General features: G+C 64.9%; 42 protein-coding genes (1 of these 42 running past the window's edge). 25 read left to right on the plus strand and 17 right to left on the minus strand.

Annotated features, from left to right (window positions below):
• Positions 1 to 665, minus strand: the 5' portion of a protein-coding gene (locus tag ACLB6G_RS11810; protein ID WP_410356370.1) for a glycosyltransferase family 4 protein. 634 nt of this gene lie to the left of the window's left edge; 665 of the gene's 1,299 nt are visible here — the first part of the coding sequence; the start codon lies at positions 663 to 665; its stop codon lies off the left edge, out of view.
• Positions 666 to 772: 107 nt separating this feature from the next.
• Between ACLB6G_RS11810 and ACLB6G_RS11815 the strand changes: the two genes are divergently transcribed.
• From ACLB6G_RS11815 to ACLB6G_RS11845, 7 genes are all read left to right on the plus strand, one after another.
• Positions 773 to 1,639 (plus strand): ABC transporter permease, encoded by an 867-nt coding sequence (locus ACLB6G_RS11815; RefSeq protein ID WP_410356371.1) that lies wholly within the window; start codon positions 773 to 775, stop codon positions 1,637 to 1,639.
• Positions 1,629 to 2,912: an ABC transporter ATP-binding protein gene (locus ACLB6G_RS11820; RefSeq protein WP_410356372.1), complete on the plus strand. Its 1,284-nt coding sequence runs from the start codon at positions 1,629 to 1,631 to the stop codon at positions 2,910 to 2,912. The genes ACLB6G_RS11815 and ACLB6G_RS11820 overlap by 11 nt, the downstream gene beginning before the upstream one ends.
• A complete protein-coding gene (locus ACLB6G_RS11825) occupies positions 2,909 to 4,285 on the plus strand; it encodes an ABC transporter ATP-binding protein (protein WP_410356373.1) in 1,377 nt (458 codons plus the stop codon). The genes ACLB6G_RS11820 and ACLB6G_RS11825 overlap by 4 nt, the downstream gene beginning before the upstream one ends.
• A gap of 4 nt (positions 4,286 to 4,289) precedes the next feature.
• Entirely contained in the window at positions 4,290 to 5,378 is a 1,089-nt protein-coding gene (locus tag ACLB6G_RS11830) for an inositol-3-phosphate synthase (protein WP_410356374.1), read from the plus strand.
• Positions 5,359 to 6,114, plus strand: a complete 756-nt coding sequence (locus tag ACLB6G_RS11835) for an ATP-binding cassette domain-containing protein (protein WP_410356375.1) — start codon at positions 5,359 to 5,361, stop codon at positions 6,112 to 6,114. Before ACLB6G_RS11830 ends, ACLB6G_RS11835 begins: the two co-directional genes overlap by 20 nt.
• Positions 6,115 to 6,190: 76 nt before the next feature.
• Positions 6,191 to 7,360 carry an LptF/LptG family permease gene (locus ACLB6G_RS11840; RefSeq protein ID WP_410356376.1) on the plus strand — a complete coding sequence of 390 codons (1,170 nt, stop codon included), beginning with the start codon at positions 6,191 to 6,193 and terminating at the stop codon, positions 7,358 to 7,360.
• Positions 7,357 to 8,541 (plus strand): LptF/LptG family permease, encoded by a 1,185-nt coding sequence (locus ACLB6G_RS11845; protein WP_410356377.1) that lies wholly within the window; start codon positions 7,357 to 7,359, stop codon positions 8,539 to 8,541. Before ACLB6G_RS11840 ends, ACLB6G_RS11845 begins: the two co-directional genes overlap by 4 nt.
• Here ACLB6G_RS11845 and ACLB6G_RS11850 read toward each other — a convergent pair.
• The gene (locus ACLB6G_RS11850) at positions 8,538 to 9,305 is read right to left on the minus strand and encodes a lysophospholipid acyltransferase family protein (RefSeq protein ID WP_410356378.1); all 768 of its coding nucleotides are present in this window, start codon (positions 9,303 to 9,305) and stop codon (positions 8,538 to 8,540) included. The two genes, ACLB6G_RS11845 and ACLB6G_RS11850, sit on opposite strands and share 4 nt — an antisense overlap.
• Before the next feature lie 99 nt (positions 9,306 to 9,404).
• Here ACLB6G_RS11850 and ACLB6G_RS11855 point away from each other — a divergent pair, with 99 nt between their 5' ends.
• The 3 genes from ACLB6G_RS11855 to ACLB6G_RS11865 are packed head-to-tail and all read left to right on the plus strand — an operon-like array spanning position 9,405 to position 11,682.
• Positions 9,405 to 9,668: a phosphopantetheine-binding protein gene (locus ACLB6G_RS11855; protein WP_410356379.1), complete on the plus strand. Its 264-nt coding sequence runs from the start codon at positions 9,405 to 9,407 to the stop codon at positions 9,666 to 9,668.
• Positions 9,665 to 10,882, plus strand: a complete 1,218-nt coding sequence (locus tag ACLB6G_RS11860; RefSeq protein WP_410356381.1) for a beta-ketoacyl-[acyl-carrier-protein] synthase family protein — start codon at positions 9,665 to 9,667, stop codon at positions 10,880 to 10,882. The genes ACLB6G_RS11855 and ACLB6G_RS11860 overlap by 4 nt, the downstream gene beginning before the upstream one ends.
• Entirely contained in the window at positions 10,879 to 11,682 is an 804-nt protein-coding gene (locus ACLB6G_RS11865) for a MaoC family dehydratase (protein WP_410356382.1), read from the plus strand. Before ACLB6G_RS11860 ends, ACLB6G_RS11865 begins: the two co-directional genes overlap by 4 nt.
• On the opposite strand, the gene ACLB6G_RS11870 is transcribed toward ACLB6G_RS11865, so the two are convergent.
• From ACLB6G_RS11870 to ACLB6G_RS11880, 3 genes are read right to left on the minus strand one after another with little or no spacing between them, the layout of a single operon-like run.
• Positions 11,657 to 12,088 (minus strand): hypothetical protein, encoded by a 432-nt coding sequence (locus ACLB6G_RS11870; protein ID WP_410356383.1) that lies wholly within the window; start codon positions 12,086 to 12,088, stop codon positions 11,657 to 11,659. The two genes, ACLB6G_RS11865 and ACLB6G_RS11870, sit on opposite strands and share 26 nt — an antisense overlap.
• A complete protein-coding gene (locus ACLB6G_RS11875) occupies positions 12,075 to 12,986 on the minus strand; it encodes a hypothetical protein (RefSeq protein ID WP_410356384.1) in 912 nt (303 codons plus the stop codon). The genes ACLB6G_RS11870 and ACLB6G_RS11875 overlap by 14 nt, the downstream gene beginning before the upstream one ends.
• A complete protein-coding gene (locus ACLB6G_RS11880) occupies positions 12,986 to 13,774 on the minus strand; it encodes a glycosyltransferase family 32 protein (protein ID WP_410356385.1) in 789 nt (262 codons plus the stop codon). The genes ACLB6G_RS11875 and ACLB6G_RS11880 overlap by 1 nt, the downstream gene beginning before the upstream one ends.
• A 111-nt stretch (positions 13,775 to 13,885) precedes the next feature.
• Between ACLB6G_RS11880 and ACLB6G_RS11885 the strand changes: the two genes are divergently transcribed.
• From ACLB6G_RS11885 to ACLB6G_RS11895, 3 genes are read left to right on the plus strand one after another with little or no spacing between them, the layout of a single operon-like run.
• On the plus strand, positions 13,886 to 14,665 hold the full coding sequence (locus ACLB6G_RS11885; RefSeq protein WP_410356386.1) for a CDP-alcohol phosphatidyltransferase family protein: 780 nt from the start codon (positions 13,886 to 13,888) through the stop codon (positions 14,663 to 14,665).
• Positions 14,662 to 15,177 (plus strand): phosphatidylglycerophosphatase A family protein, encoded by a 516-nt coding sequence (locus ACLB6G_RS11890; RefSeq protein ID WP_410356387.1) that lies wholly within the window; start codon positions 14,662 to 14,664, stop codon positions 15,175 to 15,177. Before ACLB6G_RS11885 ends, ACLB6G_RS11890 begins: the two co-directional genes overlap by 4 nt.
• Before the next feature lie 4 nt (positions 15,178 to 15,181).
• On the plus strand, positions 15,182 to 15,952 hold the full coding sequence (locus ACLB6G_RS11895) for a polysaccharide deacetylase family protein (RefSeq protein WP_410356388.1): 771 nt from the start codon (positions 15,182 to 15,184) through the stop codon (positions 15,950 to 15,952).
• On the opposite strand, the gene ACLB6G_RS11900 is transcribed toward ACLB6G_RS11895, so the two are convergent.
• From ACLB6G_RS11900 to ACLB6G_RS11940, 9 genes are all read right to left on the minus strand, one after another.
• Entirely contained in the window at positions 15,925 to 17,025 is a 1,101-nt protein-coding gene (locus tag ACLB6G_RS11900; RefSeq protein ID WP_410356389.1) for a glycosyltransferase family 4 protein, read from the minus strand. The genes ACLB6G_RS11895 and ACLB6G_RS11900 overlap by 28 nt on opposite strands.
• A 74-nt stretch (positions 17,026 to 17,099) precedes the next feature.
• Positions 17,100 to 17,750, minus strand: a complete 651-nt coding sequence (locus ACLB6G_RS11905; RefSeq protein WP_410356390.1) for a transglutaminase domain-containing protein — start codon at positions 17,748 to 17,750, stop codon at positions 17,100 to 17,102.
• 28 nt (positions 17,751 to 17,778) lie between these two features.
• Positions 17,779 to 18,540, minus strand: a complete 762-nt coding sequence (locus ACLB6G_RS11910; RefSeq protein ID WP_410356391.1) for an enoyl-CoA hydratase-related protein — start codon at positions 18,538 to 18,540, stop codon at positions 17,779 to 17,781.
• A gap of 2 nt (positions 18,541 to 18,542) precedes the next feature.
• Positions 18,543 to 19,142 carry a 2-hydroxychromene-2-carboxylate isomerase gene (locus tag ACLB6G_RS11915; RefSeq protein ID WP_410356392.1) on the minus strand — a complete coding sequence of 200 codons (600 nt, stop codon included), beginning with the start codon at positions 19,140 to 19,142 and terminating at the stop codon, positions 18,543 to 18,545.
• Between the two features lie 2 nt (positions 19,143 to 19,144).
• On the minus strand, positions 19,145 to 20,752 hold the full coding sequence (locus tag ACLB6G_RS11920) for an acyl-CoA carboxylase subunit beta (protein ID WP_410356393.1): 1,608 nt from the start codon (positions 20,750 to 20,752) through the stop codon (positions 19,145 to 19,147).
• 5 nt (positions 20,753 to 20,757) lie between these two features.
• Positions 20,758 to 21,261 (minus strand): biotin/lipoyl-containing protein, encoded by a 504-nt coding sequence (locus ACLB6G_RS11925; RefSeq protein WP_410356394.1) that lies wholly within the window; start codon positions 21,259 to 21,261, stop codon positions 20,758 to 20,760.
• Between the two features lie 2 nt (positions 21,262 to 21,263).
• A complete protein-coding gene (locus tag ACLB6G_RS11930) occupies positions 21,264 to 22,748 on the minus strand; it encodes an acetyl-CoA carboxylase biotin carboxylase subunit (protein WP_410356395.1) in 1,485 nt (494 codons plus the stop codon).
• Positions 22,745 to 24,592: an acyclic terpene utilization AtuA family protein gene (locus ACLB6G_RS11935; RefSeq protein ID WP_410356396.1), complete on the minus strand. Its 1,848-nt coding sequence runs from the start codon at positions 24,590 to 24,592 to the stop codon at positions 22,745 to 22,747. The genes ACLB6G_RS11930 and ACLB6G_RS11935 overlap by 4 nt, the downstream gene beginning before the upstream one ends.
• On the minus strand, positions 24,589 to 25,371 hold the full coding sequence (locus ACLB6G_RS11940) for an enoyl-CoA hydratase-related protein (RefSeq protein ID WP_410356397.1): 783 nt from the start codon (positions 25,369 to 25,371) through the stop codon (positions 24,589 to 24,591). The genes ACLB6G_RS11935 and ACLB6G_RS11940 overlap by 4 nt, the downstream gene beginning before the upstream one ends.
• A gap of 225 nt (positions 25,372 to 25,596) precedes the next feature.
• Between ACLB6G_RS11940 and ACLB6G_RS11945 the strand changes: the two genes are divergently transcribed.
• The 3 genes from ACLB6G_RS11945 to ACLB6G_RS11955 are packed head-to-tail and all read left to right on the plus strand — an operon-like array spanning position 25,597 to position 28,126.
• The gene (locus ACLB6G_RS11945) at positions 25,597 to 26,805 is read left to right on the plus strand and encodes an acyl-CoA dehydrogenase family protein (RefSeq protein ID WP_410356398.1); all 1,209 of its coding nucleotides are present in this window, start codon (positions 25,597 to 25,599) and stop codon (positions 26,803 to 26,805) included.
• Positions 26,802 to 27,668, plus strand: a complete 867-nt coding sequence (locus ACLB6G_RS11950; protein WP_410356399.1) for an SDR family oxidoreductase — start codon at positions 26,802 to 26,804, stop codon at positions 27,666 to 27,668. The genes ACLB6G_RS11945 and ACLB6G_RS11950 overlap by 4 nt, the downstream gene beginning before the upstream one ends.
• Positions 27,669 to 27,685: 17 nt before the next feature.
• A complete protein-coding gene (locus tag ACLB6G_RS11955) occupies positions 27,686 to 28,126 on the plus strand; it encodes a MaoC family dehydratase (protein ID WP_410356400.1) in 441 nt (146 codons plus the stop codon).
• Positions 28,127 to 28,141: 15 nt separating this feature from the next.
• Here ACLB6G_RS11955 and ACLB6G_RS11960 read toward each other — a convergent pair whose 3' ends face one another.
• From ACLB6G_RS11960 to ACLB6G_RS11970, 3 genes are read right to left on the minus strand one after another with little or no spacing between them, the layout of a single operon-like run.
• The gene (locus ACLB6G_RS11960; protein ID WP_410356401.1) at positions 28,142 to 29,689 is read right to left on the minus strand and encodes a class I adenylate-forming enzyme family protein; all 1,548 of its coding nucleotides are present in this window, start codon (positions 29,687 to 29,689) and stop codon (positions 28,142 to 28,144) included.
• Between the two features lie 38 nt (positions 29,690 to 29,727).
• The gene (locus tag ACLB6G_RS11965; protein WP_410356402.1) at positions 29,728 to 30,453 is read right to left on the minus strand and encodes a TetR family transcriptional regulator; all 726 of its coding nucleotides are present in this window, start codon (positions 30,451 to 30,453) and stop codon (positions 29,728 to 29,730) included.
• On the minus strand, positions 30,450 to 31,271 hold the full coding sequence (locus tag ACLB6G_RS11970; protein ID WP_410356403.1) for an enoyl-CoA hydratase/isomerase family protein: 822 nt from the start codon (positions 31,269 to 31,271) through the stop codon (positions 30,450 to 30,452). The genes ACLB6G_RS11965 and ACLB6G_RS11970 overlap by 4 nt, the downstream gene beginning before the upstream one ends.
• A 279-nt stretch (positions 31,272 to 31,550) precedes the next feature.
• Here ACLB6G_RS11970 and ACLB6G_RS11975 point away from each other — a divergent pair, with 279 nt between their 5' ends.
• The 9 genes from ACLB6G_RS11975 to ACLB6G_RS12015 all read left to right on the plus strand — a co-directional run.
• Entirely contained in the window at positions 31,551 to 32,339 is a 789-nt protein-coding gene (locus ACLB6G_RS11975) for an ABC transporter ATP-binding protein (protein ID WP_410356404.1), read from the plus strand.
• Positions 32,336 to 33,145: an ABC transporter ATP-binding protein gene (locus tag ACLB6G_RS11980; protein WP_410356405.1), complete on the plus strand. Its 810-nt coding sequence runs from the start codon at positions 32,336 to 32,338 to the stop codon at positions 33,143 to 33,145. Before ACLB6G_RS11975 ends, ACLB6G_RS11980 begins: the two co-directional genes overlap by 4 nt.
• The gene (locus ACLB6G_RS11985; protein WP_410356406.1) at positions 33,142 to 34,986 is read left to right on the plus strand and encodes an AMP-dependent synthetase/ligase; all 1,845 of its coding nucleotides are present in this window, start codon (positions 33,142 to 33,144) and stop codon (positions 34,984 to 34,986) included. Before ACLB6G_RS11980 ends, ACLB6G_RS11985 begins: the two co-directional genes overlap by 4 nt.
• Positions 34,986 to 35,858, plus strand: coding sequence for a branched-chain amino acid ABC transporter permease (locus ACLB6G_RS11990; protein WP_410356407.1), 873 nt, complete (start codon positions 34,986 to 34,988; stop codon positions 35,856 to 35,858). The genes ACLB6G_RS11985 and ACLB6G_RS11990 overlap by 1 nt, the downstream gene beginning before the upstream one ends.
• The gene (locus ACLB6G_RS11995) at positions 35,858 to 36,904 is read left to right on the plus strand and encodes a branched-chain amino acid ABC transporter permease (RefSeq protein ID WP_410356408.1); all 1,047 of its coding nucleotides are present in this window, start codon (positions 35,858 to 35,860) and stop codon (positions 36,902 to 36,904) included. The genes ACLB6G_RS11990 and ACLB6G_RS11995 overlap by 1 nt, the downstream gene beginning before the upstream one ends.
• Before the next feature lie 41 nt (positions 36,905 to 36,945).
• Entirely contained in the window at positions 36,946 to 38,115 is a 1,170-nt protein-coding gene (locus tag ACLB6G_RS12000; protein ID WP_410356409.1) for an ABC transporter substrate-binding protein, read from the plus strand.
• A gap of 62 nt (positions 38,116 to 38,177) precedes the next feature.
• A complete protein-coding gene (locus ACLB6G_RS12005; RefSeq protein ID WP_410356410.1) occupies positions 38,178 to 39,125 on the plus strand; it encodes an NAD(P)H-dependent flavin oxidoreductase in 948 nt (315 codons plus the stop codon).
• 323 nt (positions 39,126 to 39,448) lie between these two features.
• A complete protein-coding gene (locus ACLB6G_RS12010; RefSeq protein WP_410356411.1) occupies positions 39,449 to 40,039 on the plus strand; it encodes a helix-turn-helix transcriptional regulator in 591 nt (196 codons plus the stop codon).
• 536 nt (positions 40,040 to 40,575) lie between these two features.
• On the plus strand, positions 40,576 to 42,516 hold a 1,941-nt coding region (locus tag ACLB6G_RS12015; RefSeq protein ID WP_410356412.1), incomplete at its 3' end, for an Ig-like domain-containing protein.

A 42,516-nucleotide genomic window follows, 5' to 3' on the forward strand; every position in this document is an offset into this window, starting at 1 on the left:
ATGGGAGAAATGCGCGGAACCGGCAGGTTCTCGCTTCGCAGGTAGCTGGTCAGCGCGTCGGCGGAGGCTTTCGACGGTGTCAGGACCATGTCCCACAAGCCGGACATCTCGGCCAGCCAGCGCTTGAAATTGGGAATGTGCGACTGGGACACGAACTGCGGATGGGTCACGGGCAGGATGTCATGCACCAGCAGGGCGAAGCGAAGGCCATGGCGTTTCTTGAGGGCGCGGATTTCCCGGCCATAGCCCGGATGCTCCCAGGAAGCGCCGAAGTTCACGATGATGTCGCCGGGCCTGACCTCGCTGGCGAATTGCCGTCCGGCGGCGTTGCCGGCCAGATTGCCGATCCATGTCCCCGTGCGGCGAAGCGCATAGCGCCAGGCCTGCACGATGCGGACGAGCGCCCGCCGGTTGCGGCCGTTGGCCAGGACGAAATCGGCCCCCTTGACGAGGCGGTCGACGGCTTCGGGATCCACGGCAATGGCCGGCCTGTCGTCATGCGATACCCTGAAGAGGCGGACCCGGTCGGGAAACGTGCGAAGCAGTTCGGGTATCAGTTCCAGCTGGACACGGCCGATTCCCGTCGGCGTGATCGTCCAGTCGAACATGCGGATGAAATCATCCGTATCGATCCAGATCCGGTTCTGCTCGTGCCCGCCCGCCATGTCCTGTCCGCCTGCCCGTTTGGGGAAGCCTTACGGAATGTGCTTCACATTCACAAGACGGGACTGATAAGACCTGACGGGATCGGGACTGCGCGGGGAACGGAGTGATGGCAGGAGACAGGGACAGCGTGCCGGACACCGCCGGCGGGAGCCGCGAGCCGCAATACGGCATTCCGCTTCCCGAATGCCTGCGGCTGCCCGTCGCGCACCGGTCCCTCGTCTGGCAATTGCTCAAGCGCGACCTGCACGCCAATGTGCGTGCGAGCGTCCTGGGGCTGGGGTGGATCATCATCACCCCGCTGGTGCTGGTCGCCATCTACACGTTCGTCTTCGGTGTCGTGCTGGAATCCGCCTGGTTCTCCCGCGCCGGGAACCCGTTGGAGGTTCCGCTCATCTATTTCACCGGCCTGATCGCCTTCTCCTTCTTCATGGAGGTCATCACCAGGGCGCCGGACTTCATCCGCGCCAACAAGACCTACGTCACAAAGATCGTCTTTCCCGTGGAGGTGCTGGACTGGGTCCTTGTCGGAACGGCGCTGCTCAAGCTTGCCGCAAGCCTTGTCCTCCTGACCGTTTTCCTGGCCATCGTGAAGGGCGGGCTGCCGGCTGGCCTGCTCGCCGTCCCGTTCGTCCTGCTCCCCTTTGTCCTGCTGACCACGGGTCTGGCCTGGTTCCTCTCGGCTGTCGGCACCTATGTGCGCGATCTCAACCAGTTGCTGCTGGCGATCGGTCCGGTGCTGATGTTCATCAGCCCCATCTTCTATTCGATCGACCAGGTGCCCGAAGCGTTCCGGCCGTTCTTCTGGGCAAACCCGCTGACCTTCGTGCTGGAGACCCTGCGCAGCCTGCTGTTCTTCGGCGGCGGCATCGCTTGGCAGGCCTATGGTCTCTACTGGATCGGCGCGCTCGCCGTGTTTGCCGGCGGGTTCGCCTTCTTTCGCAGGGCCCGCCCCGGATTTGCCGATGTCATCTGATGCCCGAATCAGCGCGCGCGGGATCGGCAAGGTCTACGATCTTCACGATCACCCGCTTGCAGCCCTGGCCGGGGTTCTGCGCGGCACGCATGCCGAGCGCCAGACCTGGGCGCTCAGGGATGTCGACCTGGAGGCCCGGCCGGGCGACTTCATCGGCATCCTCGGACGAAACGGGGCCGGAAAGTCCACCCTGCTGGAAATCATTGCCGGCACCCGCACGCCGTCGACCGGGACGCTGGAGACGCAAGGGCGGGTCGCCGCCCTGCTTGAACTCGGCGCCGGTTTCAATCCGGACTTCACGGGGACGGAAAATGCCCGTCTTTGCGCGGCGGCCTACGGCCTCGACAGCCGCCTGATCGCCGAGCGCATGCCGGCGATCACCGAATTCGCGGGAATCGGCGATTTCATGGACCGGCCGACGCGCGAATATTCCAGCGGCATGTTCGCCCGGCTTGCCTTTTCCGTCTGCGCCCATTGCGATGCCGACATCCTGATCGTGGACGAGATCCTCGGTGTCGGCGATGTCCGGTTTCGCCAGAAATCCATGCGCTTCCTGCGGGACTTCGCGCGGGACCGCATCGTCCTGTTCGTCTCGCACAACGAAGGGGCGGTGCTGGCGCTGTGCAACCGCGCGGTCTGGATCGACCAGGGCCGGATCGCGGCCAGCGGGACGCCCAGGGAAGTGGTGCATGCCTATCACCAGGCGAGTGCGCGCGACAGTGCCGGCGGCGCGGGTTTCAAGCATGCCGGCAGCCTGGCGCCGGCCGATCTGCCAGACATTGGCGGACATGAGGAAACCGCAGATTCGCCGTGGCATGATTTCGACAGTGCGCCGCGCCCGCAAGAACCGGGCATGATCGAAAGCGTGACGCTGACCTGCGCCGGCCAGAAGGCCAGCCTTCTTTCCGGCGGAGAACTCGTTACGCTGGAAATCGCGGTGGCCGGAATCGGGCCCGACGACTACGCGGCCTTCGCCCTGCGTGATCCGCTGGGGCAGGTCATCGCCTATCGTGACAGCCTGGAAGGTGCCAGGCGCGATCCTTGCGCGCGCGGGCTGCACATCGTCCGGTTCGCGTTCGTGCTGCCATTCCTCCCATCCGGCGCCTATGCGCTCGATGTGGCCGTATGCGCCGGGGATCACAAGCCCGACGCGTGCCTGGACCGGCAGGATGTGGCGGCGACGTTCGAAGTGGTGTCCCGCCACATATCGGCAGGTCTTGCGAACGTTCCGCTTTCCGGCGCCCGCATCGAGATCATGGACGGGGCATCATGATGCAGGGTGCCGCCGTCATCGAGGCGCGGGGGGTCTCGAAGGGTTTCGACCGGCAGCGGGGCCAGCTTCACAGGCTCTGGCGCGTCCTCGCCGACAGTGCCCCGGACAACGCCTTCTGGGCGTTGCGCGATGTGGACCTGACGGTCGGAAAGGGAGAGGCGGTCGGCATTGTCGGGCGCAACGGCTCGGGCAAGTCGACGCTCCTCCAGATCCTTTGCGGCACCCTGGAGCCAACCGCCGGCACGGTGGCCCGCTCGGGCCGCATCAGCGCCATGCTGGAACTGGGCGCCGGCTTCAATCCCGATTTCACGGGCAGGGAAAATGCCGGGCTTTCGGCGACCGCCCAGGGGCTGACTGCCCGGCAGGTCGAAGAACGCATGGACGGCATTGCCGCTTTCGCCGACATCGGACCTTATTTCGACCGGCCGCTGAGGGAATATTCCAGCGGCATGCAGGCGCGCCTCGCCTTCGCCGTGGCGATCCACGTGGATGCGACCGTGCTGGTCGTGGACGAGATCCTGAGCGTCGGCGACAGCGCGTTCCAGAGGAAATGCCGCGGCCACATGCAGGCCTTTCTCGATTCCGGCGGAACGGTGATCTTCGTCTCGCACGATCCGGGCGCGGTTACCGAGTTGTGCAAGCGCGCCGTGTGGCTGGAAGGCGGCCGCAAGATGATGGACGGCAACGCGGTCGCCGTGATGAAGGCCTATGTCGACGCGCTCTACGGCATTGGCGCCGATACCGACGATTCTCCTGCCGGGCGGCAGGAAGCCCCGGCCGACGATGCCTACTGGGCCGGGCGCGCCCGCATGGAGGTTTCCGCCTTCCTGCCCGATTCGCCGGCCCACGGCTTCGGCGGCTGCCGTATCGAGGACTGCTTCCTCTCGCGAGACGGGTCGACCCCGGCCTTTTCCATCCTTGCAGGCGAAACCGTGACGCTGCATGTGCGTGCCCGCGCCGGGCGGCAGATCGACAGCCCGATCGTCGGCTTCATGTTCCGCGACGGCGCCGGCCAGAACCTTTTTGGCGACAACACCTACCTGGCATACAGGGACAGACCGGTGACCGTTCCCCCCGGCCGGCTGTTCGAGGCGCGCCTTTCCTTCGTGATGCCGTATCTCCCGGCGGGGCGCTATTCCTTCGCGCCATCGGTCATCGAGGGGACGCAGCAGAACCACGTTCATCTTGACTGGCGCGAGGAGGCGGTCTTCGTGGATGTCACCGCGTCGCCGGTCAGGGCTGGCAAGGTCGGTCTGGTGATGAAATCCATCGCAACGGAACCGGCGGATTTCAGCCAGAAGACGCAAACATCGGGACAGGTCGCCGGTCAGGCGCCGGATGGCGCATTCCCGGCATGCAGGAAAAATGGGTGAAGACTTGATCAGGACCGCAATCATCGGCGTTGGCAATTGTGCCAGTTCCCTCGTCCAGGGCATCAGCTATTGCCGCCAGCATGGCGACGATGCGCAGGGCGTGCTCTTCCCGGATCTCGGCGGATACAAGCCGCAGGACATCGAGATCGTCATGGCCCTCGACATCGACCGGCGAAAGGTCGGAAAACCTCTGTCCGAGGCCATCTTCGAGCCGCCGAACAACACGATGGTCTTTCACGACGCCCCGCTCTTCGCGGGGGTGACGGTTGCCACCGGGGCAGTGCTCGACGGGGTGGCGCCGGCCATGCTGGAATGTGACCGGGACCTCGGCTTCGATCCTGTCCAGGAAGGCGAGGCGACACGGGAGGAGGTCATTGCCATGCTGCGCGAAAGCGGCGCGCAAGTGGCGATCAATTTCCTGCCGGTCGGTTCGCAGATGGCCACGGAGTTCTATGCCGGTTGCGCCCTGGAGGCCGGTGTCGCCTTCGTCAATGCCATTCCGGTGCTCATCGCCAGCAATCCCGGGTGGGCAGCCCGTTTCGCCGCCGCCGGCCTGCCTGTCCTGGGCGACGACTTCAAGGCCCAGGTCGGGGCAACGATCATGCATCGCACGCTTGTCAGCCTGTTCCGGAACCGGGGCGCGGAAATCGACCGCTCCTACCAGCTCAATACGGGTGGCAACACGGACTTCCTCAACATGCTGGACAGCGGCAGGCTGACCACCAAACGGATATCGAAGACCGAGTCGGTGCAAAGCGTGACGCGCAGCCGCTTCCGGGACCAGGATCTGCGTGTGGGTCCGTCCGATTACGTGCCCTGGCTGAAGGACCGGAAGGTCGCCTTCATCCGCATGGAAGGACGCCTGTTCGGCGGCGCGCCGGTCAATGTCGAAATGCGTCTCGACGTGGAGGATTCCCCCAACGCCGCGGTGATGGCCATCGCGGCCATCCGCTGCGCGCGCATCGCGCTCGACCACGGACATGCAGGCGCGATCCCCGATGTCTGCGCCTTCCTGTTCAAGCACCCGCCCGTGCAGATGGACGATTCCGTCGCGCTTCAGCGGATCGAGGCCTATGCGGCCGGCAAGGGATAGCGCCAGGACGGGGCCGGCGGAATTCGGCGGACGCGCGCTTCGCAAGGCCTATGCGAGGCGCGATGTCGTGAATGGTGTCAGCCTGCGCGTCCGCCGTGGCGCGATATGCGGCCTGCTTGGGCCGTCCGGTTCCGGCAAGTCCACAATCTTCCGCATCCTGTCCGGCATCGAGAGGCCCGACGAGGGGATGGTGTTCCATGGCGACAAGAACATCACCGGTCTTAGCATCGATGCGCGCGCGCGTCTCGGCGTCGGGTACGTCCAGCAATCGCCGGACCTTTTCCTGTCGCTGACGACGCGCGAAAACCTGATGATCGCGCTGGAGGCACGAGGCGCGGCCGGGAGGGACATCGATCACATGCTCTCGGTGATCGCGCGCACCTTCCTGCTGGAGGGATTCCTGTCGGCGCCGGTCGGCACCCTTTCCGGCGGCCAGCGCAAGCTTGTCGAGATCGGCTTTTCCATGTGCGCCCGGCCGCGCTTCCTGTTGCTCGACGAGCCGTTCGCAAAGCTCGATCCGATCAATGTGGAGACGATTTGCGGGCGTCTGCGGCTGCTGGCGCGCGCCGGTGTCGGCATCCTGCTGACCGACCACAAGGCGCGCACCGCGCTTGCCCTTGCCGATCACGTGAATATCATCGACGACGGTATCATCGTAACCAGCGGGCCGTGTTCGCAGGTTGCCGCAGGCAACATATTGCGGACCGTCTTTCTCGGGGAAAGCAACACGGCTTGACCTGGCACTTCGGGCGCGCGCCCCGCAGGGGCGGGCAACGCCGCAATGAGACAGGTCATTCGAGACGCATCAGGCCATGAAATATCTCAATCGCTCCATTGGCCAGGTTCTCTCCCTCTATGCGCTGACCTATGGCGTTCTCGTCATCGTCTTCGCCATCGAGCAGTTCGACGCGATCCTGCGCAAGGCGCTGGAGTACAACGCCTCGCTTCCCGGCTTCCTCAAGCTGTTCGCCTTCACCCTGCCGGAGGTCGCGGATTTCATCGTCCCGGTATCGGTCCTCGTCTCGGTTTACCTCGTGCTGCTGTACAAGCGCGAAAACCGGGAATTTCTCATCCTCGCCGCCGGCGGTAGCGACCTGCGCCCGGTCGTGCTTCTCGTGCTGGCGGTGTCGATCCTGTTCTTCACGCTTTCGGTAGCCATTTCCGGCTATCTGAAGCCGGCGGCGGCCCATGCCTACCGCGCCGAACGGCTGAATGCGGTCGCCGGCTTCGTATCCGAGGGGCCGCGCAATGGCCGTTTCACCCGTGACCGGGACAGGGTCTTCCATGTCACCGACCGGAACAGCGCGGGACTGCGCGCGGTGCGCATTTTCGATTTCGACCAGGAGCGCCTCTCGCGCATGATGGTATCGGATTGCTCGAACCTGGCGGTCTCGCGGGGCAGCCTGGCCATCAACCTGTGTGCGGCCCGCATCTATGACTTCGCGACACCGCCGCCCGGTTCCCGTTCGCAGGCGGACGGCGCCGGCGAGCCGTGCCGGTTTTGCGCGAACGCGGCGGGCAATCTCGATCTCACGGTCATCGATATCGGCAGGTCCACGGTCCTTTTTCCGCTCGATACCGTCACGGACGAGCCGCTCGGATTGCGCAGCAACGAGCGCAATCTCCATCAGTTGCTCGTTGTGGACGGGGAGTGGAAGATCGCCTCGCAGCGCGGTTTCCGGGATGCCGCCGTCATGATCCTGCTTGCGCTGGCAAGTATCCTGGCCGCGGCCGTTGCCGTGGCCGCCGTCGCGGTGACAAACTACCGGAACCGGTTTGTCGTTCTTCCGGGCGCCATCGCCTTCGTCATGCTGACCAGCGTGGCGGCAGGGTCCGGTTTCGCCGTGCCCGACCTGCGGCCCGGAATCGCCGGGTTCGCGCTGGTTTGCGCATTGATGCTGTCGGCCTGTCTGGCGACCATACCGCTCGCCTTCTCGGCGATGCGCAGCCGCATCCTGATGCCGGGGCTTGGCCGTTCATGACACAACCCGTCCTCGCACGGCCTGTCCCCTGGAAAGCGATCCTGCGTCCCGGCGTCTATGACCGTTTCATGATCGGCCACTATCTGTGGTTCGTCCTCGTTGCCTGGCTGGCCGTCACCGCGGCCATCACCGCGATCAATGTTTCGCCGGAAATCGCGAGGGTCTGGGCCGAACAGTCGGAACGCGGTGTGCTTGCCGGCCTGGCGCGCTCGGCAGCCTATGTGGGCCTGCGTATCCTCGACAACGGAACGCAGGCCTTTCCGATCACCTTCGTGCTCGGCATCATCTGGGCGGAAGCGGCGCACGCGCTGTCCGGCCGGCTGACCATGGTGCGCACCGCCGGCATGCCGTTCGCGCGGCGCATCCGGGGGCTGGTCTTCATCGCCCTGGCCTCGATGCCGGTGCTCTTCGTTCTCGACAATGCCGTGCGCCCTTTCGCCTTCATGACACTGAGCGTGGAAGGCCTGGGTGACTATGGCTGGAGCTATGCCAGGAAGCGGCAACCGACGGCGGAATGGCTGGCATTCGACGGCGTGACGATGCAAGGCGTGCTGGAACCGGGGCCCCAGCCCCGTTTCACCGATGCGACGCTTTATCATTTCGGACCCGGCGGCGCGATCGAGCGGATCATCCATGCAGCGGTCATCGAGCCGTCAGCGACCGCCGGCGATTCCTGGATCATGCGCGACGCTGACATCTGGACCTTTCCGGCGCAGGCCGGACAATCGTCTGGCGTGCCCGCAGACAATGTCCATGAAAGCGTGGATGCCGCTCCTGCCGACATCGAGATCAGCCAGCTTTGGCTCAAGTATCGGGGCATACAGCCGAAATATGTGCCGCTGTCCGATCTCGTCGCCTTGTCGTCCGACACGGCGCTGCCCGACGACCATCCCAGATACGGCGAATGGCTCGTGATCCGCACCCTGCAATGCCTTTCGCCCGGACTGATCGCCATTTGCCTCGGTGCGCTCTTTGCACTGTTCCTGGACCTGGGCGGCCTGGCGGTTGCGACGGTAACGGCCCTTTTTGCCGGTTACCTCGCCTATTTCATGGTTCGCCTGTCGGCCGTGCTGGCGGAGAACCATGTCGTCGCGCCGCTGCTGGCAAGCCTGGCCATGCCGTTCCTGCTGTCGTGTTCCATTTTCCTGCTGGTGCGGGTCATCGCTGACCGCGACCGCTAGGCGCGCAATCGCCGGGCCGGGCTGAAGGGCTGGGCCGCCTCGCTCCGGGGTCCCTGTTTCGGGTTCTTGAGGTCAAGCTCGCGCGCAAGCATTGCCATGAAGGTCTCACGCTCCATGCCGGCAGGCAGGGCGGGACGGATCGTGATGACGATGTGGCCGGGATATTTCAGCCAGGATCCGGCGGGCCACACAGTGCCGGTATTGAGGCGGATGGGCACGCATGGCACGCCGAGCCTGGAATAAAGCAGGCTGATGCCGGACTTGATCGTGTCGTGACCGGGCCCGGAACGGGTTCCTCCCGGGTAGATCAGGACGTTGCGGCCGCTCCTGGAGATCGCCATTGCCTTTTCGAAGGCCTCGCGCGCGGCGTTCAGGTCGCCTGACCGGTCGGCCATGATATGGCCATTGCGCCTGACGAGCGTTCCCGCAAAGGGATAGCCGAAGATTTCCTTCTTCGCGAAAAAGGCCGGATTTCCCAAAAGGTAGGGAAAGAACATGTTTTCCCAGAACGACTGGTGCTGGGATGCCAGGAGGCAGGCCGTATCCGGGATGTTTTTCCGCCCCCGCAACTCCCAGGTGATGCCGCAGATGAACCTCAGCAGAAAAAGCACCAGGCGCAGATAGACAACGATGGCGCGGTCGCTCGCCGCTTCACTGACAAGACGGAAACGGTACAGCGGAAAGAGGAGTGCGAAGGGCAGGGATGTCAGGCCGAGCAGCGCGAAATACACGAAAGTTCGCACCGCAACCACGAATTTGGTCAAGGGCAGGTCCCCTTTGGCAGAAGTTCGGTTGAATCCTCATAAAGCCTGTGCGAACAGGTCACAAGGCGGATGCTGCAAATGGTCAGGGGCAAGGTGCAAATGGAAATTGAAGACGAACTGCTGGATATTGTCGCCAAGGAAGCGCTGGTTGACCGCGCATTGCTCCATCCGGACGCCACGCTGGAATCCCTTTCCATCCAGTCAGCCGATTATGTGATGGTCCTCATGGCGATCGAGGAAAAATGGGGTGTCTATATCGCCGTTGACGAAGAATTGGCGGATGCCAAGACCGTTGGCGATCTCGTTGCCATGGTCAAGTCGCGCATCGAGGCGAAGGCCGCAGGGACAGCGGGCGAATCTTGAAGCGCGTCGTCATTACCGGTGCCGGGGCCGTTTCGGCTTGCGGCATGGGCCGTGACGCCCTGTGGACGTCCGCGCGCGACGGCCGCAGCGGGGTCGTGAAGGTCGATTTCACGCGCAATCCGCGCCAGAGCGTTCATCATGCGGCGCCTGTCCCCGATGCGATATGGCAGCAGTTGAAGGCCGAAGGGCGCCCGCGCTTCCAGGACCGCATATCGATGCTCGCGCTTGCGGCGGCCCGCGAAGCCGCCGCCCATGCCGGTCTGGAAGCTGCCGATTTCGGGCCGCGCTGTGCCGTTGTGATCGGCTCCGGTTTTGGCGGTGCCGAAACACTCGACACCAGCTTCTACAATTTTTCGCTCGATCCGATGTCGCGGGTCGATCCGTTTGCCATCCCGAAGATCATGACCAATGCCCCTGCCTCCTGGGTCTCCATGGAAATGAAGGCAACGGGGCCAATCTATTGCGTGTCCACGGCCTGCTCCTCGGGCGCCCAGTCGATCGGTCTGGGCGCGCAGCTTGTGGCTGCCGGACTTGCAGACCGTTGCCTGGCCGGAGGCGCGGAAGCCTTGCTTGTCGATGCCGTCTTTGCCGCATGGGAAGCGCTGCACGTGATGACCGGCACCTGTTGCCGGCCGTTTTCCAAGGATCGCGACGGCATGGTGCTGGGTGACGGGGCGGGGGTCGTCGTCCTGGAATCCGAGGATGCGGCCCGCGCCAGGGGCGCGCCCATTCTCGCCGTGCTCGCAGGCTACGGAACGACAAGCGACGCCATGGATCTCCTGCGCCCGGATCCGGCAGGTCCGCAGGCCTGCATGCAGCAAGCCATCGAAGCATCGGGGCTTGACGCTTCGTCCATCGGTTACCTCAATGCCCACGGGACCGGCACCATTGCCAACGATATCGCCGAGACGGAAGCCATGCGGAGGGTTTTCGGGCAGGGCTTCGACGATGTGCTCGTCTCGTCCACCAAGCCCGTGCACGGCCATGCGCTCGGGGCGGGCGGCGCGCTGGAGTTCATCATCACGCTGGAAGCATTGCGCTCGCGGCTTGCCCCTCCCACGCTCAATTTCACCAGTGTCGATCCGAAAATCGGGTTCGAGCCGGTCCATGGCGAGGCCAGAGCATTCAACGCGCCGGCGGCCCTGTCGAACTCATTTGCCTTTGGCGGCATCAACGCCTCTCTCCTGATCGCCCTGCCGGATGCCTTCCATTGAATGAGGGGCAGCGCTCCCTGTCCCTCCCGTCCGGCCTGGACATTCCGGCATGTGGTGGGCTGGCCCGGCTTCTGGACGCGGCCGCCGGCGGCGGCGGACCACGGACCGATATCCCCTTCATCGCGCCACTGATGCTGCTGACGGCTTTTCCCGGTGCCGCGGCCCTTGCTGCCGCTCCTGCCCGGAAAGGCCACGTCCTCATTCAGGAAAGCCTTTCGATCGACTGCCGCTCGCCCATCCGTCCCGGCGAGGCTCTGGCTGCCGAAGGGCGGATCGAAAGCGAGAGCCTGCAAGGCGCGGGCATGGTCCTTTCACTTGACGTGCGCGCCGCAGCGGGCGGCGAGATCGTCCGGCTGCTGGCGCGTTTGCGTGAAGTGCCGGCCAGCGGGCTCGTGGCGCTGAAGCCACTCGCGCTCGCGCGCGCCACCCGTGGCGCGCAATTGGCGTCGTGGGAAACGCCGGCCCTGACCCAGGATGCCGTCACCGACTATGTCCGCCTGGCAGGCGATGGCAATCCGTTGCACACGGACGCAGCCTTCGCGCGGTCCGTGGGCCTGGAAGGGACGGTCGTGCCGGGAGCGCTTCTTGCCGGATTGCTGGAACCGGTCCTGCCCCTGCTGGGTGAGATGCGCAGCCTGCGCGGCCTGCGCATGCGCTTTGCCGCGCCGCATCCGGTGGGTGAAAGCGCGGGCTTCGCCGTGGTGCGCAATGAGGCCAGCACGCGCGACGATGAAGCGCGGGTCTTCATCCATCGCGCCGATGGCGGGGTCACGGCTATCGCCGACCTTGCTTTCCGGTGACGGTCCGGTCCGGAGGCTTGCCCGCGCCGATCCTGCCCAGAACGGCGAGCAAGGCGATCAACGTGCCGCCAAGCAGCCATACGGCGCCCATCGGCCAGACCAGCGCGAACAGGCCATGGCTCTGTGACTGGTGCCATAACGCATAGGCCATCAGCACCGGCAGTGTCACCGCGATGGCCGGAACCGCGCCGAAGAGCTTGAGGAAATGAAACCGGACGCCGTTGCGGCCGAGAAAATTGACGAAGGTGCCCGTCGGCAAGGCAAAGAAGTTCATGACGGCGAGAATGGCGACGGAGACCAGAACGAACACGGCGGACATCAGCCAGACGAACGCATGGGTTCGCCGGTCCATGGAGCCGGGCGCAGGTTTTCCGAAACTCGCATAGGCCAGTTCAATCATCGTCACCACCGCTTTCCGTTGCCGCGGCAGGGCTGCCCCAGTCGCCGGCAAAAACCTTTATGGCTGCTTCGTCATTGGCGCCCGACCGGTTGATACCGCTTGTCAGCGCCGCGCGCAGAACCGTCGGTGACTCCACCGGAAAGAGGCTGCTTGTCAATATCTTGCGTGGAATGCCCCGGCGCGCCAGATGGCCCGAAATCCAGATGTCATCGACCCAGCGCACCGCGTCATCCTGGCCGGAATAGTCATGGACCGCGCGATCGAGCATGCCGGCCGTCACGGCATAACCCCAGGTGCCGAAGAGCACATCGGCCGGTGCCGGTGCGGCAAGTCCGCTGGCCAGCAGATGCGGAAGATGCGCGAAAGGGGTCTTTCCATCAAGGCGCACGCCGCGATAGCCCCAGGCGGTTCCCGGTTCGCGCCGGTGCGCCGCCTTGAGCGTGGCGACAAAGTCACGCGGATAGATCACGTCATCGTCGGCAACGATGATGAGCGCGTCCGGTTCGAGCGCAAGCGCCGGCAAGAGCTTCGTGGACGGACCGCTGTCGCCGCATCGCACCACGTCGATCCCGTCCGGAAGATCCAGCGATGCGGGATCGGGATAGGGCACCGCGCCGCGCAACGACGTCTCCGGATAGGCCAGCATGATCCGGTCGGCGGGCGTCGTCTGGTCGAGCAGGCTGAGCAGCGCCGGCCGGACATGGCGGGCGCGGGCCGGAATCGTCGTCAGCGAGATCACGGTGCGCCCGCCGCCGTCCAAGACGCGGGAATGCGGGATGCGTGGAGGCCGGGTCGCCAATTGCAGGCGCAGCGCGCGCCAGTAGAGGCCGGCGATCTCCGGCAAGGAGGGATTGGCGAAGCGTGTCACCGCCCGCCGGAAATTGCGCCGCATACCATCCAGCATCAGGCGTGCTCCGGGGCGCCGAGCGCACGCAGATAGCCTGGCCGGTCGGCAAGAATGGCGGGCGGAAACGGATTGGGTTGCAGGTTTCGCTCGATCCAGGTGCGCGAAAGAGCCTTTCTGCCGTGTTTATCCTTCCATGTCCCGAATGTTCGATGCCGCGCATACATGTTGCGGTTGACGGGCCAGATGTCGGGATAATGCAGGGGCGCCATCAGCACCACGTTCGGTGTCACCGCAACATCGGGCCACGCCTGTTCGAAGAACAGACGCGTGAGCATGCGCGGTCCGGTGATGTCCTCGATGGCGCTCCGGTCAGCATGGGGCGCTGCTCCGGCGAGCATGAATGCGCGCTGCAAGGCGGCCAGGAAAAAAGGGTGCCCGGGTCTGGCGCCGAAAATGCAATTGGCGATCTGCACCGGTGCGGGATAGCCCAGTTCCGCCATGCGGCGGCGCGTCAGCCTCGCCTCTTCGGCCAGCAGGCAGCCCGTGGCAAAGAGGCTGTCTGGAAGTGGTCTCAAGCACTCCATGTCGATGTCGGCATAGAGTCCACCGTCGCGATAGATCACCGCGTAGCGGTATATATCCGCCCGCATGACGGGGAAGGGCAGGGCATCGTAGACGGCCAGGAATTCCGGGGCGACCTCGGCGACCACGGCACGGCTTGCGCTGTCGTCGTGAAGCCGGTAGGTCAGTTGCGGATTGAGGCGCAGCCAGCTGTCCCGGCAGCGCGCGGCCTCACCGGTGAGACGGTCCGATTTCCAGGTCTGTGACAGCAATCTCGGAATCATGGGCGGGCACGCATGGCAAGAGGTCGGGCAGGCTTGCATCCCGAAAGCCTGCCATTGCCTGACTGAACGGGTGCCGGCCGCCCCTGGGCGGCCATGACAGGGTGTATCGGAATGCTCGAATCCGTTCAACAATTCCTGCAGATGGACGATCCGACCTTTGCTTTCGCCGGATGGTATTACGCGATCGGGCTCTCACTCGCGGCCTTGAGCCTCGCCTTCCATTTCCTGCGGCGAAAACGCAGCGATCACGCACCGGTTCAGGACCGCCAGCGCCGGGACCGTCCGGCACTCGTCAACTGGGCGATCGGGATCGGCCGGCGCTTCGTGGCGCTCGTCGCCGGCAGCGGCATCACGCCGAACCAGATCACCGTCATCGGTCTTGTCCTCGTCCTGTTCAATTGCGGCCTGTTCCTCTGGTCGCACAACACCCTGTGGTTCGGATCGGGGCTGATCGCGGCACTGCTGTTCGATACGCTGGACGGCCTGGTTGCCCGCCACCAGGGAACGTCGTCCCTGTTCGGCGGCTATCTCGACGCCATCATCGACCGCTACGAGGAAGTCGCCATCTATCTTGCTGTTGCCATCGTCCTGGATGCATGGCTCGTTTCCTTCCTGATATTGTCCGGTTCCATGCTGACCAGCTATGCCAAGGCGAGGACCGCCATAGAAATGCCGATCGCCAACAAGGGATGGGGCGACTTCCTTGAGAAGCCCACACGGCTCTTCATCCTTTGCACCGGCCTGATCGGCGCACCGGTCTTGGATTGGTTCCTGCCGGTTGCGCTGTGGATGCTCGCCGTCATGACCCACTTCACCGCCTTGCAGCGCTTTGCCCGCGCGCGCTTCATGCTGCGCGAGACGGACACGGCGCGTGACACGGTCCTGCCATGAGCGCCGTGACCCGATCCCCGGCGGAGCCGGAACTGCGTCCGAGCCTTTCCGGCATGTTGCGTTCGCCGCATCAGATGCTGGCGCTGTCCTTCGGCCTTGGCCTTTCACGCATCGCGCCGGGCACCATGGGATCGATCGGCGGCATTGCCCTGTTCGCGGCCCTTGCGCAGGTTCCGCTTCCCATCCGGGCCGCGCTCTATGTCATCCTCATCGCCGCGGCGTCATGGGCGGCGGCTCGAACCGGAAACGACCTGAACCGGCACGACCACAATTCCATCGTCATCGACGAGACGATCGGCATGAGCCTGACACTGGAAGCCGCGCCGCTGTCGGCGGAAGCCATCGTGCTCGCCTTCCTGCTGTTCCGGCTGTTCGATGTCTGGAAGCCCTGGCCGGTCCACCTCCCGGACCGCCACGGCAAATCCGGCTTTGCGGTCATCGGCGACGACATACTTGCCGCGGGATGGGCGGCTGCCGTCCTCTTGTCCCTCACATGGGCGGGGCTCTTGTAACCGGATGACGGACCTTCAGAAAAACGACGGCGCGGGAGGCGGACCCGATGTCTACCTGACGGTGGACGTCGAACCCGACTGCCCGCCCTATCTGTGGACCTGGCGCGGCATCGTGGAAGGCATGCCGGCGCTGATGGAGGTCCTTGACCGGGAGCAGGTGCCGGTCACCTTCTTCACGACCGGTGCGACGGCACAGGCTCATCCTGACTGTATCCGGTCCATCGTCGACAGGGGGCATGAGCTTGCCTGCCACGGCTATTCCCACAATTCCTTTCGGGAAATGGACGAGGCGCAGGCGCGCGGGGAAATCTGCCAGACCAATGCCATCCTCCGCGCCTTCGCGCCGGTCACGTCCTTCCGCGCGCCATATCTTTCCTTTCAGGAGCGTTTCCTGCCGATCCTCGTCGAGGAGGGCATCACCGTCGATGCATCGCGCGCGCTCTACAAGCGGCAGGAACCGGTGGCCCGCACGAGCGGCGGACCGGCGCGGCTTCCAGCATCGGTGACGTCGAGCGTCCTCCGCCTTCCCGAGATGATCCGGAACCCGTGGCTCGGCATGCTGAAGTCGCCGGTCACGCTGTTCGTTCATCCGTGGGAATTCGTGGACCTGACATCGGAACGGCTGCGCTATGACTGCCGGTTCCGGACCGGGGCGCCCGCCCTGGCGGCGTTGCGCAGCACCATTGGCTTCTTCAAGGACAGGGGCGCGAATTTCCGCCTCGTGCGCGATTACGCGCCGGCCTCCGGTCAGGTCGCGCCTGCAAGTCCGCGATAGATCTCCAGGTGCCGGGCGGCCACCGCGTCCCAGCCGAAGCGGACCAGTGCGGGACGGGGGCCGGACATGCGCTTCAACAGGCCTGGCTGGAGGGCAAGCCGGGCCAGGCCCTCAGCCAGTTCCGTGTCCGAACCGGCCAGAAATCCGTCCTGGGCGTCCTCCAGGTAGTCGGACATGCCCGTCCCGGCGCGGGCCACCACCGGAAGGCCGCTGGCCCGTGCTTCGAGCCCCGCGATGCCGAAGGCTTCCTTCGTCGAGGCCGACAGGAAGGCATGCGAGTGCCGGTAAAGGCCGCGCAGGCTGTCCGGGTCGAGCCAGCCGGCCAGATCGACATGGCCGGAAAGCCCCATTCCGGCCACGGCCCGGCGCAGCCTGCCGGCATGGCTGCCCTCTCCGGCAATCGTCAGGTGAAGGTCCGGGCCGCCGGCATTGCCGGCGATCTGCCGCGCCTGCGCAAAGGCGCTGACCAGTGCAAGCGGGCGCTTCGTGGCCTCAAGACGCATGGCGGCGGCGATCCGGAACGGTTCGCCGGGCGAGGGGGAGTGCCTGTCCCGGCCGGTCATCCAGAAGCCGTCATCGAAGCCGTTCGGCAGGACCAGTGGCACCGCTTGCGGATCGATGCATGCGACCTGCCGCGCGATGACCTGGCTGACCCCTGACAGAACGACCTGTCCCGATGTCCAGCCGAACATCCTTTCGGCAAGGCGCAAGGTACGGGGCAAGGTGACCATGGAGGAATGAAACGTCACAAGGAGCGGCAGCGACAGGGCACGGGCAGCGCGGGCCCCGGCCAGGCAGAACGGCGCGACGACGCTTGGATGGACATGAACCACGTCATGGTTGCCGGCGGACAGCACTGCCCGCAACCGGCGCTCCAGGCCAAACGGCATGGCGACCTTTGCGCCTGGCACAAGCGGCCAGTCGAGCCGCGTGACCGCGACCCCCTCGACGTTGGCCGGACCGGGCAAGCAGGTGATCACCTCCGTGACCGCCCCGGCGCGACCGAGCGCTTGCGCCAATCCAAGCAACTGGGATTCGATTCCGCCCCGGCGTGGCGCGAACCAGTCGGTCACCAGTGCGATCCGCAGGCCCTGTCCTGTTCCCGTCAAAGCTCCAGCCCGTTCGCGCGGCCGCTTCCTGCGACCGTTCAGCCGCCACGTCCTTGCCGTAGCGCGCGTTCCCGATCAAGGGCTTCCAGCATGCGCGGATAGGCCTTTCGCATTTCGGCTGCAAAGGTCTCGAAGGGCATATCGTCGAATTCGCCGATGAAATCGAGATATTCCATGTGGTGCCGGCCCTGCCGGTCGAACGGATGGAAGATGGAATCGTCCCGGCCGTTGAAATCCAGCGGCTTGATGCCGTGGCGTTCGCACAAGGCGATGTCGAAGGCCGGCGTCGCCTTTACCCACCGGCCGTCGAGCCAGAGGGCGGTGTAGGCATGCCAGCGGAAAACCTCGTCGTCCATCAGCGCCGCGATCTTCGGCGTCGTCAGGTGGTTGCGGACATTGGCAAAGCCGACCCTGGAGGGAATGCCGGCGGCGCGCGCCAGGGCCGCGAGCGCGATGGCCTTCGGCACGCAGAAGGCCGATTTCGCTTTCAGGACCCGCGAGGCGACAAAGCCGTCCTCGTCAAGACCAAAGGCACGGACGTCATAGGGAACGGCGTCACGGATGGCATAGTAGAGGTTTACCGCCGTTGCGACATCGTCGCCGGGCCGCAGATGCGGCGCGGCGAAGGCCGCCACCTCCGGATGGCCGGAATCGATGAAACGGGTTTCGCGCAATGCCATGTCCGTCATACCCGACCTCCCGTTTCCTTCGCAGCGGTCATTTGCGGGCGAAGAACGCGGCGACGCGTTCCTTCATGGCCGGTGAACGGCCCGCTTCGCCCTGCAAGTCGCGTTCCAGCGCAAGCTGTTCACCCGCGCCGAAATCGGCTGCCTGGAAGATCAGCCGCTTGGTTGCCGCGATGGCGCTTGCATCCTGGCCCGCAAGGCGCTGGCAGATGGCCAGCGCGGCGGGAACCAGCGCTTCTTCGTCCACCACATCCCAGACAAGACCCCAGCGTTCGGCGCGGGCGGCGTCGATGCGTTCACCCAGCAGCATCATGCCCGAAGCGCGGATGCGCCCGACAATACGCGGCAGGAACAGCGTGTTGCCGGCATCGGGCACCAGCGCGATCCCGACAAAGGGTTCGTAGAAATAGGCCGAACGCGCCGCAATCACGATGTCGGCGGCGAACGCGATGCCGACAGCAGCACCCGCGCAGGGACCGTTGACGGCGGACACGATGGGCAGCCGCGACCGGCGCATCGCTTCCACCAGCGGGTTGAAGTGACGCTCCAGCACGGTGTCGAGCTCCGGTTCGGCATGCGGATCGACGGTCGTCAGGTCGTAGCCGGCGCCGAAGGCGCGCCCGGCGCCGGTCAGGAGCACGGCCCGGACGGCCGGATCCTTTTCCGCGGCCTGCAAGGCATGAACCAGTTCGTCGGCGGTTTCGTTGCGATAGGCGTTCAGCTTGTCCGGCCGGTTGACCCGGATCGTCAGGACGCCGTCGGCGTGTTCGCAGAGAATGTCCGAATAGGTCATGGTCAGCCTCTTGTTTCCAGGTGCCAGCGCAGTTGCGGCAGGCGGTCGGCGCCGAAGAAACCCTCGCCATCGGCAATGAAATGCGGGGAGCCGATCACGCCGTCGGCGACAGCCTCCGTCACGGCCTTCTGCAGCAGGTCGCGGCCCATCTGGCCCGTCATGCCGTCACGCGCAGCCTGTTCGGTCATGCCATGGGCTTTCGCGATGGAGACCAGCGTCGAATCGTCGGAGATGTCCTCGCCGGCGACAAAGAAAGCATGGAAGACACTTCGGGCAAAGGATCTTGCAACGCCGGGGTCATCCTCGTGGAGGACGTAATAAAGACGGGCCGCCAGGTGCGAGGACAGGGGCAGGCGGACCGGTTCTCGGTAGTCCACGCCAAGGAACCTGGCCGAGCGCTCCATGTCCTTGAGGAAATAGGCCCGCTTTACCGGCGCCTCCATGGGCGGCGCGATGCCATGCGCCTTCAGGATGGCCCAGACGAGGACCGGACGCCATTCGACCGGCCGGTCGAATTCCGCGCCGATCCCGTCGATCAGCGTGCTCGCGAAATAGGCGTAGGGCGAGGCGAAGTCGAAGTGGAAGCGGACCGGTTCGCCCATGGTCAGAACCTGAACACGCCATAGCCAGGATCGCCCAACGGCGCGTTGAGCGAGGCGGAAATGGCGATCCCGAGCGCATTGCGCGTATCGACCGGGTCGATGATGCCATCGTCCCAGAGTTCGGATGTCGCGTAATAGGCGGACAATTGCTCCTGGTAGGCCGATCGCGTCTGGTCCCAGAGCGCCTTGATGGCGGCCTGGTCCACGGCCTCGCCATTGCGCTTCATCTGGTTGATCTTGACCTCGGCAAGCGTGTTGGCGGCCTGGTCGCCGCCCATGACGCCGATCTGGTGGTTGGGCCAGGAAAACAGGAAGCGGGCGTCAAAGGCACGCCCGCACATGCCGTAATTGCCGGCGCCGAAGGAACCGTTGCACATGACGGTGAACTTGGGCACGCGCGAACAGCTTTGCGCCATGATCATCTTGGCGCCGTCCTTGGTGATGCCGCGCCGCTCGTATTCGCGGCCGATCATGTAGCCGGTGATGTTCTGGAGGAAAACGAGCGGCGTGTTGTTCTGGTTGCACAATTCGATGAAATGCCCGCCCTTGAGCGAGGAGTCGTTGAACAGCACGCCGTTGTTGGCAAGGATGCCGACCTTGTAGCCCCAGATGTTGGCGAAGCCGCATACCAGCGTCGTGCCATAGTTCGGCTGGTATTCGTGGAAGCGGCTTCCATCGACGATGCGGGCGATGATCTCGCGCATGTCGAACTGCTTCTTGATGTCATTGGGAATGATCCCGTAAATTTCCTCCGGATCGTAAGCGGGATCTTCCGGGGTCTCGCGCTGGCAATCCCATTTGCGCGGGCGGTCCCACTGGGCGACGATCTCGCGCCCGATATGGATTGCCTCTTCCTCGCTGGCCGCCGGATAATCGCATGTGCCCGACACCGACGTATGCATGTCGGCCCCGCCGAGTTCCTCGACGGAGACTTCTTCACCGGTGGCGGCCTTGACGAGCGGCGGCCCGCCCAGGAAGACCGCGCCCGTGCCGCGCACGATCACGTTGTAGTCGGAAAGCCCGGGGATATAGGCGCCGCCGGCCGTGCAGTGGCCGAAAACGAGCGACAACTGCTTGACGCCCATCTTCGAGAGTACCGACTGGTTGCGGAAGATGCGGCCGGCCATGTAGCGGTCGGGGAAGATCTCCGATTGCAATTGCAGGAAGCCGCCCGCGGAATCGCACAGGTGGATCACCGGAAGGCGGTTTTCCATGGCGATATCGAGGGCACGGACGATCTTCTTGGCGGTCAGCGGATACCAGGCGCCGCCCTTGACCGAGGGATCGTCGGCGCGAATGATGACTTCGCGGCCCGACACCACGCCGATGCCGACGATGGAACTGGCCGAGGGCGCCTCGCCGCCATAGGCCATGTTGGCGGCAAGCGATGACAGTTCCAGGAACGGGGTGCCGGGATCGAGAAGCTTTTCGACACGCTCGCGCGGACGCATCTTGCCCTGGCGGGCCAGCCGGTCGAGGTCCCGTTGCGGCCGCTTGTGGCGCGCGGCTTCCTGCTTTTCGCGGAACTCCGCGAGGATCCGGCGATTATGGGCGTCGTAGGCGCGGAACTCCGCCGACGAGGTACTGAGCATGGACTGGATCTTGCGCATCGGGGTCAGGCCTTTTCGCTTTCGGCTTCCAGCCTGACGATCACCTCGTCCTTGTCGAAGGTTTCGCCCTCGCTCCTGAGGATCTCGGCAATCGTGCCGTCGCGCATGGCCGGAAGAAGCGTCTGCAATTTCATGCTTTCGATGGTGACGAGCGGGTCGCCGCGCCGGACCGCGTCGCCGGCCTTGCAGTGAAGGGAGATGACAGTGCCCGGCATGGGTGCGCGCAACACGTCGTGCGCACCGCCGGCATCGCCGGCATCGGAGAAGGGATCGACGAGCGCCACCTCATGCGTGCGGCCGTTGAGCCGGACGATCTGGAGATTGCCGTGGGTCGCCCTGGCAAAGCCGACGGACTGGCCTGCCGCACCCAGTTCGTGCCGTCCGTCGCCATCGCTGCCCAGATCCGTGATCTCGTGCTTCTCGCCGTCGATGTCGAGCACCAGGTGCGGCCGGCGCCGGATGATCGTGATCTCGTGTTCCTCGCCGTCGAGGATCAGCCTGAAGCCCATGATCAGTTCCTCCAGCCGCCAATGGCCGCGTGCGGTTCCGGCGTTCCGGTGACGAGCTCGCGAAATTCGCGGAAGCCCAGTGCCGCCGCCGCGAGGACCTGCGCCTTCTCCTGTCCGGACAGGGGGGAGGGTAGCAACGCGTCGCGGTGCGTGGCCACGAAACCGGTGTGAAGATCGCCGGCCCGGAAGGCCGGATGGTCGAGGACGGCGGCGAGGTAGTCCGTATTGGTCTTCACGCCGAGCAGCGCCAGTTCGCGCAGGGCCGCGATGGAGCGGTCCACCGCCTCGTCACGGCTGACGCCATGGGCAACCAGCTTGGCAAGCATCGGATCGAAATCGGCGGTGATCTTCTGCCCGCGTGTCAGCGCATTCTCGAAACGCAGCCAGTTTTCCTCCGGAACGCCCAGATAACGGATGACGCCGGTCTCCGGCATGAAGTCGCGCTCCGGGTCCTCGGCGCAGATGCGGCATTCGATGGCGTGACCGTCGATGCGCACGCCCGCCTGCTCCATCGGCAATCCGCGGCCGGCCGCGATCTCGATCTGGGCGCGCACAAGATCGACGCCGGTGATCATTTCGGTCACCGGATGCTCGACCTGCAGGCGGGTGTTCATCTCCAGGAAGAAGAAGCGGCCGTCGGCGCCCAGGATATATTCCACGGTGCCGGCATTGCGGTACTTCGCCGCCGAGGCAAGGCGGACGGCGGAAGCGCAGATCTCGTCGCGCAGGGCCGGTGAAAGGTTGGCCGCGGGGGCTTCCTCGATGATCTTCTGGAAACGCCGCTGGACGGAGCATTCCCGTTCGAAAAGGTGGATTGCGCCGCCTTCGCCATCGCCCAGGACCTGCACCTCGATATGCCGGGGGCGTTCCACATAGGTTTCGGCATAGACGCGTCCGTCTCCGAAATAGCGTTCGGCCTCGCTGGAAGCGATGCGCGCGGCCTGCGCAAGGCCCTCCGCGTCGCGGACAATGCTCATGCCCTTGCCGCCGCCGCCCGCCGCCGCCTTGATCAGCAGCGGGAAGCCAATGGTGGCAGCCTTCTCCACGAAGTCATCCACGTCCTCGGTCGGCATGACCGAGGGTGCCACGGCGACACCATTGGCCTCGGCGAAATTGCGCGCGGAGATCTTATCGCCCATCAGGGCAATGGTCTTCGCGTCCGGGCCGATGAATGTCATTCCGGCATCGGCGACAGCCGAGGCGAAGGCGGCGTTTTCCGACAGGAAGCCGTAGCCCGGATGAATGGCATCGGCGCCGTGCTTCCTGGCAACCGCTATGATCTGCGCGATGTCGAGATGGGCGGCGACCGGCGTCTCGCCTGTCACTTCGCTCCATTCGTCGGCGATGCGGACATGGCGGGCCTGTGCCTCGGCGCGATGACAGATCGCCACCGACGCAATGCCCATGGCCTTCAGTGTCGCCATGATCCGGCAGGCGATCTCGCCGCGATTGGCAATCAGGACCTTGTTGAACAGCGGGGCGGTCATGCCGAAGCCTCTTTCTTCCACGTTTCCAGCCTTCCGCCGGGTTCCAGCCATGTGACGGGGACCTCGACCGGGAAATCCATCATTATCTGGGCCAGCGCCTTGCCCTGCGGGTCATGGCGCAGCGAGGCGACGCCGCCGCCGCCAAGCCCCTGATGCAGCAGGTAGTTGAAGCCGTTCAGGCCGGGCCATTCGAAACGCTCGACGGGACCGCGCAGGAAGTGGCTGAAATAACCCGCCACGCGCTCCGGCGTCGCGCTGCGCCGGATCCATGGCAGGTAGCTTTCGTCGCGCGCGAGGATGCCGATATTGCCGATATCGCCCTTGTCGCCGCTGCGCCCGTGCGCCAGTGCGATCAGCGGCACGGTCACGACCGGGCCATCGCTTTCCCACCCGTCCGGTTCGGTGTCCGCGCTCGGGTCCCTGGCAGCCTGCGGGTCTTGCGCCGCTCCTTCCGCCGGCACGGCGATCGGGACGCTGGTCTGCTTTCCGTCGATCTCGATGCTGACGGGAACGTCCTTCTTCGGCACCAGGAATGAGAACAGGCGGATGACGGGCTGCGGCTCCGGCCGGCCGCCCGAAAATCCGGTCAGGCCCTGCGCCATGGCGGTGGCGGCGGGGAAGATCTCCCGCGCGAAGATGCCAAGCGCTTCCCGGGAGTCGTGCTTGACGGCAAGCTTGAGGATCACCTCGCGGGTGTCGCGGCGGCGTGAAGAGGCCCCGTAATTGGTTTCGGAACCCAGCACCTCGATAGACCGTTCGCTGAAATCCGCGTAGCCGGCCTCGGCCATCAGGCGGTGCGAGCGTTCCAGTATGGCCGCACCCGTGGCCTCGGCCTTCGCCACGGCATCGCGGCCGATGATCGCCATGGTGACGGAAGACCGGTAACCGTCGGCATGGGTCGCGCTCACCTTGTAGGTGTCCGTCGGCGCCGAACCCCTCGCCCCCGACACCTTCACCCGGTCCTTCCCGTCCTGTTCGAGCCGGACACCGCTCCAGTCGGCGATCACGTCGGGCAGGATGTAGCGGGCCGGATCGCCGACCTCGTAGGTGATCTGCTCGGCCACGGTGGCGGTCGAGACAAGGCCGCCGGTGCCTTCCGGCTTGGTCACGGTGAACGTGCCGTCGGCGGTGCATTCGGCGATGGGAAAGCCCATGTCGTCCCAGCCGGGCACGCTCTGCCAGTCGGTAAATATGCCGCCCGTCACCTGCGTCCCGCATTCCAGCACATGGCCGGCGAGGCTGCCGGCCGACAGCAGGTCATGATCCTCCGGCCGCCAGCCGAATTCGTGGATGAGCGGGCCGAGCACAAGCGCGGAATCGACGGCGCGGCCGGTGATCACGACATCGGCCCCGGCTTCGAGCGCGGCCGCGACGGGAAACGCGCCCAGGTAGGCGTTCACGCTGGTTAGTTTTTCGGGCAGGGGCCTGCCTGAGAACATCTCGGTGACACCCGCCTCGCGGAACCTTTCGATGGAGCCGGACAGGTCGTCGCCGTGAACGACGGCGATGCGCAGATCCACGCCGGCCTCGCGGAAGACAGCAGCCAGCGCATCGCGGCAGGCCGCCGGATTGACGCCCCCAGCATTGGTGACGACGCGTATTCTCCGACCGGCGATCTCGCGGGCCAGAGGCTTCATCACCGATGCAACGAAGTCGGTGGCATAGCCCAGTTCCGGCCGCTTGGCCTTCATGCGGGTGAGGATCGACATGGTGATCTCGGCGAGATAGTCCATCATCAGGTAGTCGATCTTGCCGGAGCGGACGAGTTGTGCCGGTCCGTCAGGACTGTCGCCCCAAAAGCCGGCCCCGCATCCGATGCGCACGATCCTGTCCATGGCGGTCATTCACCGGTCCATTCGGGCGGGCGCTTCTCGTTGAACGCCCGGAATCCCTCCACCGCGTCCTTCGTGCGGGCCATGTTGGCCAGCATGAACTGGGCATATTCCAGCGCGCCGTCGAGCGTCATTTCGCGGATCTTGGCCAGGCCCTGTTTTCCAAGCCGGATGCCGGTGGGCGACTTGTCGGTGATGCGGGCCAGAAGCCAGTCGAGCTTTTCGTCCAGTTCGCCAGCGGGAACGGCATAGTTCACGATCCGGTCGGCAGCGGCTTCCGCGGCGGTGACCGGTTCGCCGGTGATGCAGAACTCCATCAGGCGCCGGTTTGGCAGGTTGCGGATCAGGAAGGGCAGGATCATCATCGGGAACAGCCCGACCCGGGTCTCCGTCACGCCGACAAGGGCATCCTCACGCGCCACGACGAGATCGCAGGCGCAGACGAGGCCGAACCCTCCGGCCAGCGCATGGCCGTTGACACGGGCGACGAGTGGCAGGCGGCAGGCCTCCATGCGCCGCAACAGGCGGGCGACATAGTGCCTGGGATCGGCGGCATCGATGGTGAAGGGCGTGCCGTCGGCCTGGAGTTGCAGGTCGCCGCCGGCGCAAAACGCCTTGTCGCCGCTTCCGGTGATGACGATGGCACGCACCTCGTCATCGTTCTCGGCCTCGTCGAGGGCTGCCTGGATGGCGAGTGCGACGCTCTCGTTGAGCGCATTGCGGCGTTCCGGGCGGTTGATCGCGATCCAGGCGGTGGCGCCCTTGCGTGCTGTGATGACCGGTTCCGTCACTGCTGCCTCGCTCCCTGCGGGTTCCCAAGCCGTTTCCAATAAATGATTTGAATTCATCACGAATGTCAACCGGCTTCTCAATGGGCCGGATGGCAATGTAGAAATCTCCGAAACATCAATGTTTCATGCGGTCTCTATTGACATCAAGGCATTTTTTGTCAGATGAAGAGATTTCATTAATGGCGCCCGGAAAAGCCGGCGCCTTGGCCGCTGGGAGGAGCAGGAATGCAGGGTTTCGCCGGGACCAACGAGTGGGCAAACGCGTTCGATCTCAACGAGGATCAGCAGATGATCCTGGACAATGCGGACCGGTTTTCCCGCAACGAACTGTATCCCCTGGCCGAGCGGATGGACAATGAGGAATGGTGGCCCGAGGATGCCTTTCCGAAGATCGGCGACAACGGGCTTTTCGGCATCACCATTCCGGAGGAGTATGGCGGCGCCGGCCTCGACCTTGTGGCGGCGGGCCTCGTCCTGCAGGGCATGTCGCGCTGGAACCATGCCATGGCGCTGGCCTGGGTGGCGCATGACAACCTGTGCGCCAACAACATCTACCGAAACGGCAACGAGGAGCAGCGCCGCAAGTATCTCCCCGACCTGTGTTCGGGCCGCAAGATCGGCGCGCTCGGGCTGACGGAGCCGGGTGCCGGATCGGACGCCATGGGCTCCATGCGCACCACCGCGCGGCGCGACGGCGACCACTATGTCCTCAATGGCAGCAAGATCTACATCACCAACGGCCCGGTCGCCGACGTGCTGCTGGTCTATGCCAAGACCGACAAGGAAAAGGGCGCGCATGGCATATCCGCCTTCATCGTCGAAAAGGACATGCCCGGCTTCAAGGTGGCGCAGAAGCTGATCAAGATGGGCTATCGCGGCAGCCAGACTGCCGAACTGGTGTTCGAGGAGTGCCGGGTTCCGGCCGAGAACATGGTCGGCGGCGAGAACCGGGGCGTCGCGGTGGTCATGAGCGGGCTCGACCTGGAACGCGCCATGATCTCCCCCATCTGCCTTGGCGTTGCCGAACGGGCGCTGGAGCTTTCGGTGGAGTATGCGCAGACACGACAGCAGTTCGGCAAGCCGATCGGCTCCTTCCAGATGGTCCAGTCGATGCTTGCCGACATGTATGTCCAGGTGGAATCGATGCGGGCGCTGACCTACAAGGTGCTGGCCGCCGCCGCGCCGCTCGAGATCGGCGGCGGCGGGCGCGGCGACATCCACAAGCTGACCGCGGCGTCGGTGATGTTCGCGGCCGAGGCCGCGCACAAGGTTCTCGATCTCGCCGTCCAGGTGCACGGCGGAACCGGCTATATCTGGGAGTCGGAGATCAACCGCCTGTTCCGCTCCACCAAGTTGCTGGAGATCGGCGCGGGCACGACCGAGGTGCGCAAGATGATCATTGCCGGCGAATTGTTGCGGGACATGCGCAAGTGAGCGGGACGGACGAGGAGACCTTCGGCTTTGGGGATGCCGACCTCGCGGTCCATCCCACCGTCTTCGGGGCGGGGTCGATGGCGGGAAAGACGGTCCTGGTGTCCGGAGGGGCAGGCGGAATCGGCCGGGCCACGGCATGGCTGTTTGCCCGCCTCGGCGCGACCGTCATCGTTTCGGGGCGAAGCGAGGAGAAGATCGCCGGCGTCGTCGAGGCGATCCGGGCGGCGGACTGGTCGTGCCATGGCCACACGGTGGACATCCGCGACCCGGACGCCGTCGCCGCATTCTTCGACACGGTCTGGCAGGCGCACGGGCCGCTCGACATCCTGGTCAACAGCGCCGGCGGACAGTTTCCCCAGCCTGCCATCGATTTCAGCGTGAAGGGCTGGAACGCGGTCATCAATACCAACCTCAACGGGACATGGTTCATGATGCAGGCGGCCGCGCGCAAGTGGCGCGACAGCGGCCGGCCGGGCAGCATCGTCAACATCGTCGTGGTGACAACGCACGGGCTTTACGGTGTGGCGCATACCATCGCGGCGCGCTGCGGCGTCATCGGCCTGTCGCGCAGCGTGGCCGTCGAATGGGCGCCGCTCGGCATCCGCGTCAACTGCATCGCGCCCGGAGCCATCAAGACGGAGGGCTGGCGCGTCTACACGCCGGAAGCCCGCGCGGCCTATCCGCAATCCAATCCCATGCTGCGTGCCGGAGATGCCTGGGACATCGCTGAGGCCTGTGTCTACATGGGCGGTCCGTCCGGCAAGTTCATCACGGGCGAATTGCTGACCGTGGACGGCGGGGGCCAGTTGTGGGGCGAGACCTGGACCACGGGCAAGCCCGATTATTTCAAGGCGGACACGTAGCCGGGAAGGGAGTGGCCATGGTGGATCTCGCGCCGGGCGTCAGGATCGAAACCGCGGGACGGACGATCGGCGAGGGCGACATATCGTTGTTCGCCGGCCTCGTGGGCGATTTCACGCCGATCCACGTGGACGAGGAATTCGCCAGAACCTCCCCGCATGGCGGGCGCATCGCCCATGGTCCGCACACGATGGCCACCGCCATCGGCATGGCGACCCAGACCGGCCTGTTCGGCGAACGGGTGATCGGCCTGGTGAACATCAACTGGGATTTCACCGGTGCGGTCCGGATCGGCGACACGATCCGTTCCGTCGTCACGGTCCGGTCGGTCCGCCCGACATCGAAGCCGGGGCGCAATCTCGGCGTCTTCGCCTTCGAGGTGTTCAACCAGGAAAACCGCCTGGTCCAGAGCGGCAGCATGACCGTCGTGCTGCGCGCCGAGGATGGCGGCAGCGCCTGACAGGCCGGATCGCGGTCAGGCGCCGGTATCGCGCAACCGGGCTTCCATCTCGTGGCGAAGGATCTTGCCCGTGGTGCTGCGCGGGAAATCGTCAAAGCCGATGAAATGCACCTGCTTGGGCCGCTTGTAGCCTGCCAGATTCGCACGGCAGAGCGTCTCCACGTCCTGCTGGGTCAGGCTGTCGTCGTTGCGCGCGACAAAGGCGACGGGAACCTCGCCCCAGCGGTCATCGCGGCGGCGCACGACCACGGCATCGGCCACGCGCGGATCGGCCAGGAGGACACGCTCGATCTCGGCGGGGTAGATGTTCTCGCCGCCGGACTTGATCATGAACTTGGCGCGGTCGACGAAATCGTACGAGGCATCGGGGTTGCGCACGAACAGGTCGCCCATGCGGAACCAGCCGCCGGCGAAATCACGGGCATTGGTTTCGGGCGCATTCCAGTAGCCGCTGAAGACGGTCGGGCCGCGCACGGCGACCTCGCCCGGCTCGCCATCGGGCACATCGTTTCCCTCGCCGTCGACGAGGCGCAGGTCGCAAAGGGCGCTCTTGCGCTTGGACAGGCTGGAGGGCATCTCGCCCGGCGGGATGAGGCAGGCGGAGGCGGGCGGCAGGCCTGTCTCGGTCGATCCGAAACTGTTGAGATAGGGTGCGCCTGCCAGGCGGGACAGTTCGGCGACAAGCTGCTTGGGCACAAGATCGGCCATGGCGCCGACCGCGCGGATGCTCTTCGGCCGCTTGCCCGTCGTCTTCAGGATGTCGACCACCGGCTCGATGGAGCCCGACATCAACAGCATCCAGCCCAGTTCCTCCTCGAGCATGGCCGCGACGATTGCATCGGCATCGAAGCCGTCCACGATGGTGACTGTCGCGCCCGACATGAAGGCGCCCAGAACCTGGTCCGTGGAGCCCATGTGAAACATCGGCGCCCAGGCGATGAAACCGTCGCTTTCGCGGGCATGCATGTCCACCCGCAGCACCATGTTCCGGGCGATCTGGGCGCGGTGGCTGACAAGCGCACCCTTGGGCAGGCCCGTGGTTCCCGACGTGTAGAGGATGACGAGACCGTCTTCCGGATCGACAGCGGGCAGGGACGCCGGGGGCGCATGGTCGCGAATGAGCCGCTCGTGGTCCGCCTCGATGACGGTGCAGGGTCGGCCCTTCAGGTCGAGCGTCGCCGCCATCTCCCGGTAGCGCTCCGAGACCACGATCAGCGCGGGTTCGACGAGATCGATGCAGTGCTGGAGTTCGTGCCGTGTCAGACGCCAGTTCTGGCAGGCGACGATGGCGCCAATGGCCGCCGCGGCAAGTTCGATCTCGGCATATTCTGGCCGGTTCTCCGAAAGCAGCGCGATGCGGTCGCCCCGGCCGATCCCGCGATGCATGAGGGCAGCGGCAAGGCGCAGGACGCGGCCGTCGAGTTCACCATAGGTCACGCGCCGGTTCGTGGTGCGGATGGCCGTGGCATGCGGATTGCGCCGGACGCTGGCCTGGAAAAGGCCGTGGACGGTGATCCGGCCCGCGGCCAGGATGTCGCTTGCGGTTCCTTTGGCGTTCTGCATCCGCGTTGTCCTCCCTCGACACGTTCGCGGCAAACCTCTCAGGGCGCTTGGGCGCCCGCATCGCCGCTCCGCGCCATCTCCTCCAGTCGGCTGACCGCCTTTTCCAGGCGCTCGGCAATGTCCGGACGGACCGGTTCGGCCGGCGCGCGCACCTGCAATCCGCTGAGCACCAGGTCGACGATGGCGTCGGCACTGGCATCAGGATCGAAGTTTCCCTCGCCGCGCAGATAGGTCCATGTGTGGTGCTCTATGCAGCCATAGATCATGTCGCGCACGAGCCTGAGCGGAACGTCATTGCGCAACTCGCCGGCCTCGATGCCGGTGCGGATGATTTCCAGCGTCTGGCGCGTATATTCACGGTTGAGCTGGAAGACGGCGGTCTGGCTGTAATCCCTGCTCGGGCGGATGTGCTGGAACATCAGGTTGCACAGCGCCGGTTCCTCGTGAATCGTGTTGATGTGGCGCCAGATCATGTAGCGCAGCCGGTTGCGGGTGCCGCTGATGCCGGAGAGCTGCTGGCCGTAGTCGGCCAGCATGCCTTCGTACCAGTCCTCTATAACCTTGACGAGCAGATCACGCTTGTTCTCGAAATAGCGGTAGATGCTGCCTTCGACGACGTTCGCCCGCTCGGCAATGTCGGACAGGGGCGCGTCCTCATAGCCCTTCTCGCGGAAGACCGACCTCGCCGCAGCCATGATGTCGAAGACGCGGCGTTCCCGCGAGAGCCGCGTGACCTGGCGTTTCTGGGTTCCGTTGCCGCTCATTTCTTCTCCGTCGCGAATCCGGGCGGACGGCGCTCGACAAAGGCAGCCATGCCCTCCCACCATTCCCCGCCCGCCGCGGCCTTGAACACGGCGTCGAGCGCGGCCGTGTCCGCGGCCCGGGGCGGCAGGGTTTCGCACAGGTATATCGCGCGTTTCGTCTCCGCAATGGCCGCCGGACTGTTGTCCAGGAAACGGCTTGCGAGCCCGATCGCGGCCTCATCGAGGTCTTCGGGCTCGTGCACGGCGCTGACGAGGCCGGCAGCAAGCGCCTCGGCCGCCGAAATCCGCTCTCCGAGCAGTGCGATTTCCAGCGCCCGCGCCCTTCCGACGAGGCGCGACAGGTCCTGCACGCCGCTCGCCCCGGCGACGGCGCCAAGCCGCACCTCCGGCAAGCCGATGCGCGCCGTGCTGCTCATGATCCGGAAATCGCAGGAAATGGCGAGTTCGCAGCCGCCGCCCAGCGCAAACCCGTTGATGGCGGCAATGGTGACGAAGGGTGCCTCCTGCAACCGTCGCAGAAGCCGGGTGATCGGGAGGACGTAGTCGTCGCGGATGGCGCGCGGGTTTCGATGAAGGGGCGCGTCCGGATCGGTGAAGTACTTCACATGCGCACCGCCGCAAAAGCTCTGTCCCGAGCCGGTGATGACGAGCACCCGCGCCCCGGCTTCCATGCATTCGTCCACGAGCCTGTGCAGCGTGGCGACGGCATCGCCGGTCAGCGTGTTGTGTTGCTCGCCGCGGACAAGCCGGATGCGCGCCACTCCCGGCTTCGGCCAGTCGAGCGTGGCGGGAGAAACGGATTCGCCCTGTTCCATCATTCGCGCCTCCAACCTTCAGAAACCTGATTGACAAATCTCTTGTTCGTGATCTTAATGAGGACAATTCATCATTTCGATGCGTTCCGCAAGAGAAAAAACAACGGGCGCAAAGTGGTGAGGGGGAGGAGAAAAAACGGTGCAAAACAAGCAGAAAGAATGGGGATCGGACGGTTTTGCCGGACTGGCGGCGTCAGCCGCGAGGCGAGTCCGGTTTGGCTCGCCGTCTGCGATTTCACGTGCCTAGATAATTGCAATTCATTTGTGAGGCGCGTTCATTTCATGCTGTCGTTGAACAATCTCCAGATCCTCTACGACCGGGCCATCGAGGCGGTGCGCGACGTCTCGCTGTCTGTCCCTGCCGGCGCCATCGTGGCGCTGCTCGGTTCGAACGGAGCGGGAAAGTCGACCATCCTGAAGGCGATATCCGGGGTCCTCTACCAGGAAGACGGCGAGATCGTCAGCGGGTCGGTCACGTTCGAGGGGCGCGACCTGGCCGCCCGGACGCCGAGGGAGATCGTTCGCGAGGGGCTGGTGCAGGTGCCCGAGGGGCGGGCGCTTTTCGCCGACCTCACCGTGGAGGAAAACCTGCTGATGGGCGGCATCACGCGCAACCGCGCAGAGGCGGCGGAAGGGCTGGACCGGATCTATGCCATGTTCCCGCGCGTCCATGAGCGGCGCCACCAGACGGCGGGCTACCTGTCGGGGGGCGAGCAGCAGATGGTCGCCATCGGGCGGGCGCTGATGGGAAAGCCGCGCCTTCTCATGCTGGACGAGCCGTCGCTGGGCCTGGCGCCGCAGATCGTCGACACGATCTTCGAGACGATCGTTTCGCTGAACCGGGACAATGGCGTGACGGTGCTGCTGGTCGAGCAGAACGCCCAGCTTGCGCTGGAAACGGCATCCTATGGCTACATCATCGAGAACGGGCGTATCGTGCTCGATGGCGAGGCCGGCAAGCTGCGCACCAACAGCGACGTGCAGGAGTTCTATCTGGGCTATTCGGGCGGTGAGCGAAAGAGCATGCGCGACGTGAAGCACTACAAGCGCCGCAAGCGGTGGCTGTCATGACCGGTTTCCTGCGGCTGGACGGCGTGACGAAGAAATTCGGCGGGCTTGTCGCGGTCAACGATGTGAGCCTGCATGTCGAGCAGGGACAGATCTACAGCCTGATCGGCCCCAACGGCGCTGGCAAGACGACGCTGTTCAACCTGATCAGCGCGGTGTTCAAGCCGACCGGGGGGCAGATCCTGTTCGAGGGGCGCGACCTTGCGCGCACGCCGACCCATGCGCTGACCCGCCTCGGCATTGCCCGGACATTCCAGAACCTGGCCGTCTTCAAGCACGAGACGGTCGTCAACAACCTGCTCGTCGGCATGCATTCGCACCTGAAATCCGGGCCCGTGGAGGCCGCGCTTTTCTGGGGGCGCACGCGCCGCGAGGAAATCCTGGCGCGCGAGCGGGTGGAGGAGATCATCGAGTTCCTCGAAATCGAGGAGATCCGCGACCACCCTGTCGGCACGCTCTCCTACGGCCAGCAGAAGCGCGTCGAACTGGGGCGGGCGCTGGCGGTCTCGCCGAAGCTCCTGCTGCTCGACGAGATGGTGTCGGGCATGAACCAGGAAGAGCGCGAGGACATCGCGCGCTTCATCCTCGATCTCAAGGAGGAACTCGGCATGACGGTGTTCATGGTCGAGCACGACATGGGCATCGTGATGGACATCTCCGATCATGTCTGCGTGATGAACTACGGCAGCAAGATCGCGGAGGGCACGCCGGCCGAAGTCGCCTCCAATCCTGCGGTCATCGAGGCCTATCTGGGAGCGCACGGGTCAGGCACACGGACCGCCGGGACGACGGGAGGCGCGGCGGCATGAATCCCTCAACCGACATCGCGACGATGACCATGCCGCAAGTGCTGCGCAAGCGGGCCGGCGAACATGGCGGCGAACTGGCGCTGCGGGAAAAGGAGCTCGGTCGCTGGGTCCGGTTCACCTGGCAGGACTATTACGAGCAGGCGCGGCTGACAGCCATCGGCCTCAGCGCGCTCGGCTTCGGACCTGGCGACCGTCTCGCGGTTGCCGGCGAGGACACGCCGCAATGGCTGTTTGCCGATCTGGGCGCCCAGATGGCCGGCGGCGCCTGCCTTGGCGTCTACCCGACAAACCCTTGGCCCGAACTGCAATATATCGTGCGCCATTCGCGCGCCCGCATCGTCGTGTGCGGCGACCAGGAGCAGACCGACAAGGTGATCGAGGCGCGGCGCCGCGAGGGCGGCCTGCCGGACGTCACCCACATCATCGCGATCGACATGAAGGGCATGCGCCAGTATGACGAGCCCGGCCTGATGTCCTTCGACGACCTGGTCGCGCTCGGGCGGCAAAGGGAAGCGGAACTCGGCGCGCTCATCGACCGGCAGATCGACAGCGGCAAGGCCGATGACGTGGCCATCATCGTCTACACGTCGGGTACGACCGGGATGCCCAAGGGCGCCATGCTGACGCATGGCAACATGCTGCATTCGGCCAGCCGCATGGCCGCGATCCACAATCTGGACCGGCAGAACTATTCCGTCCTGTGCTACCTGCCGCTGTGTCATGTGGCGGAGCGCAGTTTCTCCACCGTCATGCAGCTTGTCACCGGTTGCACCGTCTCCTTCGCGGAATCGGTGGACACCGTCGTGGTCAATCTCCGGGAGATCGCGCCCAGGGGCTTCCTCGGCGTTCCGCGCATCTGGGAAAAGATGCTGCAGGCGGTGCTTTACAGGGTCAAGGACACGACGCCTTTCCAGCGCAGGGTCTACGATTTCTGCATGGCGAAGGGCCGCCCCATCGCCGAGCGCCGCCTTGCCAATGGCGGCCGCTTCGCCAGCACCGCCGATGCGCTGACGTACCATTTCCTGTCGCTGATCTGTTTCCGCAACCTGCGCACGTTTCTCGGCCTCGACCGTGTCCAGACAGGTTTCTGCGGCGGCGCGACGGTTTCGCCGGAAGTGCTGCTGTTCTTCTGGATCATCGGTGTCCCCGTCTACCAGATCTACGGCATGACGGAATGCGCCGGCGCCTCGCACAGCCAGCGTCCCGGCGCCACCTCGCTCGGCACGTCGGGCCTCGTGATCGAGGGTGTCGAGCAGAAGCTGGCGGAGGACGGGGAACTCCTGCTTGCCGGCGCCAGCGTGTTCAAGGGCTACCTGTTCGACGAGGAGGCGACCCGGCGGGCCCTGGACGACGGCTGGCTGCATACCGGCGACATCGTCGCCTTCGACGACAACGGCGAGGCGCGCGTGCTGGACCGCAAGAAGGACATCCTGATCACGTCGGGCGGCAAGAACATCACGCCGTCGCTGATCGAGAACGCATTGAAGGATTCGCCCTATATCCGGGAAGCCATCCTGCTGGGCGACGGGCGCAATTTCCTCTCCGCGCTCATCCAGATCGACCTGGAGACGACGGGCAAGTGGGCGCAGGAAGCCAATGTCCAGTACACGACCTACCGCTCGCTGGCCGAAAACCCGGACGTCCGCGAGCTGATCGACGCAGAGGTCCGCAAGGTGAACGAACGCTTCGCGCGGGTGGAGAACATCCGCAAGTTCGTCATCCTGACCAAGGAACTCGACCATGACGACGGGGAACTGACGGCGACCATGAAGGTGCGCCGCAAGATCATCGAAGAAAAGTTCGAGCCGGAAATCCGGTCGATCTATGGAGACGCGGCCTGATGGATTTCCTGCTCCTGCTCATCTCCACGGGACTGGTCTCGGGCGCCGCCTACGGTCTCATCGCCATGGGCTTCGCCCTGATCTACAAGTCGACGGGCGTGGTGAACTTCGCCCAGGGCGAACTGGTCATGCTGACCGCGTACATCTCGTTCACCCTCTACACGACATTCAACCTGTCCTTCTTCCCGCTGATCCTGGTCACCATTCCCATCTCGATGTTCATCGGGCTGGTGCTGGAGCGCGTCTTCATCCGGCCGATGCTGGGCGAACCGGTCTTTGCCATCGTGATGGTCACCGTGGGTCTCGCGGTCGTGCTGCGCGGCATCACGATCATGATCTGGGGTCCCGACCCGTTCAATTTCAATGCCGGTATCGCCACCGACGTCGTCTATGTGGGTTCCGTGCCGTTCTATCCGGCGCAACTCTACCTGATCGGCGCACTCCTCGTCATGACCGCCGGCGGCTGGGCCTTCCTGCGCTTCAGCCGCATGGGCATCGCCATGCGCGCGGTGGCCTCCAACGAAACGGCGGCGCTGCTCGTCGGCATCAGCGTGAGCCGCATCCACGCGGTCGCCTGGATGCTGTCGGCGGCAATTGCCTCGGTGGCCGGCGTCCTTTTCGCCGCCAATTACAAGCTGGCACCGGACCTCTGGTTCCAGGGCCTCAAGTCGTTCCCGGCGGTGATCCTGGGCGGGCTTGATTCCGTCATCGGCTCGGCGCTGGCCGGTCTCATCATCGGCGTGGTCGAGAACCTGTTCCAGGGCTATGTCGGCCAGGGCCTGCGGGAGATTTCCGGCTTCGTCATCATCATCATCGTGCTGATGGTCCGTCCCTTCGGACTGTTCGGCAGCAAGGAAATCGAGCGGGTCTGATGCGGACGGGTCATTTCAAGGAAACAACCGGACAACTGATCGCGCTGAGCGACAGCAAGGTCGTGTGGTCCTTCGTCGGCCTCCTCTTCCTCGCAGGGCTCGTGGCACCCTTCATCCTCGGCAACTACCAGATCACGCTGCTGGTGACGACGCTGATCGCCATCGTCGGCGCCGTCGGGCTGAACATGCTGACCGGCACGACCGGGCTCATTTCGCTGGGCCAGGCCGGGTTCCTGGCCATCGGCGCCTACACCAATGCCATATTGCTGGCCGACTACGGCTGGCCGGTATGGCTGAGCCTGCCGGCAAGCGGCGTCGTGGCCGCCCTGATCAGCATCCTGGTCGGCGTGCCGTCGCTGCGGCTCAAGGGGCTGTATCTGGCCATCACGACGCTGGCCTTCGCGTTCATCGTCAACCACGTCATCCTCTATGCCGAGGACCTGACGCACGGGCCGAACGGCATCTTCGTCTCGGGCGCCAGCCTGTTCGGGTTCAACGTCCAGCGCGGCAACCCGCTCTACTACCTGACCTTCGCGGTGACGGTGATCGTGGTCTTCGCGGCGCTCAACATCCAGCGTTCGCGGGTCGGCCGGGCCTGGATGGCGATCCGCGACCATGACATCGCCGCCCGCGTGATGGGCGTCGACCTGGTGCGCTACAAGCTCTATGCCTTCATGGTGAGTTCGTTCATCGTCGGCCTGGCCGGGGCGTTGATCTCCCTGCAGATCCGGTTCGTCAACATCGACGTCTTCGCACTGATCCTGTCCATCGAGGCGCTCGCCATCATCATCCTGGGCGGCCTGGGATCGATCGCCGGGGCAATCCTCGGCGCCATCTTCCTGACGCTCCTGCCCGAGGCGATCCGCATCTTCTTCGCGCTGTTCACCGACCCGGGCTCGAGCTTCTACACGACCTATGTCTACGAAATCCGCGGCGTCGCCTATGGTGTCGTCATCATCGCGTTTTTGCGTCTCAAGCCGGAGGGCCTGATCGGCCTCTGGCGCGATTTCCGCAAATACTGGAGCAACTGGCCGCTCGCCTACTAGCCGGAGCATCCGGCAGGCGGGCAAACAAAGTGGAGGAAACCATGAAGACCAGACTGCTTACGCTTGCCGCAATGCTGCTCGCCTCGACAGCGGTTCATGCCGCCGATCCGGGCGTGACGGATACCGAAATCAGGATCGGTGACGTGAACATCATGACCGGACCGGCCTCCTTCATCGGGCGCGCCGTGGCCGCCGGCTCCAAGATCGCCGCCTCGGAGGTCAACGAGAACGGTGGCGTCAACGGACGCAAGATCACGGTGATCACCGAGGATGACGGCTACGTGCCGGCCCGCTCCTTCCAGGCGCTCACCAAGCTGATCGAGGTGGACGGCATCTTCGCGCTGAACGGCACGTCCGGCACGGCCAACGTGCTGGCCATGATGCCGCTCATCGAGGAAAACAACCTGCCGACCGTGGTCACGACGGCGCCGAACGAACTGGTCTACGAGCCGGTCCGTCCGTCGGTCTTCACCGTGGGCGCCAGCTATTCGGACGCCTTCTATGCCCAGCTGAAATACATCCACGAGAACCTGGAGCCGGAAAACCCGGTCTATGGCCTGATCCGCCAGGACGACGATTTCGGCGTCGCCGTCGAGCACGGCTACAAGCGGGCTGTGGAGGAATTCGGGGTCACGGATGCCGTCCAGGTCCGCTTCAAGAAGGGAACCAGCAACTTCGCCGCCGAAGTGGCGCAGATGAAACAGGCCGGCGTCAACGTGCTGGCCAATGGCGGCATCATCGCCGGCGCGGCCAACATCCTCAGCGAGGCGCGCAAGCTGGGCATGGACATGCAGGTCGCCTCGGTGTGGAGCGAGAACATGCCGCCGTCGGTCAACCTTTCCGCCCCCGCCGGCTATGACTACCTGGTGGCCGACTACGTGGCGCTGAGCGGTCCCGCCGTCGACGCCTTCATGGAGAAGGCGAAGAAATACCTCTCCGAAGACGAGCTTTCGGCGATCAACCGCTACACCTTCGTGACCTATGTCGGCCTGAAGGCGCTGGCGGCGGCGATGGGCGAGTGCGGGCAGGAACTGACCCGTGCCTGCACCATCGAGAAGCTGCGTGCGATGAAGGACTTCGATACCGAGGGCCTGAGCGCGCCGCTGAGCTTCGACAACGAGAAGCAGCTTTCGGGGACGGCGGTTGCGGTCTACCAGCTCAACGCTGCCGACAAGACCTTCAAGGCGCTCACCGACTTCGCCGAATACTGAGGCTGACACCGTCGCAGGCCCGCCCCCGGCGGGCCTGTGACCCAAGGGCTGGAGAAAGAGCGATGCCAATTCCCGCGGCATGGGAAGGCCGGTTGCGCCTTCCTGTCATTTCGGCGCCGATGTTCCTGATATCGGGTCCGGACCTGGTTGCCGGGGCCTGCAATGCCGGCGTCGTCGGCAGCTTTCCAGCGCTCAACCAGCGCTCCAGCCAGGGCTATGCGGACTGGCTGGACGAGATCGCCGGACGCCTGCAGCCGGATGCCGCGCCCTTCGGCGTCAACCTGGTCGTGCATCGCAGCAATCCGCGTCTTGAAGCGGACCTGGCGATCACGGTCGACAGGAAGGTGCCGCTCGTCATCACGTCGCTGGGGCTCAACCAGGACCTTGTGAAGGCTGTCCAGGGCTATGGCGGCCTTGTGTTTCACGATGTGACCAACCTGAAATTCGCCGAAAAGGCCGCCGCTGCCGGTGTCGACGGGCTCATCGCGGTCGCCTATGGCGCAGGCGGCCATGCCGGCCTGATCTCGCCTTTCGCGGCCATGCAGGAAATGCGCGCGATCTTCGACGGCACGCTGGTGCTGGCGGGCGCGATCTCGACCGGGCGGCAGGTGGCGGCCGCAAGGCTCATGGGCGCCGACATGGTCTACATGGGCACGCGCTTCATGGCCACGGCAGAGAGCATGGCGGTGCCGCGCCAGCGCGAAATGATCCTCGAAGCCAGGGCCGCGGACATCGTCTACACGCCCGCCGTCAGCGGCGTGCCGGGCAACTTCCTGCGCGCAAGCCTTGCCGAGGCGGGCCGCGATCCCGACGACCTGTCGCCGCCGCGCGAACTGGATTTCGGAACCGGGGACGCCAAGGCCTGGCGCGACCTCTGGGCCGCAGGCCAGGGCGTGGGCGCCATCGGCGACATGCCGGGCGTCGCCGGCCTGTGCGAGCAAATGGCGGCGGAATACCGGGAAGCCATGCACCTTGCCGCCAACGACCCGTTCGGCAAGTCCCTTTCCTGACAGGCATATTCCCGTTTTCTTGCGATCCATGCCGCGGGCCCTGCCTGCTGCTCCGGGGTCCCGGCCTTTCCCGGAATCCGCAAGCATCGAGACGGCCGCCGTGCTGGCCCGGACGAGGCTGCGGTTTCGTATCTGAAACAGTTTTAATATATATAAAATGCGAGATATCGCCGATTGACAATCTGGCGCTGAGCGCGCCATGCCCCATATATGGGCAATTGCAAGCCTGCCCGGATGTTCACGGCCAATCTCTGGCGGATGTTCTAGGACGGGCAACGGCGAGCCGGGAACGGGGACGACCTGATCGTGGAGAGCAGCAATTGATGACGGCCGAGCAGGGGATTCTGGCCGCGAAGATCCGGGACATGTGCGAGGCCGCCAGGAGCCTCGGCCTGCATTATGCCGTATTGGACAGCGCAGGCGCCGTGGCCGGTGAAACCAGCGGCGACAAGGACGTCCTGCCTCGGCTTGCGCAATGTTTTTCCGGCTCGCTGGGTCGTTCATCCGGCGGGGATCCGGCTTCGGCCCGCAACTGGGAGAACCTGGACGACTGGCTGCCGCGCGCCGGCCTCATCGAGAACGGCAGCGGGGAGATCGTGCATTACGGGTTCCTGCCTCCGCCGGAAGAGGCGCGCCAGGGCCGGGAGCCGCCGCGCATTGTCGCCGTGTGGCGGAACTACAGCCCGGACCAGGGCGCATACCGCGATCCGGCGGTCGTCGCGCTTTACGGCTTGGCGCCCCTGGAGGCGCGCATTGCCTCGGCGATTGCCGACGGCGAGACGGTTGCAGGCATTGCCAGGGATTTCGGAATCTCGGAATCGACGGTGCGTGCGCGCCTGAAAAAGATCTTCAAGAAGACCGGCACGAAGACGCAGCACCAGCTGACGGTGCTGGTCTGGCGGTTGCGCGTGTAAGGCTGCGCCAGGGCCAGGCCGGCCTATCCACGATCATTGCCCGATCTGCTGTGCCTGCCGGCGGCACATGCGCTTGCCTTGTCCGCCGGCCGTGCAGCCCGGACATGCCGGCATTCCCGGCATGGTCGTTAATCATATCATTAAAATTTGCAGTACGTACCCATTTGGGAGTTTCCCACCTGCAATGATTTATGTTTCCTTAAGCATATAAGAAAAAACAAAGGTGTTGGGTTCAACTAAAAAGTGTAGGGGCGTACGGGTGGAGGCTGAATGTTTTCTCCTCTGTGGTTGCAGAGGAAACTTCTGAAACTACGTGACAATCGGACGATGCAACCGCTGGCGCCCTGGCGCGCCGGTGGCAGGGATGGCTTTTGCCTTGCGTCCGGACGCACAATCGGGGGTTTCTCTCATCTCTCATGGCTGGCCGGGCCTGCAATGGCCTGGCAAGCGCGCCCTGCGCTTGCAGGAAGGCGCGCCGGACCGGCCAGTCGGGCCGACTTTCAGATCTCGCCCCGTGAATATTTTGGAGGGCAGCCATGACAATTCTAGGTCCGATCTATCCCGCGCCGGGAGGCAACACGTTCAGCAGTGACGGCGGAAATCCGGGTCGTGACGGAGGCGTCGTCTTCACCTTCGACAACCTGAACACCACCGACTACAGCAATTTCTGGTGGGGCCTGACCGGGATGGGCCTGGCCATGGACGGTTCCATCGACCAGGCCTTGGAGACATTGTCCTTTGATTCGATAATTGGCGGTCAGCAGGTTGCTGTTTGGGTTGGCCAGACGAGCGCGCCCGGGATTGCCGGCACGGTCTATACCCGGCTGGTGGCCACGATCGAAAGCGGATCGGGTGGGGCGGTATGGGAACTGGCGAGTGATGACGGCCTGTCCGGAGGTCCGGGCCAGGTAATCGACCTCGACGAGACGGTGACCGGCTTTACTGTCCGGATCGAATTGCAGGCGAGTTTCGATTCGTCCTTTGCCACATATGATTCCTTCCTTGATTTCTATGACAACAACTCAACCGGGGATTCCGGCGCGATCAGCGAATTCGGCGGGACGTTCTTCGCCGAGCCGAGCGACACTACACCCCCCGCAGAACCGACCGTCGACCCGCTTTATTCCGGCGCCGACACCGCGCCCGTGATCACCGGCACGGCCTCCACCGAGGCCGGCGTGACCACCACGGTGAGCGTGGGCGGCGCGACATGGACCGTGACGCCGGACGGCGCCGGCAACTGGACCCTCGACCTTTCGACGCCGCCCGACAGCGGCACCTACAGCCCTGAAACCCAGGGCTTCAACGACGTCACCGTCACCTCGACAGATGCGGCTGGAAACACATCCAGCGACACCTCTTCCAACGAACTGGAGATTAACATCATGGCCCCTTCGATCGTTTCCGTCACGTCTTCTTCTCCAGTGATCAGCGAAGCCGATGCCTCCACCGGCACGATCACCATCACCGTGGTGTTCGACCAGTCGATGAACACCCAGCCGACGGTGACGCCGGTCATCAGCTTCCCGGATGAAGACCCGTCATCGACCATCAGCTACGTCTCCGGTTCCTGGAGCACGACGACCAGCGCAAACGACACCTATACCTTCACCTTCTCGGTGACCGACGCCAATATCGACCTGTCGGATGTGGACGTGGAGATCACCAATGCGCGCAGCTTCACCGGCGACAACCTGCCCGACACGACGGTCATCGACGTTTTCTCCATCGACACGCTGATTGCCGATGTGCCGGCCGCGCCGGACCTGGTGGCGGCGTCCGATTCCGGCGACAGCGACAGCGACGACCTGACCAATGACAACACGCCGACATTCGACGTGGCCATTCCCGCCACGGGCCTTGAGGTGGGCGACACGGTCGAACTGATCGACACCAGCAATGGCGACGCGGTCATCGCCACCTATACGATCAATGGCAGCGAACTCGGCACCACGATCCAGCTGACCGCCTCCACGCTGGCCGATGGCGACCACACCATCGCCGTGCGCTTCTCCGACCCGGCCGGCAACACGCGCACCGGCACGGAACTCACGGTGGACGTGGACACGACGGTTCCGAGCCTTGCGGCGCCGGACCTCGTGGTGGCTTCGGACAGCGGAAGCAGCGACAGCGACAACCTGACGAACGACACGACGCCGACCTTCTCCGTCGACGTGTCCGGGGCGGAAGCCGGCGACGTGGTCGAACTCCTGGTCGGAGGCGCCTCACTTTCGCCGGCCGTGACCTATACCGTTACAGGTTCCGAGACAGGACCGGTGGAACTGACCGCCGGCACGCTTTCCGGCGATGCCAGCTATGATTTCACCGTCCAGATAACGGATGCGGCGGGTAACTCCTTCACGTCGCCGGCCACCACGATCACGCTGGACACGACGGTTCCGGCGCCGGGCGTTGCGCTGGCGACCGACAGCGGCGTTGCCGCCGACGGCCAGACCAATGACGCGACGGTGAACGTG

The sequence above is a fragment of the Zhengella sedimenti genome, assembly GCF_046506625.1.
Lineage (GTDB): Bacteria > Pseudomonadota > Alphaproteobacteria > Rhizobiales > Rhizobiaceae > Zhengella > Zhengella sedimenti.

Excerpts from the sequence above, each read along its gene's own strand:
- ACLB6G_RS11815 (WP_410356371.1), top strand. The coding sequence starts at position 773 with ATGGCAGGAGACAGGGACAGCGTGCCGGACACCGCCGGCGGGAGCCGC.
- ACLB6G_RS11820 (WP_410356372.1), top strand. The coding sequence starts at position 1,629 with ATGTCATCTGATGCCCGAATCAGCGCGCGCGGGATCGGCAAGGTCTAC.
- ACLB6G_RS11825 (WP_410356373.1), top strand. The coding sequence starts at position 2,909 with ATGATGCAGGGTGCCGCCGTCATCGAGGCGCGGGGGGTCTCGAAGGGT.
- ACLB6G_RS11835 (WP_410356375.1), top strand. The coding sequence starts at position 5,359 with ATGCGGCCGGCAAGGGATAGCGCCAGGACGGGGCCGGCGGAATTCGGC.
- ACLB6G_RS11840 (WP_410356376.1), top strand. The coding sequence starts at position 6,191 with ATGAAATATCTCAATCGCTCCATTGGCCAGGTTCTCTCCCTCTATGCG.
- ACLB6G_RS11845 (WP_410356377.1), top strand. The coding sequence starts at position 7,357 with ATGACACAACCCGTCCTCGCACGGCCTGTCCCCTGGAAAGCGATCCTG.
- ACLB6G_RS11855 (WP_410356379.1), top strand. The coding sequence starts at position 9,405 with ATGGAAATTGAAGACGAACTGCTGGATATTGTCGCCAAGGAAGCGCTG.
- ACLB6G_RS11875 (WP_410356384.1), bottom strand. The coding sequence starts at position 12,986 with ATGCTGGATGGTATGCGGCGCAATTTCCGGCGGGCGGTGACACGCTTC.
- ACLB6G_RS11880 (WP_410356385.1), bottom strand. The coding sequence starts at position 13,774 with ATGATTCCGAGATTGCTGTCACAGACCTGGAAATCGGACCGTCTCACC.
- ACLB6G_RS11885 (WP_410356386.1), top strand. The coding sequence starts at position 13,886 with ATGCTCGAATCCGTTCAACAATTCCTGCAGATGGACGATCCGACCTTT.
- ACLB6G_RS11890 (WP_410356387.1), top strand. The coding sequence starts at position 14,662 with ATGAGCGCCGTGACCCGATCCCCGGCGGAGCCGGAACTGCGTCCGAGC.
- ACLB6G_RS11895 (WP_410356388.1), top strand. The coding sequence starts at position 15,182 with ATGACGGACCTTCAGAAAAACGACGGCGCGGGAGGCGGACCCGATGTC.
- ACLB6G_RS11905 (WP_410356390.1), bottom strand. The coding sequence starts at position 17,750 with ATGACGGACATGGCATTGCGCGAAACCCGTTTCATCGATTCCGGCCAT.
- ACLB6G_RS11910 (WP_410356391.1), bottom strand. The coding sequence starts at position 18,540 with ATGACCTATTCGGACATTCTCTGCGAACACGCCGACGGCGTCCTGACG.
- ACLB6G_RS11915 (WP_410356392.1), bottom strand. The coding sequence starts at position 19,142 with ATGGGCGAACCGGTCCGCTTCCACTTCGACTTCGCCTCGCCCTACGCC.
- ACLB6G_RS11920 (WP_410356393.1), bottom strand. The coding sequence starts at position 20,752 with ATGCGCAAGATCCAGTCCATGCTCAGTACCTCGTCGGCGGAGTTCCGC.
- ACLB6G_RS11925 (WP_410356394.1), bottom strand. The coding sequence starts at position 21,261 with ATGGGCTTCAGGCTGATCCTCGACGGCGAGGAACACGAGATCACGATC.
- ACLB6G_RS11930 (WP_410356395.1), bottom strand. The coding sequence starts at position 22,748 with ATGACCGCCCCGCTGTTCAACAAGGTCCTGATTGCCAATCGCGGCGAG.
- ACLB6G_RS11935 (WP_410356396.1), bottom strand. The coding sequence starts at position 24,592 with ATGACCGCCATGGACAGGATCGTGCGCATCGGATGCGGGGCCGGCTTT.
- ACLB6G_RS11945 (WP_410356398.1), top strand. The coding sequence starts at position 25,597 with ATGCAGGGTTTCGCCGGGACCAACGAGTGGGCAAACGCGTTCGATCTC.
- ACLB6G_RS11955 (WP_410356400.1), top strand. The coding sequence starts at position 27,686 with ATGGTGGATCTCGCGCCGGGCGTCAGGATCGAAACCGCGGGACGGACG.
- ACLB6G_RS11960 (WP_410356401.1), bottom strand. The coding sequence starts at position 29,689 with ATGCAGAACGCCAAAGGAACCGCAAGCGACATCCTGGCCGCGGGCCGG.
- ACLB6G_RS11965 (WP_410356402.1), bottom strand. The coding sequence starts at position 30,453 with ATGAGCGGCAACGGAACCCAGAAACGCCAGGTCACGCGGCTCTCGCGG.
- ACLB6G_RS11970 (WP_410356403.1), bottom strand. The coding sequence starts at position 31,271 with ATGATGGAACAGGGCGAATCCGTTTCTCCCGCCACGCTCGACTGGCCG.
- ACLB6G_RS11975 (WP_410356404.1), top strand. The coding sequence starts at position 31,551 with ATGCTGTCGTTGAACAATCTCCAGATCCTCTACGACCGGGCCATCGAG.
- ACLB6G_RS11980 (WP_410356405.1), top strand. The coding sequence starts at position 32,336 with ATGACCGGTTTCCTGCGGCTGGACGGCGTGACGAAGAAATTCGGCGGG.
- ACLB6G_RS11985 (WP_410356406.1), top strand. The coding sequence starts at position 33,142 with ATGAATCCCTCAACCGACATCGCGACGATGACCATGCCGCAAGTGCTG.
- ACLB6G_RS11990 (WP_410356407.1), top strand. The coding sequence starts at position 34,986 with ATGGATTTCCTGCTCCTGCTCATCTCCACGGGACTGGTCTCGGGCGCC.
- ACLB6G_RS11995 (WP_410356408.1), top strand. The coding sequence starts at position 35,858 with ATGCGGACGGGTCATTTCAAGGAAACAACCGGACAACTGATCGCGCTG.
- ACLB6G_RS12000 (WP_410356409.1), top strand. The coding sequence starts at position 36,946 with ATGAAGACCAGACTGCTTACGCTTGCCGCAATGCTGCTCGCCTCGACA.
- ACLB6G_RS12005 (WP_410356410.1), top strand. The coding sequence starts at position 38,178 with ATGCCAATTCCCGCGGCATGGGAAGGCCGGTTGCGCCTTCCTGTCATT.
- ACLB6G_RS12010 (WP_410356411.1), top strand. The coding sequence starts at position 39,449 with ATGACGGCCGAGCAGGGGATTCTGGCCGCGAAGATCCGGGACATGTGC.